This window comes from Pseudomonas sp. BR20, from assembly GCF_050780135.1.
In the GTDB taxonomy this organism is placed as follows: domain Bacteria; phylum Pseudomonadota; class Gammaproteobacteria; order Pseudomonadales; family Pseudomonadaceae; genus Aquipseudomonas.
This window is the reverse complement of sequence record NZ_CP172012.1, coordinates 4,312,014-4,368,430: the sequence shown is the minus strand read 5'-3', so window position 1 is coordinate 4,368,430 and position 56,417 is coordinate 4,312,014. Positions and strand designations below refer to the sequence as shown.

The following is a 56,417-nucleotide window of genomic DNA, read 5'->3' as shown; positions in this document are numbered from 1 at the left end:
AGTCGGCAAACTGGATTTCCGCGACCGGGCGCAGGCCATAGGCACCCATGCCCACGGCCACGCCGATAATGCCGCTCTCGGAGATCGGTGCGTCGAACACCCGCGAGCTGCCGTACTTGGTCTGCAAGCCTTCGGTGCAACGGAACACACCGCCGAAATAACCGACGTCCTGGCCGAACACCACCACGTTGTCATCACGTTCAAGCATCACATCCATGGCCGAGCGCAGGGCCTGGATCATGGTCATGGTGGTGGTGGTCATGGCGGTTTCCAATTCGATGCTGTTGTTGTGATCGTTCATGTCAGATCCCCAACTCTTGACGCTGGCGCTTCAAGTGCTCCGGCATCTCTTTATAGACGTCTTCGAACATGGTCGCGGCGCTTGGAATCTGGCCACCGGCCAGGGTGCCGTACTGTTCGGCTTGTTTCTGCGCGGCGATCACCTCGGCTTCCAGTTCGGCACTGACCGCCGCGTGTTCCTCTTCGGACCACTGGCCAATCCTGATCAGGTGCTGCTTGAGGCGGGCAATCGGGTCGCCCAACGGGAAGTGGCTCCAGTCGTCGGCGGGGCGGTATTTGGACGGATCGTCCGAGGTGGAGTGCGGACCGGCGCGGTAGGTGACCCATTCGATCAGGGTTGGGCCGAGGTTGCGGCGCGCACGTTCGGCGGCCCAGGCGGAGGCGGCGTACACCGCGATAAAGTCGTTGCCGTCCACGCGCAGGGAGGCGATGCCGCAACCGACGCCGCGTCCGGCGAAGGTGGTGGCTTCACCACCGGCGATGGCCTGGAAGGTGGAAATCGCCCACTGGTTGTTGACCACGTTGAGAATCACCGGCGCGCGGTACACGTGGGCAAAGGTGAGGGCGGTGTGGAAGTCGGATTCGGCGGTGGCGCCATCGCCGATCCAGGCCGAGGCGATCTTGGTATCGCCCTTGATCGCCGAGGCCATGCCCCAGCCCACACCCTGTACGAATTGGGTGGCGAGGTTGCCGGAAATGGTGAAGAAGCCTGCGTCCTTGACCGAATACATGATCGGCAGCTGGCGGCCCTTGAGCGGGTCGCGCTCGTTGGACAGCAACTGACAGATCAGGTCCACCAGCGGCACGTCGCGGGCCATCAGGATGCTTTGCTGGCGGTAAGTGGGAAAGCACATGTCGTCGATGTTCAAGGCCAGGGCCTGGGCGCTGCCGATGGCTTCTTCGCCAAGGCTTTGCATGTAGAACGACATTTTTTTCTGACGCTGGGCGACCACCATGCGGTTGTCGAAGATCCGCGTCTTGAGCATGGCGCGCATGCCTTTGCGCAGGATCTCTACCGGAACCCCTTCAGCCCACGGGCCCAGGGCCTGGCCCTGGTCGTCGAGCACGCGGATCAGGCCCTTGGCCAGGTCGGCGGTGTCGGCGGGTTCTACGTCGATGGCGGGTTTGCGCACGGTGCCTGCGTCGGTCAGGCGCAGGTAGGCGAAGTCGGTCTTGCAGCCTGGGCGACCCGACGGTTCGGGAACGTGCAGGCGCAGTGGGGCATACGGCTGATTCATGGCTTTCTACGCTCGATCTTGTGAATTTCTTGTAGTGGGCGCGCTAGCTGACAGTCAGTCTCCGGGTAAGAGAAATCTTGTCCTACAACAATCATAGGCGTGGCGTAGAAGAATATTTATCTCTGTTTCGTTGCGCCCGCGATCAATTGCGGATAAAAAACCTGCATAAACATAATAAACAGGTGATTTTTTCTCATGCGCAAACTGGACCGTACCGATATCGGCATTCTCAACGCCCTTCAGGAGAATGCGCGGATCACCAACGCCGACCTGGCCCGCTCGGTCAACCTGTCGCCTACACCGTGTTTCAACCGGGTCAAGGCGATGGAAGAACTGGGTCTGATTCGCGAGCAGGTCACCCTGCTCGACGCCGATTTGCTGGGGCTGCACGTCAACGTGTTTATCCATGTGAGCCTGGAAAAGCAGAACGAGCTGGCGTTGCAGCAGTTTGAAGGCGCGATTTCCGACCGGCCCGAGGTGATGGAGTGCTATTTGATGGCTGGCGATCCGGACTATTTGATCCGGGTGTTGGTGCCGACGATCCAGTCGCTGGAGCGGTTCATGATGGACTTTTTGACCAAGGTGCCGGGGGTGGCGAATATTCGTTCGAGCTTTGCCCTCAAGCAAGTGCGCTACAAGACAGCGTTGCCGTTGCCTGCCAATGGCATCAGCCTCGGTAGCTGATGCAACAGATTACCAATGTGGGAGGGGGCAAGCCCCCTCCCACATTGTTCCCGCATCTCAGAGTTGGTTGAGGGGTATCTTCAAGTAAGTAACCCCATTCTCTTCCGCCGGCGGCATATTCCCCGCTCGCACATTCACCTGGATCGCCGGCAACAACAGCGTGGGCATCCCCAGCCCGGCATCGCGTTGGGTGCGCATCGCCACGAACGTCGCTTCATCCACCCCGTCATGCACATGGATATTTCCCGCCCGCTGTTCGGCCACCGTAGTCAGGCATTTGGCCTCACGACCTTCGGGCGGGTAGTCGTGGCACACGTACAGTTGGGTATCGGGGGCAAAGGCCAAGAGCTTGCGCATCGACGCATACAACTGCCGCGCATCGCCGCCGGGGAAGTCGCAGCGAGCGGTGCCGACATCGGGCATGAACAGGGTGTCGCCGACCAGGATCAAGCGGTCGTCGATCAAGTAGGCCATGTCCGCCGGGGTATGCCCCGGCACGTGCAGGGCCTGGGCCTTGATGGTGCCGATGTGGAAGATTTCATCCGGCGCGAACAGGTGGTCGAACTGCGAGCCATCGACGCGAAATTCCGGCTCCAGGTTGAAAAGATTCTTGAATACGTCCTGCACCTTGCTGATGCTTTGGCCGATGGCGATCTTGCCGCCCAGGGTGCGGCGCAGGTACGGCGCTGCCGACAGGTGGTCGGCATGGGCGTGGGTCTCCAGCAGCCATTGCACTTGCAGACGATGTTCGCGCACATAGGCAATCACTTTGTCCGCCTGACGGGTGTCGGTGCGCCCTGATGCCGGATCGTAGTTGAGCACCGAGTCGACAATGGCGCAGGGGCCATCATCGCCCTCATGCAGGACATAGGTGTAGGTCGACGATGCCTCGTCCAGAAAGGCTTGAATCAACGCTGGCATTGGCGGCGGTCCTTGGTAGCGAATTGCGGGTTACATTCGAGATGTTTTCCACATAGGCTTGCGAGCTTAAGGCAAAAAAACGATTCGAGGCAAAGCATCGACCCATCGCGGGGCGTGACGCCATACGGCAGCGACCCTTGTGTGCATTGACGATAAAAGGCAATAGACCATGACCGACCAACACTGGGGGCCAACCATCAGTGGCGATATCGTCGTCATCGGCGGCGGTTCGGCAGGCATCGGCCTGCTGGCCAGCCTGCTCAAGCGCGACCCCGACCTGAACATCACCCTCATCGAACCCAGCGACCATCACTGCTACCAGCCGGCCTGGACCCTGGTCGGCGGCGGTGCCTACGACCTGAAAAAGACCCGACGCCCCCTGGCCGATGTGCTGCCCAATGGAGTCACCTGGGTGCAGGCCGCCGTCACCGAACTGTTGCCGGACGAGCGCACCCTGGTGCTCGACAGCGGCCAGCGCGTCACTTGGAACAACCTGATCGTCTGCCCGGGCCTGCGCCTTGCCTGGGAGAAGGTCGAAGGCCTGGAAGAGACCCTTGGCCAGCACGGCGTCACCTCCAATTACAGCTACGAAAGCGCCGCCTACACCTGGCAACTGGTGCAGCAACTCAAGGGCGGCAAGGCGATCTTTACCCAGCCGGCCATGCCGATCAAATGCGCGGGTGCGCCGCAAAAGGCCATGTACCTGTCCTGCGATCACTGGCTCAGGCAGGGCGACCTTAAACACATCGACGTCGAGTTCAACCTGGCCGGCGCGGCGCTGTTCGGCGTGGCGACCTTTGTGCCGCCGTTGATGAAATACGTGGAGAAATACAACGCGCGCCTGGCGTTCAACGCCAACCTGGTCAAGGTCGACGGCCCGGCGCGCAAGGCCTGGTTCGAGGTGAAGGATGCCGAGGGCAACGTCACGCTCGAGGAAAAATCCTTCGACCTGCTGCACGTGGTGCCGCCGCAAGTTGCCCCGGAGTTTATCCGCCAAAGCCCGCTGGCCGACGCTGCCGGCTGGTGCGAGGTGAACCCCCACAGCCTGCAGCACCTGCGCTATCCGCAGATCTTCGGCCTGGGCGATGTGTGCGGCACCAGCAACGCCAAGACCGCCGCCGCCGTGCGCAAGCAAATCGTGGTGGTCGCCGAAAACCTGCTGGCCCTGCGCAGACAGGCGCCGCTGCCGCTCAAGTACGACGGCTATGGCTCGTGCCCGCTGACGGTGGAGAAGGGCAAGGTGGTATTGGCCGAGTTCGGCTACGGCGGCAAGTTGCTGCCGACCTTTCCCCTCGACCCGACCCGGGCGCGCCGTTCGATGTGGTTTCTCAAGGCGACCTGGCTGCCGTGGTTCTACTGGAACGGCATGCTCAAGGGCCGCGAGTGGCTGACCCGTCTGAGCAAGGTGGATTAAATGCTGCTGGCCAGTGTGTTGGGGATGTTGATGGGCCTGGTCATGGGTCTGACCGGCGCGGGCGGCGGCATCCTCGGGGTGCCGGCGTTGGTGCTGGGGTTGGGCTTGACGATGACCCAGGCCGCGCCGGTGTCGTTGCTGGCGGTGGGCGCGGCAGCGGCCGTCGGGGCGATTGACGGGTTACGCCACGGCCTGGTGCGTTACCGCGCCGCGCTGTTGATCGCCTTGCTCGGCGCGCTGTTTTCGCCGCTGGGGGTGTTTCTCGCCCACCAGTTGCCGGAGCCGGTGCTGATGGGGCTGTTCAGTGTGTTGATGGTGCTGGTGGCCTGGCGCATGTTGCAGCGCGAAAAGCTCGAGGCCGGGCCGAGTGACCATGGCGCGGCGTCCTGGGGCCAGAAGAACTGCATGCTCAATCAACAGACCGGGCGCCTGGCCTGGACCGCCAAATGCAGCGCCACCCTGGCTGCACTGGGCGCGGTGACGGGGGCGGTCTCGGGTTTGCTCGGGGTGGGCGGCGGCTTTTTGATCGTGCCGGCGTTCAAGCAACTCACCGACGTGCAGATGCGTGGCATCGTCGCCACGTCGCTGATGGTGATCAGCCTGATTTCGCTGATCGGCGTGGCCGGCGCGTTCCATGCCGGGGTGCGCATCGAACCCGTGGGCTGGGTGTTCATCGCGGCGAGTATCGTCGGCATGCTGATCGGCCGGCGCCTGTGCTCGGTGATTGCCGCACGCACCTTGCAGGTGGGGTTTGCCAGCCTGTGTGTGCTGGTGGCGATTGGCATGCTGGTCAACGCCGTGCTCTGAACCTGAAATGCAATCCAAGTGTGGGAGGGGGCTTGCCCCCGATAGCGGTGGGCCAGTCAGCTTATTTTTGGCTGACCCACTGCATCGGGGCAAGCCCCCTCCCACATTTGAATCTCCCTTGTTTTTGAGCGATTCATCCCATCGCATCCCCCCACCCAGTACCCAAGTAGCATAGGTCCCACCCTCCGCCCTTCGTACACTCATGCCTCAGAGGGGGAGGTAACGATGCATAACAGTGAAGGCGTAGTCAGTGCCATGTCCCAGGCCACCGATGCCGGGCAGGCCGCCGAGGAGTTGGCGCGGCAACTGTTGCATCCGTACCTGGGCTTCGTGCTGTTTTTCTGCTCGGCCTCCTACGACCTGCAGGCCCTGGGCCACGCCCTGCAAGAATGTTTCGGTAACGTGCGCGTAGTGGGCTGCACCAGCGCCGGCGAGATCACGCCCCAGGGCTACGGCCGCAATTGCGTGACGGCAATGGGCTTTAACCACGCGCACTTTTCCATCGCCACGGAGCTGATCGACCAGGTGGAACACTTCAGCCTGATCGACGCCCAGCAGATGGTCGAACGTCTGGTCGGCGGTTGCCGCAGCAATACCCTGGCGCCGATCAAGGGCAACACCTTCGCCCTGACCCTGCTCGATGGCCTGTCCAGCCGTGAAGAGGTGGTGCTCGCCGCCCTCAGCGCGGCGCTTGGCGACATCCCGCATTTCGGCGGTTCGGCCGGTGACGACAACTTCCTCACCCACACCCACGTGTACTTCAACGGCGCCTTCCACAGCGGCGCGGCGGTGGTGGTGCTGGTCAATACCTGGCTGGATTTCGAGGTGTTCACCACCCACCACATCCTGCCGCGCAACGAAAAACTGGTGGTGACCGGCGCCGACAGCCCGTCGCGCCGGGTATTCGAGCTCAACGCCGAACCCGCCGCCGAAGAGTACGCGCGGCATATCGGCGTGGCCGTGGCCGACCTCGATCACCGCGTCTTCGCGGCGCACCCGTTGGCAGTGCGCATCCACGACCAGTACTACGTGCGGGCGATCCAGCAAGTGCACGACGACCTGAGCCTGAGTTTCTACTGCGCGGTGGAAAACGGCATCGTCCTCACCGTGATGAAACCCGGGCCGATCCTGCCAAACCTGCAAACCCTGTTCGACGGCCTGCAAGCGCGCCTGGGCGACCTGCTGTTGACCATCGGCTGCGACTGCTTCCTGCGCCGCCTGGAGTTGGAAGACAGCGACAATCTGGAACAGATCGGCGGTTTCCTGCGTGACCAGCGGGTGATGGGCTTCAACACCTACGGAGAACAGTTCAATGGCATGCATATCAACCAGACCTTCACTGGAGTCGCCATTGCCCGAGGTCGGCGCTGAACTGCTCGCCCAGGTTGCCCAGCTGCAACAGGACAACCACAAGCTGGCACGGATCAACGCGGCGCTGATCGAGCGCATCGAGTCCGGCATGGTCCAGGGCAATAACCCTTACACCACCTTTCAGCATTCGGTGGTGCTGGCCGAGCAAGTGCGCGAACGCACCGACGCGCTGAACCAGGCGATGGCCGAACTCAAGGCCAGCAACCACTTGCTGATCAACGCGCGGCTGCGCGCCGAAACCCTGCGCGGCGAACAGGCAGCGGCGCAAAAGGCCCAGGAAAGCGAACGCTGGATTCGCCTGATCACCGATAACGTCCCGGCCCTGATCGGCTACCTGAATGCCGACCTGGTCTACGAGTTCACCAACAAAGTCTATGAAGAATGGTATTGCTGGCCGCGCGGCATGATGCTCGGCCAGAGCTTGCGCGAAGTCCACAGCGAGCAGCACTGCCAGCGCCTGGATGCCTACGTCGCCCGCGCCCTGGCGGGGGAGAGCGTGACCTTTGAATTCGCCGAGACCAACATCAATAACCAGGAGCGCTACATGCTGCGCTCCTATGTGCCGAATATGCTGGCCAGCGGCGAAGTGGTGGGGATCTTCGTGCTGATCCGCGACATCACCGAACGCCGCCGCACCGCCGAAGCCCTGCACCAGGCCTATCAGCACCTGGAGCAACGCGTGGCCCAGCGCACCTCGGAACTGACCGCGCTCAACGACCAGTTATTGCAGGAGATCGACGAGCGCCGCCGCGTGGAGGCGCGCCTGCGTGAAGCCAAGCTCGAGGCCGAGCAGGCCAACCTGTCGAAAACCAAATTCCTCGCCGCCGTCAGCCATGACCTGCTGCAACCTTTGAATGCGGCGCGCCTGTTTACCAGCGCGCTGCTGGAGCGGCCCAGCGAAACCCTAGTGCGCAACGTGAGCAATTCCCTGGAAGACGTGGAAAACCTGCTGGGCACCCTGGTGGATATCTCCAAGCTGGATGCCGGGGTGATCAAGGCCGACATCGCGCCGTTTGCCCTGAGTGAACTGCTCGACAACCTGGCCGCCGAGTACACCGAATTGGCCCGCAGCGAGGGCCTGGAATTGCATTTTGTCGGCTGTTCGGCGCTGGTGCGCAGCGATATTCAGTTGCTGGCGCGGATTCTGCGCAACCTGTTGAGCAACGCGATTCGCTACACCTACAAGGGCCGTGTGGTGCTGGGCTGTCGCCGCCAGCATCAGCGTTTGTTGATCCAGGTATGGGACAGCGGCATGGGCATCGCCGAGGAGCGGTTGGAGGAGATTTTCCAGGAGTTCAAGCGCGGCGATGTGCAGCGGCCCGACCAGGACCGTGGGTTGGGCCTGGGGCTGGCGATTGTGGAAAAGATCGCCGGGATCCTGGGTCATCGCATCAGCGTCAAATCCTGGCCGGGCAAGGGCTCGATGTTCTCGGTGGAGGTGCCGTTGAGCGCCACGGCGCCCAAGTCGCTGCCAATGCTGGCCATGAGCGAGCCGATGCTCGAACGCCTGCAAGGCGCACGGGTGTGGGTGCTGGATAATGACGCGGCGATCTGCGCGGGCATGCGCACCTTGCTGGAAGGCTGGGGCTGCCAGGTGATCACGGCGTTGTCGGAGCAAGACCTGGCACGGCAGGTGGACAACTACCATGCCGAAGCCGACTTGCTGATCGCCGACTACCACCTCGACGACGACCAGAACGGCGTCGACGCCGTCGCCCGCATCAATGGACGCCGCGGCCGCGCGATACCGGCACTGATGATCACCGCCAACTACAGCAACGAGTTGAAGCTGCAGATTCGTGAGTTGGGGCACACCTTGATGCACAAGCCGGTACGCCCAATGAAACTCAAGACCGCCATGAGCCACCTGCTCGGCAAATGAACGGCGAAATACCCACAAGTGGAGATCAAAATGTGGGAGGGGGCTTGCTCCCGATAGCGGTGGGTCAGTCGACATCATAACTGACTGATGCACCGCCATCGGGAGCAAGCCCCCTCCCACATTTGACCAGTGTTGTGCCTGGAAGATTGGCGGCGCAGGTACGTCTGATCAAGCTCAAGACTGCCATGAGCCACTTACTCGGCCGGTCCTGACAAACGGAGATCCAGTGTGGGAGGGGGCTTGCTCCCGATGGCGGTGTTTCAGCCAAGCAGATGTCGACTGGTCCACTGCTATCGGGGGCAAGCCCCCTCCCACATTTGATTTGTGTTGTGTCAGACGGGTCAGCGGCGCAGGTACGAGCCGAAATCGATATCCCCGGCACTGAGGATCGCCTGCACCCGGTTATGCACGTTCAACTTGCGCAATATCGCCGACACGTGGGCCTTCACCGTGGTCTCGGCAATCTCCAGGGTGTACGCGATCTGTTTGTTCGACTCGCCCTTGGTCATGCGTTCCAGCACCAGCAATTGCTTGCGTGTCAGGGCTTGCAGCAGCTCGGGGGCGAAGCCGGGGTTTTCGTTGAGGCGCCGGTGGGTGCCGGGCTTCTGGGTGCGGATGATGTCCGGCGGCAGGTACACGTTGCCGTTGAGAATCTGCTGGATCGCCTCGGTCATTTGCAGGCGCGGCGAGGATTTGGTGATAAAACCCACGGCGCCATAGGTGATGGCTTGCAGCACGACCTGCTTGTCCTGCTCGGCCGAGACGATTACCACCGGAATGGTCGGCGCCTCGTTGCGCAGGTTGATCAGGCCATTGAGGCCGTGCATGCCGGGCATGTTCAGGTCGAGCAGGATCAGGTCGAGGTCGTCGTGTTCCTGGGTCAGCGCCAGGGCGCTGTCGAGGTCGGCGGTTTCCATCACTTCGCTGCCGGGAAAGCCGTCGCTGATGACGTTATGGATCGCTTCGCGAAACAGTGGGTGATCGTCGGCAATCAGGATTTTGTACATGGCCGTTCACCTTTCTTATTGTGATGTTTGAAATGGCTCGGGTTGGGCGACCGTCACCGGCAGCTTCGCCGCTTCCCAGGCATCCAGGCCGTCGCGATACCAGTACACAGAGGTATAGCCGAGGTTGGCGGCACGTTTTACCGCGTTCCAACTCAGCCAGCAATCGGCGCGGCAGTAGAAGACCAACGGTCGCTTGAGGTCGCCGCCGCTGTAGGTATACAAGTGGCGCACGAAATAGCTCTGCCACTCCGGCGTCAGGTCGCCGTCGCCGGTATTGGCCAGCCAGTGGCTGCCGGGCAGGTTGGCGTGGGGCTGGTCTTCGATGAAGCGCCCTTGCAGCCACTGGCGGCGGTACACGTCGATCAGCACGGGCGCGGGTGTTTGGCTGAGCAGGGTTTGCAGGGCCGCAGTGTCGACAATCGTGGCGCCTGGCAGGTGGTCGGGCGTGGGGCTGCGGTACAGGCTGATGCGGTAGCCGTCGGCGGAAAACAGTGGAGTGTCGGCCTGAACGTTAGCGACGAACAGGCACAGCAGTGCCAACAGAGGCAGTCGGGCGTACAGCATGGCAGGGCGATCCTTATCGTTATGCGCGCATTACACGTGAGTCCCGAGCCCTTGGGAATGCGACGATAGACAGGAAAACCAGTACTAAAGTAGTAGTTTTTGCCGCCTTCAGCCCTTTTTGCGCAACGCCGCATGCTGGGGATTGAACGTCAGCACCGCCAACACCGCGAACAGCACGGTCAAGCCCAGGCACACTGCCAAGGCCAGGCCGGCGAAGCGTTCGTACAGGGCAAAGCGCACCAGCTCCACGGCGTGGGTAAACGGGTTGACCGCGCACAGCCAGTACAGCCATTCGCTGGAGTCGCGCATCTTCCACAACGGGTACAGCGCCGACGACAGGAAAAACAGCGGGAAGATCACGAAGTTCATCACCCCGGCAAAGTTCTCCAACTGGCGAATCGCGTTCGACAGCAACAGGCCCAGGGCGCTCAACATCAAGGCCACCAGCAGCAACGCCGGCAGGGCGATCAACAGTCCCATGGCCGGCGGTTGCACGCCGTACACCCAGGCGATCGCCAGGAACCCATACACCTGCAACAGCGAAATCAGCGCGGTGGCCAACAGCTTGCTGCACAGCAAAAACGTGCGCGGCAACGGGCTGGTCAGCAGCACGCGCATGCTGCCCATCTCGCGGTCGTAGACCATCGACAGCGAGCCTTGCATGCCGTTGAACAGCAGGATCATGCAGGCCAGCCCCGGGATGATGTACACCTCGTAGGGGATGTAGGTGTCGTAGGGTTCGATCACCGAGATGCCCAACGCGGCGCGGAACCCGGCGGCGAACACCAGCAGCCACAGCAATGGCCGCACCAGCGCACTGAGAAACCGCGTGCGCTGCAACACAAACCGCAGCCACTCGCGCAGGACGATGCCGCGCAGGCATTGCCAGTAAGCGTTCATGCCGCAGCTCCCGTCGTGGTGGGGCGCGTCAAGCGCGCGAACACACTGCCGAGGTCGCCGCCTTGTTGCGCGATCAAGGCATCGACTTGCCCACTGGCCACCAGACGGCCCTGATGCAGGATCATCAACGCATCGTCGGCCTGTACTTCGTCGAGCAGGTGGGTGGTCCACAGCACGCTGATGCCCTGTTCGAGGCACAGGCTGCGCACGTGCTGGTTCAGCGCCAGGCGGCTAGCCGGGTCGAGGCCGACGCTGGCTTCATCCAACAGCAGCAAGCGCGGCTCATGCAGCAACGCCCGGGCGATTTCCACCCGGCGCCGATGCCCGCCGTTGAGCTCGCGAACTTTTTCGCGGCGCCGTTCGGTGAGGGCCTGGCGTGCCAGTTCGGCGGCTACGCGCAGGTCGGTCTGGCGCCGTGATAAACCGTGCAGCGCGGCGTGGTAGCGCAGGTTCTGTTCCACGCTCAAATCCAGGTCCAGGGTGCTTTGCTGGAACACCACTCCCAGTTGTGTAAGGGCCGCACGCGGAGCCTCACGCAGGGAATGACCGCCCACGCGAATGTCGCCGCTTTGCAGGTCATACAGCCGCGTGAGCAGGGCGATCAAGGTGGATTTGCCGGCGCCATTGGGCCCCAGCAGCGCCGCAAAGCGCCCCGGTGCGAGGCTGAAACTCACCTCGCACAAGGCCTGCCGTGCGCCGTAGGCGAAGCTCACGTCGCGCACCTCCAGGGCGTTCATGGCGTGACCACCACGCCCCATGGATAACGCCCTACCTTCACCGACTTGATCACCTTGAGGCTGTCCACATCGATCACCGACACATCACCGCTCACGCCGTTGGTGGCCAGCAACTGTTTCTCGTCCGGGGTAAATGCCATCTGCCACACGCGGCGGCCCACCAACAGGTAGTCGAGGACCTCGAAGGTCTTGGCGTCGATCACGGCCACATGGTTGGCCGGGCCGAGGGCGACAAAGCCGTACTTGCCGTCGGCGCTGAGCTTGATGCCGACCGGCTGGACTTTGTCCGGGTGCACGCCCTTGATCTTGAAGGTCAGGGTCTTGAGGATTGCGCGGCTGGCCACGTCGAGGATGGTCACGGTGCCGCCGATTTCCGCCGAGGCCCACAGCTGCGAGCCATCGTGGTTGAACTCGACGAAGCGCGGGCGCTGGTCCACCAGGGTGCTGTCGGCCAGGGTCTGGGTGCTGGTGTCGATCCAGTGCAGCATGTTGGTGGTTTCGCTGGTGTTTACCGCCCACTTGCCATCCGGGCTCACGGCCATGCCTTCGGGTTCGACGCCGACGTTGATCTGGCCGAGCACCTTGGCGGTCTCGGTGTCGATCACGGTGACCAGCGCGTCGTCTTCGTTGGACACGTACAGCCAGCGGTTATTGGGGTGCAGGGCGAACTGCTCGGGGTCTTTGCCGGAGGGCAGTTCCTTGATGATCTTGCGCGTGGCCACGTCCATCACCTGCACGCGGTCCGAGTCGCTGGCGCAGATGTACAGCAGCTTATTGTCATGGGACAGCAGCAAGCCTCGCGGACGCTGACCGACCTTGAGGGTGTCGGTGACTTGCAGGGTCTGCATGTCGATCAGGCTCAGGCTGTTGTCTTTCTCGTTGGAGACCCAGGCGGTACTGGCCATGGCGTGCCCGGCGGCAAGCAGCAGGGCGCATGAGAGCAGGGTGCGGCGCATGGCGGATTCCTTATTATTGTGGGTAGGTGATCAAGGGAAGCGGCAGGTCACCTCGGGTTTGTCATAGCCCAGGCTGTCCATTTCGTTGGTGGGGTGCAGGAAACCGTCCTGGGGCGAGGTGCTGACCAGCGCGCGGGGCTGCACGATGGGAATCGGTTGGCGCAATTGGCCGTTCCAGGGGCGGTAGCTGAGCTTGCGGCCCTTGAAACCATCCAGGGGCAGTTGCTCGCTGATTTCCAGTTGACGGATCGCCATGGGCTCGACCTGACGCAACTTGCTCACTGCACTGGCGATGCTGCGCACGGCCATCCAGGCGGCGAAGTCGCGGTCGTTCATCCAGCGCCCGGCCAGGGCCTCGAAGCGTTTCTGCAATTGGGCGGCGCCGTAGGTCTCGACGGTTTTGTGCCAGCCGGTGGGCGTCAGACCCTGGGTGCCGGCGACGGGGCGCGGGTACCAGGTCTGGTAGGGCACGTACTCGCCGAAGTCGCCGCGCTCGTCGGCCACCAGCACCACGTCGTATTCGGCGGTTTGGGTGAACAGCGGCATATCCGCCTGGGCGCTGCGGCGTTGGTCGTTGTCGAAACGCCAGGCCTTTTCCGCCACCAGCTGCACGCCGAAGCGTTTGGCGGCGCGACGCAGGGCGGCGGCGTAGGCCTGGTCATCCTCGGTGGGGCCGACGATCAACAGCGCTTTCTGCCATTTGCGCACTACCAGGAACTGCGCCAGCGCATCGGCAAGCATCGCGCGGCTGGGCAGGGTATGCAGCACGTTGCCCAGGCAGTCGGTGCTGCGCAGGCTGTCATCCGGGCTGCCGGCATTGAACAGCAGGCTGTCGGGCAACGCCGCGCTGAGTTGGCGCAGGCTGGCGGCGGGCGCGTTGACCACGAACAGGCGCAGGCCCTGGGCATGCTGGGCTTGGGCGGCGGCGAGCAGGGCGTCTGGGGTGTCTACCGTGGCGGTCGTCAGGCTGTAGCGCTGGTTGAGAAAGGCGCCGGTGCTGTTGCTGTCGATGATCGCCAGTTCAGCGCCGCGCTGCCCGGCATCGGCGGGCTCGGGAATTACATTCGACAGCAGCGGCCCCGGATCGGGCCGATAACCCAGGTAGCCGATCTGCACCTGCAAGGGCGCTTCAGCGGCCTGGCCGGTGGCGGCCCAGGCGATTGCCAGCAGGCAGATCACGGCGTAGGGGGCGAGCTGGCGCATAAGGCACTCCATGACAGGTAGCGCCAGCATAGGAACCCTGAACGTCGCTGCAAATATGCAGAAAGTAGCGCTGGGGCAGTACCAAGGTAGTAGCCACGCGCAGCGGGTGCGGTTTTAGCATGGGTCCCTAACGGTCTTATTCACAGGAGTGACACGAGCATGCGCGTCTTCACCGCCCGGCCCGGCCTGTCGGCCCTGTGGCGCATCAACCTGTGGGTGTGCGGCTTCTTCGCCCTGGTGACCTGCGCCTGCACCGCGCTGTTGCTGCACCAGGCCCTGGCCGATGTGGAGCGCGAGCTGCAATCGGCCGAAGCGGTGGTGCACTACCTGAGCGAAACCGCCGAGCGCGACCCGGCCAGCCTGCAACCCCACCTCACCGCGAGTTTGCGCCATGTACGTGTGCACTGGCTGGCGAGCGGCGACACCGCGCAAGCGCCGGCCCCGGACGGACTGGACGTCTGGCTCGGGCGCCTGCTGTTTGCCGAGGCGCGACGCAGTGCCCAAGTGCTGGACTTGCCGGACGGTCGGCGTGTGTCCATCGCCGTTGACCCACGGGATGAAATCGACGAGGTCTGGGACTCCCTGCAACAACTGCTGGGCCTGTGCGCCCTGGCCTTGGTGCTGAGCCTGTTGACCATTCGCTGGGCAGTGCGCCGTGGCATGGGCGTGCTGGATGAATTGCTGCGCGCGCTGCAACAGGTGTGCGCCGGCCAGCTTAACGTGCGCCTGCGCAGTGAAGGCGCGCCGGAAGCACGGCAATTGGCGCTGCACTTCAACCGCATGACCGACGCCCTGGAGCAGGCGCGCATCGATAACACCCGGCTCACCCAGACCCTGCTGGCAGTGCAGGAGCAGGAGCGCACCCACCTGGCCCAGACCCTGCACGATGACCTCGGCCAATACCTGGCCGGCATTCGCGCCCAGGCCTGCCTGTTGCGGCTGATTACCGACCAGCCGCATCTGCTGGCGTCCACGGTGGCGCAATTGGAGGATCACTGCGAGCACTTGCAGCAAGGCTTCAGGGCGCTGGTCCACGACCTCTATCCGGTGGCCCTGCAACACCTGCCGATGGCCGAGGCTTTTTCGATGCTGGTCACGCAGTGGCAGGCCAGCCACGGCATTCCCTGCCACCTGCAAGTCAGTACGGACCTGCCGCTGTTGCCCGGCGCCAGCAAGACCCATCTGTACCGCCTGCTCCAGGAAGCCCTGACCAACATCCTGCGGCATGCCGACGCCAGCCAGGTGCACGTGCGCCTGCAACATCGCGGTTCGCGCCTGCGCCTGTGGGTGCGTGATAACGGTCGCGGTGCAGAAACGCCCCAGCGGCCGGGTGTGGGCCTGTATTCGATGGCCGAACGCGCCCGCTGCCTGGGTGGCGAATTGAAGATCATCAGCCAGCCCGGCGCCGGCTGGGCGTTGGCGTTGAACATGCCGTTGGAGGCTTCATGAATATTCTGTTGGTGGATGACCACGCCGTGGTGCGCCAGGGCTATGCCAGCCTGCTGCGCGCGCTGCTGCCGGCCGTTGAGGTGCGCGAGGCGGCCAGTGGTGAAGAAGCGTTGAGCCGGGTCCAGGAAGCGCTGCCGCACCTGGTGATCATGGACTTCGGCCTGCCGGGCATCAGCGGCCTGGAAACCACCCGGCGTCTGCGCCAGCGCCTGCCGCACCTGCGTGTGCTGTTTTTCAGCATGCACGACGAGCTGCCCCTGGTGCGCCAGGCCCTGGACGCCGGGGCCTCTGGCTACCTGACCAAAACCTCGGCACCCGAGGTGTTGATCGAAGCGGTGCGGCGCATCCTCGACGGCCACGCCTACATCGAACAGGCCCTGGCCACCGAACTGGCCTATACCCCCAGTGATCAACGCTTGCAGGGCATGACCCCGCGTGAACTGGAGATTTTCCTGATGCTGGCCAGGGGCACGCCCACCCGAACGATTGCCGACCAGCTGAATATCAGCAGCAAGACCGTGTCCAATCACCTGACCTTGCTCAAGAGCAAATTGCAGGTGAGTTCCCATGCCGAGCTGGTGCACTTGGGGATCGATATGGGCGTGGTGCGGGTGGTTGGATAACCGGGTGTGCACAAAACCCACTGTGGGAGGGGGCAAGCCCCTCCCACATTTCAATGGCGTCGTTTCAGCGATCCCAGGTCGTTGGGCAATCCTGGCAGCCCTCCATATTCGCATCCTGGAAATTCGCATAGTGCTGGCGACTGCCGGTGAGGGTGGCCTGTTCCAGGTTGCTCTCGCCGAACTTGGCTTCCTGCAGGTTGGCATCGCTGAGGTCCGCACCTTGCAGGTCGGCCTTGCTCAGCCAGGTCATCTCCAGGTCGGCCGCACGCAGGTTGGCCTTATGCATTTTTGCCCCGGACAGCCGTGCAAATTGCAGGTAGGCCGCACTGAGGTTGGCGTTTTCGAACTGCGCACCCTGGGCGAACAGGCCCCAACCCTGGATCGCCATCAGCGTGGCGCCGCTGAAGTTGGCCAGGCGCAGGTTGGCCTGTTGCAGGCTGGCGCGGGTCAGGTTGGCGCCTTGCAGCTGGGCTTTTTCCAGGTTGGCGAGGTCGAGGTTGGCATGGCGCAGATCCGCCTCGCGCAGGTCGGCGCCGGCCAGGTTCATCTTGCTCAAGTCCTGGTTGCGCAGGTTGGCGCCCTTGAGATTGGCGCCGGGGCATTGGCTGTGTTCGGCGATGGTGCAGCCGTTGATGATCAGCGGGGTGTCGTCGCCGTCGTCGGCGTGCGCCAGGGGCAGGGAGAGCAGGAGTAACAAGGGCAGATAGTTCATCGTGTAACCTCTGGGGATCCTGTGGTGAGCGGGCTCACCACAAGGGAACCCGCTTGCTACAAAAGGCGGCCCGGCATTCTCGCAGGGGTTATTTTTGCGCGGTCTTCTGATCCCAACTCGGGATCTTGAACACCCAGAACGACCCGCCTTGCGCCACCGGCTTGGTCAGCTCGGCCATGTCGCCGCCCCACAACGGCACCGCGCCGCCATAGCCGACGGTCACGCCGACATACTGCTCGCCATCCTGCTCCCAGGTGATCGGCGGCGAGACGATGCCGCTGCCGGTCTGGAACTTCCACAGCTCCTTGCCGGTTTTCGCGTCGAAGGCCTTGAAGAAACCGTCGCCTGTACCGGTAAACACCAGGTTGCCCTTGGTGGCCAACACGCCGGCCCACAGTGGCAGGGTTTCCTTGTGCTCCCACACCACTTTGCCGGTGGTTGGGTTCATCGCGCGCAGGGTGCCGACGTGGTCGTCATACATGCGCTTGATACGAAAGCCCATGCCCAGGTACGCCGAGCCCTTCTTGTAGTTGACCTCTTCGGTCCAGTATTCCTCTTTCCACTGGTTGCCCGGGATGTAGAACAGGCCGGTGTCCTGGCTGTAGGCCATGGGGTTCCAGTTCTTGCCACCCAGGAACGGCGGCGAGACTTCCACCGGTTTGCCTTTGGTTTCACCCGGCAATGGCTTGGCCGGGCGCTGGCCTTCGTTCTCCACCGGACGCCCGGTCTTCAGATCGATATGGCTGGCCCAGGTGATGTTGTCGACGAAGGGGAAGGCGTTCTGCAGCTTGCCGTTGTTGCGGTCCACCACGTAGAAGAAACCGTTGCGGTCGGCGTGACCGGTGGCCTTGACCACCTTGCCGTCCTTGTCCTTGTAGTCGAACAGCACCAGCTCGTTGTTGCCGGAGAAGTCCCAGGCGTCGTTCGGGGTGTGCTGGTAGAACCACTTCACTTCGCCGGTGCTCGGATCGACGCCGACCTGGCCCGAGGTGTAGAGGCTGTCGAAGTCGTGGGGGTTGCCGTCCTTGGCGGTGCGCGCCCAGGTGTTCCACGGGCCGGGGTTGCCGGCGCCGACGATGATCGTGTTGGTCTCGGCATCGAAGCTTGCGCTCTGCCAAGGGGCGCCACCGCCGTGGCTCCAGGCCTCGACCTTGCCGGTTTCGGTGGTGGGGTCATCCGGCCACGAGGGGGCCTTGACGTCGCCGGTGGGGGTGCTGTCCTTGCCGTTGAGGCGGCCCATATGACCTTCCACGAACGGGCGCATCCACACTTCTTCACCGGTGTCGGGGTCGCGGGCAAACAGCTGGCCGACCACGCCGAATTCATCGCCGGAGCTGCCGTGGATCAGCAGCACCTTGCCGCTGACCTTGTCTTTGATCAGCACCGGGGCGCCGGTCATGGTGTAGCCGGCGGCGTGGTCGCCGAACTTCTTGTTCCACACCACTTTGCCGGTGTTTTTGTCGAGGGCGATCAGGCGCGCGTCGAGGGTGCCGAAGTAGATCTTGTCGCCGAAGATCGCCGCACCACGGTTGACCACGTCACAGCACGGGCGAATGTTGTCGGGAAGGCGGTGGTTGTAGGTCCACAGGCGCTTGCCGGTCTTGGCGTCGAGGGCGAACACGCGGGAATAGGAGCCGGTGACGTAGACCACGCCGTCGCTGACGATGGCCTGGGATTCCTGGCCGCGTTGCTTCTCATCGCCGAACGAGTAGGACCAGGCCGGGGTGAGCTTGAACACGTTCTTGTCGTTGACCTGGGCCAGCGGGCTCCAGCGCTGGGCGTTGGTGCCCATGCCGTATTGCAGCACGTCCTGGGTGGTCAGGTGGTCGTTGGCGATGTCTTCCCAGGTGACATTGCGCGTCGGTTTGGCGGGGTCGGCGGCCGCGAACGTTACGGCACTGAGGGACAGGCTGCCCACCAGCACAAAGGCTTGCACGGCAAGGCTTAAAGGTGAGCGGGCGGGTAGCGATCTTATTGTCATGGTTGCAGTTCCCAGTGGAGGTTTTGGCCTGCACAGGGTGGAACGCCGGGGCGCCGGGCGGATACGGAAAAAGTCCCGCTGTGGCCGGGAAGACTTCCCGAGGCGCCGCTGTTTTAGGCGTGCCCCACAAGCCCTACTACCAAGGGAGGATAAGCCGGCCACCAAAGCAGCATACGGCCCATGCCCCGGGGTTTCTAAGATGGTTGCCATAGCCTCTGCAATGAGGTTTTGCGTGCAATCCTGAGGGCAAAAATAATGACAACAAAACACAATGCCTTGCTCGTCGCCGGGCTGTTGGCCGGTGTGATCGCCGGGGGCTCCGCCTGGGCCCATGGCAACGTGGTCCCGCAAGCGGTGGAAACCAAGGGCCTGACCTCGATCAAGGACGCCGGCGTGCCGGTCAACGAAGACGGCTGGGCGGCGGTCAATCCGTACCGCACCTCGGCAGAACACGACCGGGCCGTGGAAATCGGTTCGTCCGCCTATAACCAGAACTGCGCCGCCTGCCACGGCCTGGAAGCCAAGTCCGGCGGTATCGCCCCCGACCTGCGCATGCTCGATGTGGGCGAAGCCGGTGATGAGTGGTTCGTCGAGCGCGTGCGCCATGGCGCGGTGCGTGACGGCCGCGTGTACATGCCGAAAATGGCCGACTACCTGAGCCAGGAAGCCTTGTGGGCCGTGCGCACCTACCTGGACACCGTGCACGTCGAGGAGTAAGCCATGCGCCTGTTCGCTTATGTGCTTGGCCTGGCCCTGCTGTGTTGCCAGCCGGCACAGGCGCAGGTGCGCAGCTATGACCAGATGATCGCTGACGGCGAAATCAAGGTGGCGGTGTACAAGGACTTCGCCCCCTACAGTTTCGAAGACGGCGCCACCGCGCGCGGGGTCGACGTGGAACTGGCCCAGGCCCTGGCCACGGCGCTGGGGGTACGGCTCAAGTTGATCTGGGCGCCGGCCGGCGAGAAGCTCGACGACGACCTGCGCGACTACATCTGGCGTGGCAGCCAGTTGCACAACCAGCAACTGGCCGACCTGATGATGCGCGCGCCCTACGATCACGATTACGCACAGAAGCGCAACGACCAGGGCGAACTGGAAAACGGCCATGTGGTGATGTTCGGGCCGTACCAGAACGAACAATGGCAGGTGGCTTACGACCGTCGGCGCCTGGACAGGGTTGCCAGCGTGGCGGTGTTCGAGCGGCACCCGATTGGCGTTGAAGTCGACAGCGTGCCGTCGTTCTACCTCACCTCGGTGTTCAACGGCATGCTCGCCGCCAAGACCCATCACTACCCAGACGTCCCCCAGGCCTTTGCGGCGATGAAAGCCGGTGAGGTCGATGCGGTGATGGCGATGCGCGGCGAAGTCGATTGGCAGGTGCATGAAGCCCACGACCCGCAACTGGCCCTCGCCGAAAACGCCTACCCGAACATGGGCAAGCAGCGCTGGGAGATCGGCATGGCGGTGCACGAGAGCAATCGCCAGTTGGCCTACGCGGTGGAAGAGGCGCTGGAAGGCCTGATCCGCGAGGGTGCGGTGCAAGCCATCTATGCCCGTTACGGCCTGCAGTACGAAGTCCCCGAGATGTATCAATAGGAGCAGGCGATGAACTGGCGACTGAGCTGCATCTTGGCGTGCTGGCTGCCGCTGGCGGCTCACGCCGTGGAGGTCGACCCGGTGCCGTCGGTGATGTGGGCGTTCTATCACAAGCAGTTCCTGGCCGAGGCGCCGTTCGTGTTCGACGACCGAGTCAAGCTGCTCGCGCCGCCGTTCGCCGAAGATGCGCGCCAGGTGCCGCTGGAAATCGACGCCCGGGCCTTCAACGGCCATGTGGTGAAAATCCTCGCCTGGGCCGAGCTCAACCCATTGCCGAAAATCGTCGACTTCCAACCCAAGGCCGGCGTGCTGCCGTGGCTGTCGCTGCGGATTCGTATCGAGCAGGCCACGCCGTTGCGGGCGGCGGTGCTCACCGATGACGGGCTGTGGCATGTGGGCTCGACCTTGATAGACGCGGCCGGTGGCGGCTGCACCGCACCCAGCGTGGTACGCACCCAGCCGGGCTGGGAAGAGCACATCGGCGAAGTGCTCGGCGGCCGTTACCCGCGTGGCGAGTTCAGCCGCGTACGTGTGCAGGTGGCGCACCCGATGGACAATGGCATGGTCAGCGGCATCCCCGAGTTTTTTATCAACCATGCGCAACTGCGCGGCCAGGACGGCCAGGTGCTGGCTGATCTTGAGTTGTTCCCGGCGGTCAGCGAGAACCCCAACCTGGCCTTCGACATCGACGCGCCGGGGCCCACCCGCCTGGTGCTGCGCGACAACAGCGGCAATGAGTTCGACGCGGCCATCCCCTGACCAGAAGGAGCGCGGCATGCGCTGGATTCTATTGTTATGCCTGGGCCTGAGCCTGCCCGCCCTGGCGGACCTCGACTACGCCCTCAAGCCCCGGTTGATCGCCGATGACACCTGGCTGCTTGAAGGCAGCACCGACAATTTTGCCAAGGCCAATGGCGGCAATATCGTCAATACCGCCTTCATTGTCACCGAGGCTGGCGTGGTGGTGATCGACACCGGGCCGTCGCGGCGCTACGGCGAAGCCATGCGCGAGGCCATCGCCCGCGTCACCCCCAAACCGGTGATCCAGGTGCTGATTACCCACCATCACCCCGACCATGCGCTGGGCAATCAGGCCTTCAAGGACGTGCCCATCGGTGCCCTGGCCGAGACCACGCGGCTGCTGCATGAGCAGGGCGACGGCATGGCGGAGAACCTCTACCGCATGGTCGGCGACTGGATGCGCGGTACCGAGGTGGTGTTGCCCACCCAGGTGCTGGAACCCGGTGTGCTGAGCGTCGGCCGCCACGACTTGCGCCTGCTCGCGCTCACCGGTCACACCGGTGCCGACCTGGCGATCTTCGACCAGAACACCGGCGTGCTGTTCGCCGGCGACCTGGTGTTTTACCAACGCGCGCTCACCACCCCCAACAGCCCAGGGCTGGCGGTGTGGCTGGCTGACCTCGGCACCCTGCAAGCCTTGCCCTGGACCCTGATCGTGCCCGGCCATGGCCCGGTGGCCAGCGACGCGCAACCCTTCACGCAGATGCGCGACTACCTGACCTGGCTCGATCAACTTTTGCGTGACGGCGCGGCCCACGGCAGCGACATGGCCGAGATGATCCGCAGCCCCATCCCCGAACGCTTCGCCGCGATCAGCCTGAGCCGCTATGAACTGATCCGCAGCGTCAGTCACCTGTACCCGCGATACGAGCACGAACAGATGCAACGCGTGGATTCGGCGCGCTGACCCGCTACTAAGGAACTAGCAAACTCGATACTGCGGTCAATTGTGACAACTGCCCCTGCGCCCAAGAATCTGCACCAGACCGGGAAAATTTCCCGGGTATAACAAAAAACCGCAGAGGTAGCCGTCATGACCCAACCCGCACGCCGCCAACCCTTCGCCTTGAGTGTGTTGCTCGGTGCCATCCTGTTGTCTGGCCAGGCCATGGCCTCGGTCACCGATGAGGACATCCTCCAGGACCCGAAAACCCCCGGGCAGATCGTCACCAACGGCCTGGGCGTGCAGGGCCAGCGCTACAGCCCCCTCGACACCCTGAACGTCGACAACGTCAAGGAACTACGCCCGGTCTGGGCGTTTTCCTTTGGTGGCGAGAAGCAGCGTGGGCAACAGGCGCAGCCGATGATCAAGGACGGGGTGATGTACCTCACCGGTTCCTACTCGCGGGTGTTCGCGGTGGATGCACGCACCGGCAAGAAGCTCTGGCAGTACGATGCGCGTCTGCCCGATGACATCCGCCCGTGCTGTGACGTGATCAACCGTGGCGTGGCGCTGTACGGCGACCTGGTGTTCTTCGGCACCCTCGACGCCAAGCTGGTGGCGCTGAACAAAGACACCGGCAAAGTGGTGTGGAGCAAGAAAGTCGCCGACCACAAAGAAGGCTACTCCATCAGCGCCGCGCCCCTGGTGATCAACGGCAAGCTGATTACCGGTGTGGCCGGTGGCGAGTTCGGCGTGGTGGGCAAGATCGAAGCCTATGACCCGAAAAACGGTGAACTGCTATGGAGTCGCCCGACGGTCGAAGGCCATATGGGCTACGTCTACAAGGACGGCAAGGCGGTGGAGAACGGCATCTCCGGTGGCGAGGCGGGCAAGACCTGGCCCGGGGACTTGTGGAAAACCGGCGGCGCCGCACCGTGGCTGGGCGGCTACTACGACCCGGAAACCAACCTGCTGCTGTTCGGCACCGGCAACCCGGCGCCGTGGAACTCGCACCTGCGCCCTGGCGACAACCTCTACTCGTCCTCGCGCCTGGCGCTGAACCCGGACGACGGCACCATCAAGTGGCACTTCCAGACCACGCCCCATGACGGCTGGGACTATGACGGCGTGAACGAGCTGGTCTCCTTCAACTACACGGAAGGTGGCAAAGAGATCAAGGCCGCCGCCACAGCCGACCGTAACGGCTTCTTCTACGTGCTTGATCGCACCAACGGCAAGTTCATCCGTGGTTTCCCGTTTGTCGACAAGATCACCTGGGCCACCGGCCTGGACAAGGACGGTCGGCCGATCTACAACGACGCCAGCCGCCCTGGCGCCCCGGGCAGCGAAGCCAAGGGCACCTCGGTGTTCGTCGCACCGGCGTTCCTGGGCGCGAAAAACTGGATGCCGATGGCCTATAACCGCGACACCGGGTTGTTCTACGTGCCGTCCAACGAGTGGGGCATGGACATGTGGAACGAAGGCATCGCCTACAAAAAAGGCGCGGCGTTCCTCGGTGCGGGCTTCACTATCAAGCCATTGAACGAAGACTACATAGGCGTGCTGCGCGCCATCGATCCGAAGACCGGCAAGGAAGTCTGGCGCCACAAGAACTTCGCGCCGCTGTGGGGCGGGGTGCTGACCACCAAGGGCAACCTGGTGTTCACCGGCACGCCGGAAGGCTTCCTGCAGGCGTTCAACGCCAAGACCGGCGAGAAGGTCTGGGAATTCCAGACCGGCTCCGGCGTGCTCGGCTCGCCTGTGACCTGGGAAATGGACGGCGAACAGTACGTCTCGGTGCTCTCCGGCTGGGGCGGCGCCGTGCCGTTGTGGGGCGGTGAAGTGGCCAAGCGCATCAAGGACTTCAACCAGGGCGGGATGCTCTGGACCTTCAAGCTGCCCAAAGAGCTGGTCGCCAAACACTGAATCTACGACCAAATGACAAGTGCCCCCCTGCCAACGGCGCATTCGCCCGGCAACGGGGGCTCTTTACTATCGGGTCATCGCCTGTTGACCGACAGGCCCGGACCCAGACAGAGGCTTTAACATGATCTACGCACAACCTGGCACCCCTGGCGCCATCGTCAGCTTCAAGCAGCGCTACGGTAATTACATCGGCGGTGAATTCGTCGCCCCGCTCAGCGGTGAGTACTTCACCAACACTTCACCGGTGACCGGTGAAGTGATCGCCGAATTCCCGCGCTCCAACGCCGCCGATATCGACAAGGCCCTCGACGCTGCCCATGCTGCCGCTGACGCCTGGGGCAAGACGTCGCCTCAGGATCGCTCCCTGGTGCTGCTGAAAATCGCCGACCGTATCGAGCAGCACCTCGAAGTGCTGGCCGTGACCGAAAGCTGGGACAACGGCAAGGCCGTGCGCGAAACCCTCAACGCCGACGTGCCCCTGGCCGCTGACCACTTCCGCTACTTCGCCGGCTGCATCCGCGCTCAGGAAGGCGGCGCCGCCGAGATCAACGAACACACCGCGGCCTATCACTTCCATGAGCCATTGGGCGTGGTCGGGCAGATCATTCCGTGGAACTTCCCGCTGCTGATGGCCGCCTGGAAACTCGCCCCGGCCCTGGCCGCCGGTAACTGCATCGTGCTCAAGCCGGCCGAGCAGACGCCGTTGTCGATCATGGTGTTTGCCGAGTTGATCAATGACCTGCTGCCACCGGGCGTGCTGAATATCGTCCAGGGCTTTGGCCGCGAAGCCGGGGAGGCACTGGCCACCAGCAAGCGCATCGCCAAGATCGCCTTTACCGGCTCGACCCCCATCGGCGCGCACATCATGCATGCGGCCGCCGAGAACCTCATTCCCTCTACCGTGGAACTGGGCGGCAAGTCGCCGAACATCTTCTTCGAAGACATCATGCAGGCCGAGCCGCAGTTCATCGAAAAAGCCGCCGAAGGCCTGGTGCTGGCGTTCTTCAACCAAGGCGAAGTGTGCACCTGCCCGTCGCGGGCGCTGGTGCAGGAGTCGATCTACGACGACTTCATGAAAGTGGTGATGAAGAAGATCGTCAAGATCAAGCGCGGCAACCCGTTGGACACCGAGACCATGGTCGGCGCCCAGGCGTCCGAACAGCAATACGACAAGATCCTCTCCTACCTCAAGATCGCCCAGGAAGAGGGCGCCGAGCTGCTCACCGGCGGCGCGGCCGAGCGCCTGGAGGGCGACCTGTCCAGCGGTTACTACATCCAGCCGACCCTGCTCAAGGGCCACAACAAGATGCGCGTGTTCCAGGAAGAAATCTTCGGCCCGGTGGTGGGTATCACCACCTTCAAGGACGAAGCCGAAGCCCTGGCGATTGCCAACGACAGCGAATTCGGCCTCGGCGCCGGGCTGTGGACCCGCGACATCAACCGCGCCTACCGCATGGGCCGGGCGATCAAGGCCGGTCGCGTGTGGACCAACTGTTATCACCTGTACCCGGCGCATGCGGCGTTTGGCGGCTACAAGAAGTCGGGCGTGGGGCGTGAGAACCACAAGATGATGCTCGATCACTACCAGCAGACCAAGAATTTGCTGGTGAGCTACGACATCAATCCGTTGGGTTTCTTCTGATTCCAACTTGAAATGCAATCAAGTGTGGGAGGGGCGGTGCGACGATTCGACTTGCTCCCGATGGCGGTGGGTCAGTCAACAGTGATGTGGCTGACACATTGCCATCGGGAGCAAGCCCCCTCCCACATTTTGCTCCCTGTACATTCGCGACTAATGCAGTGCACTCACTCCTTCGAAAGTAGCATTCGCACCCCCATCCCCCCATGCATTAATGCCTTTACCGGAATCTTCCGGCACAACAAGAGGACTCTCCCTATGTGGACCAAACCCGCCTTCACCGACCTGCGTATCGGCTTCGAAGTGACCATGTACTTCGCCAGCCGCTGATCCATCTCCGGCCAGCCTCGCGCTGGCCGGTGCCGTATTGGGAATGACCCTTTGGTCTGATTGCATTCGCCTGTGAATGGGTTAGTGTGAAGCGCATCTCCCAAAAATAATAAGAACAGGCTTTCCAATGAGCCCCAATCTGAGCCTCCTGCGTAAATTCGTCTCGCCTGAAATCATCTTCGGTGCCGGCTGCCGGCACAACGTCGGTAACTACGCCAAGACCTTTGGTGCGCGCAAGGTGCTGGTGGTCAGCGACCCCGGGGTGATCGCCGCCGGTTGGGTCGCCGATGTGGAAGCCAGCCTGCAGGCCATCGGTATCGACTACTGCCTGTACAGCGCCGTGTCGCCCAACCCGCGCGTGGAAGAAGTGATGCTCGGTGCCGAGGTGTATCGGGAAAACCATTGCGATGTGATCGTGGCCATCGGCGGCGGCAGCCCCATGGACTGCGGCAAGGCCATCGGCATTGTGGTCGCCCATGGGCGCTGTATCCTCGAGTTCGAAGGCGTGGACACCATCCGTGTGCCGAGCCCGCCGTTGATCCTGATCCCCACCACCGCCGGCACGTCGGCGGATGTCTCGCAGTTCGTGATCATTTCCAACCAGCAGGAACGCATGAAGTTCTCCATCGTCAGCAAGGCGGTGGTGCCGGATGTGTCGCTGATCGACCCGGAAACCACGGCGAGCATGGACCCGTTCCTGTCCGCCTGTACCGGCATCGACGCGCTGGTGCATGCCATCGAGGCGTTCGTGTCCACCGGCCACGGCCCGCTCACCGACCCCCATGCGCTGGAAGCCATGCGCCTGATCAACGGCAACCTGGTGCAGATGATCGCCAACCCCGGTGACATTGCCCTGCGCGAGAAGATCATGCTCGGCAGCATGCAGGCGGGATTGGCGTTCTCCAATGCGATCCTCGGCGCGGTGCATGCCATGTCCCACAGCCTCGGCGGGTTTCTCGACCTGCCCCATGGTTTGTGCAACGCGGTGCTGGTGGAGCACGTGGTGGCGTTCAACTACAACTCGGCGCCGGAGCGCTTCAAGGTGATTGCCGAGACCTTTGGCATCGATTGCCGGGGCCTCAGCCATCGGCAGATTCGCGGGCGGCTGGTGGAGCATCTGATTGCCCTGAAGCACGCCATCGGCTTTCACGAAACCCTCGGTTTGCATGGGGTGCGCGTGGCGGATATTCCGTTCCTGTCCCAACATGCGATGCACGACCCGTGCATCCTCACCAACCCGCGCGAGTCCAGCCAGCGTGATGTCGAGGTCGTATATGGCGAAGCGCTCTGACGACCAGCAACAGGCCCTGGCCGGGTTGCTGGGCCTGGGCAATCACTCGGCGCGCAAGAGCCACTACCCGGAACTCACCGCGCGCCTCGACGAGCTGGAGGCCGAGCGCAACCGCTATATCCGTCTCAACGATGAGCTGGAGCAGCGCGTGGCGGCGCGCACCGATGAGCTGCTGGAAGCCAACCGCAACCTGCAACAACAGATCGCCCAGCGCGAGCAGGTCGAGCAGGAACTGCGCGATGCGCGCGACGCCGCCGAAGCTGCCAACCGCAGCAAGGACAAATACCTCGCCGCCGCCAGCCATGACCTGCTGCAACCGCTTAACGCGGCGCGGCTGCTGATCTCGACCCTGCGCGAACGCAACTTGCCCAGCGTCGAGCAGGTGCTGGTGGAACGTACGCACCAGGCCCTGGAAGGCGCCGAGGATTTGCTCACCGACCTGCTGGATATTTCGCGGCTCGACCAGGCGGCGGTCAAGCCGGACGTGGCGCTGTATCGCCTGGATGAGCTGTTTGCGCCGCTGGTCTCGGAGTTCCAGTCGGTGGCGCTGGCGGCCGGGCTGAACCTGCGCGCGCGTACCGGTCATTATGCGATTCGCACCGACCTGCGCCTGGTGACGCGGATCTTGCGTAACTTCCTCAGCAACGCCTGCCGCTACACCGACGAGGGCTGCATCCTGCTCGGCGCGCGCCGCCGTGGCGATCACCTGCGCCTGGAGGTGTGGGACACCGGTCGTGGCATCGCGGCCGACCGGCTCGACGCGATCTTCCTCGAGTTCAACCAGCTCGACGTCGGCCGCGCCTCGGACCGCAAAGGCGTAGGGCTGGGCCTGGCGATTGTCGAGCGCATCGCCGAGATCCTCGGCTACCCGGTGGCGGTCCGTTCGTGGCCGGGGCGTGGCTCGATGTTCAGTATCGAGGTGCCCATCAGCGAAGAGATGCCCCTGGCGATCAGCCAACTGCCGGTGCTGCCGACCACGGGCAACCCGCTGCCGGGGCGGCGTTTGCTGGTAATCGATAACGAGGTGAGCATCCTCGACAGCATGCGCGCGCTGCTGGGGCAGTGGGGCTGTGAGGTGATCACCGCCACCGACCAGGTCGGGGCGTTGCTGGCGCTGCAGGGCAGGGCGCCGGAGTTGATCCTCGCCGACTACCACCTTGACCACGGCGTGGTGGGCTGTGCGGTGGTCAAGCACCTGCGCGAGCATTTCGCGCAAAACATTCCCGCCGTGATCATCACCGCCGACCGCACCGACCAGTGCCGCCGCGTGCTGCGTCGCCTGGACGCGCCGTTGTTGAACAAACCGCTCAAGCCCGGCAAGTTGCGGGCGGTATTGAGCCAGTTATTGACCTAGGGTCTTGATACCCGTCAACACCCGTTGCGGCGCTTTGCCCCATGCTGCGGGCTCTGATTCAGAGCCCGACGGAGCCCGCCATGAACGCCCCCGCAACAACCGCAGCATCCTTCAAGTTGCCCCTGGGCCTGGTGATCGGTGTATTGGTGATGGTCGGCGTGCTGCTGTTGCCGATGCCCGCCGACTTACCGGTGGCTGGGCAGCGCATGCTGGCGATCCTCGCGTTTGCCGTGGTGGTGTGGATCACCGAGGCGGTGTCTTATGAAGCCAGCGCGATCATGATCACCTCGCTCATGGCGTTTTTGCTTGGCACGGCACCGTCGTTGCAAGACCCCACGCACCTGATCGGCTCCAGCCCGGCCATCAGCATGGCGCTCACCGGCTTTTCCAACCCGGCACTGGCCCTGGTGGCGGGCGCGTTGTTCATTGCAGCGGCCATGACCCATACCGGCCTGGACCGGCGCATCGCCCTGGTGACCCTGACCCGCGTCGGCACCAGCACCCGCGGCATTCTGCTTGGGGCGATTGCGGTGACGATCCTGCTCAGTCTGGTTGTCCCCAGCGCCACAGCGCGCAGCGCCTGTGTGGTGCCGATCATGATGGGCGTGGTCGCCGCGTTTGGCGTGGACAAGCGCTCCAACATCGCCGCCGGCCTGATGATCGTGGTGGCCCAGGGTACCAGCATCTGGAACGTCGGCATCCAGACCGCCGCCGCGCAAAACCTGCTGACCGTGGGCTTTATGGACAAGATGCTCGGCCAGCGCGTGTCGTGGATCGACTGGCTGATCGCCGGCGCGCCGTGGGCGGTGATCATGTCGGCGGTGCTGCTGTTCCTGGTGATCAAGCTGCTGCCGCCGGAAACCGACAGCATCCCCGGTGGCAAGGAAGCCGTGGCCCAGTCCCTGGTGGACATCGGCCCGATGACCGGCCCGCAGAAACGCTTGCTGACGGTGTCGGTGTTGTTGCTGTTGGCATGGGCGACGGAAGGGCGCCTGCACCCTTTCGACACGACCTCGACCACCTACGCCGGGCTGGTGTTCCTGCTGCTGCCGGGGATTGGGGTGATGACCTGGAAGGACGTGCAGTCGCGGATTCCATGGGGCACGGTGATTGTGTTTGGCGTGGGCATCAGCCTCGGTACCGCGCTGCTGACCACCCAGGCGGGGCAATGGCTGGGCTCCCAGGTGGTGGCGCACACCGGCCTGGATCAGGTCGGGCCGCTGGGGGTGTTTGCGATCCTGGGGGCGTTTTTGATCGTGATCCACCTGGGCTTTGCCAGCGCCACGGCGCTGACCTCGGCGCTGTTGCCGATATTGATTGCGGTGTTGCAGACCTTGCCGGGGGAGTTCAACCGCTTGGGCATGACCATGCTGCTGGGGTTTGTGATGAGCTACGGGTTTATCCTGCCGATCAATGCCCCGCAGAACATGGTGTGCCTGGGGACCGGGACGTTTACGGCGCGGCAGTTTGCCAAGGTGGGGATTCTGGTGACGTTGATCGGGTATGGGTTGATGTTGGTGTTTGCGGCGACTTACTGGAGCTGGCTCGGTTGGATCTGATTTGAAATGCGCTTCTGGTCGCACAGCAAACTGGAACCCCTGTGGCGAGCGGGCTTGTCCCGCGTTGGGGGGCGAAGCGCCCCCAATGAAGGACGAATGCGGTGTACCCGATATTGCGCAGTGGCTGGTTTTGGGGCTGCTGCGCAGCCCAACGCGGGACAAGCCCGCTCGCCACAAGTCTGCACATCTTGTGATTCAAACCGGCAGGCGAAATTGCTTACGCAAGGCCTTATCGAAGAACCCAGCAGGGGCGAAGCGGCGCAGCAGGCTGATTTGTCGTGCGGCCTTGCCAGCCGTGTAGCGAGGCTGAGGGTGGATGTCGGTCGCGGCTTTGACCACGACTGCCGCGACGACGTCTGGCCGGTCGGCTTTTGGCATCACCTCGGCCAGCAGTGCCTTGAACCCGGCTCGGGGCTGATCGTAGGTCTTCAGCAGCGAGTCTGGCTCAATACCGTTTTGATCGAAGACGGTACGCACGAATGCGGGCTCGATGACCGAGACGCGAATATTGAAGGCACGCACCTCGTGGTCAAGGGATTCGGAATAGCCTTCCAGCGCGTGCTTGACCGCCGAATAATGAGCGGAGTAGGGCGCGGGGATTACCCCTAGAATTGATCCGATATTGATGATGCGCCCCTGGCCACGCTCTCGCATTGCCGGGAGTACCGCATTGGTCATGCGGATGACGCCGAACAGATTGACGTCGAACAGTGCCTGTACCTGTGGGAGCGAGAATTCTTCAGCGCCGCCCAGCAGGCCGATGCCGGCATTATTGACCAGCAGATCGATCCGCCCGGTCTGTGCGAGCACGGTGGAGACGAGCGCACTGACAGAGGCGTCGTCTGTCACGTCGCAGGTGAGCATGGACACCGGCGTTGAGCTGGCCCCCGCTTTCCGACTTGTGCCAAATACCCTATACCCTGCACGCACCAGTGCTTCAGCAGTCGCTTGACCAATACCGGACGACGCACCGGTGACTATCGCAGTTCTTTCGGAAGGTGTTTTCATTTGAGGCTCCGCCGGTTGTTGAGTGTGTGCTGGGTCATATGATCTTGATGACCACCTTCCCCTTGGCTCTGCCCCGTTCGACGTAGCTCAATGCCTCAGCCGTTGCCTCGAAAGGGAAGGTTCGGTCGATCACGGGTGTGATAGCGCCGGACTCGACGAGCACGGTGATTTTCTGCAATTGCGCACCGCTCGCGCGCATGAACACGAACCCATAGTCGACGCCCTGCCTGCGGGCTTTTCTGCGTATGCCGCTGCTTAACAGGCGCATGATCCAACCGAGTCCCCAGGACAGCTTTTGCTCGCGTGCGAACTCGGCGGTTGGTGGCCCTGAGATGGAGATGAGCTGCCCACCCGGCTTGAGAATGCGCAGGGATGTTTCCAGTTCGGCGGGGCCCAGGCTGTTCAATACGACGTCGTAGTCACGCAACACGGTTTCGAAGTTTTGCTGCGTGTAGTCGATGACGACGTCTGCTCCCAGCGCCTTGACCCACTCCACGTTGGGGGTGCTGGTCGTGGTGGCAACGAAAGCCCCCAGGTGTTTTGCAAGCTGGATGGCAATGCTGCCGACACCACCGGAGCCCGCCTGGATAAAGACTTTTTGTCCCTTCTTCAAGCGGGCTGTTTCAACCAGCACCTGCCAGGCGGTCAGTGCAACCAGGGGCAGGGCGGCGGCTTGTTCCATGCTGGTGTTTTTGGGTTTCAGTGCGAGGGCACTTTCCTCAATCGCGATCAGCTCGGCAAAGCCACCGATGCGCGCGTCGGGCGGGCGCGCGTAGACCTCGTCACCGGGCTTGAAGCTGCGCACGCCTGACCCTACGCGAACGACGACGCCGGCCACGTCGTTGCCCATGATCAGCGGGAATGTGTACGGCAGGATCAGTTTGAATTCACCCTTGCTGATCTTCGAATCCAGCAGGTTGACGCTGCTGGCATGCACCTTGACCAGCACGTCGTGGATGCCTGGTTCCGGGTCCGGTACTTCGGCAAGGCGTCCTTGATTCTTGCCGTAACGGTCGATCAGGAAGGCTTTCATCGTTCAGTTCCCATGGTTCGCGTGACTATCACGCCTTGGCTTGATAGCGCTCGGCGACGACCGATTGGCGAATCTCTGAGAGCAAACCTTGGCGGGCGGCCTGCAGGGCATCCCAGCGGGCGGCGTCTTGCAATGGCGGAATGGTCACCGGCTCGCGGCGATCAAAACCGACCAGCGCAGCATCCACCAGCTCGTCCACGCTCATGATTTCGCTCAGGGTATTGATGTCGATGCCCGCGCGATCCCAGATTTCCGTGCGGGTGGCCGCTGGAAGAACGGCTTGCACGTAGACGCCTTTGGGCGAGAGCTCGAGGCTCAGCCCTTGGGATAGAAACAGCACGAACGCCTTGGTTGCACCGTAGACGCTCATCCCGAATTCCGGTGCCAGCCCCACCACCGAGCCAATGTTGATAATCGCGCCATTACCGGCGTGTACCAGGCGTGGAGCGATGGCGCTGGCGAGTCGCACCAGGGCGGTGGTGTTGAGCGCGACCAGGTTGGTAACGCTGTCGATGGATTGCTCGATGAAGCTGCCGGACAGGGCGGCGCCCGCATTGTTCACCAGGATGCCGATACTGGCGTCATCACGCAGGCGTGCTTCGACGGTGGCCAGGTCACGGGTTTGAGTCAGGTCGGCCTGGATCACGTCAATGGAAACCGCGTGTTTCTCACGCAGCCGCGAGGCCAGTGCGTCCAGCCGACCTTTGTCGCGGGCAACCAGCACCAGGTTGTGCCCACGTTGGGCAAAACGCTCGGCGTAGGTCGCGCCAATGCCCGTTGAGGCGCCGGTAATCAGTACGGTTTCTGGGGTGCTCATAAGTAGATGCTCTTGATTGTTCAGGATGATCAGAGACGGCAATCTGCGCCGCACGCCGCAGAGACATGTGCGGGTGGTTTTATGATGTCGATCATAATCAAAGGTGTCAATAGTTTTGATTATGAACGACATCAGAGTATGATCAGGCCATTGTTCAGGAGTCGCAGGGGCGCGAAATGAAGATCACCAAGACGCAATCACTCGCCAACCGAGCTCATATTGTGGAGACGGCGTCAGAGCTGTTTCGTGAACGTGGCTATGACGGTGTGGGTGTGGCAGAGCTTATGGCTACCGCGGGTTTTACCCAGGGAGGCTTCTACAAACACTTTGGCTCCAAGGCCGATCTGATGGCCGAAGCGGCCGAAAACAGCCTGGCCAAATCCCTGTCGAGTACCTGCGATCTCGACGTGCCGGAATTTGTAAACCTGTACGTGTCCAGGGACCACCGAGACGGCAGGGGAGCGGGGTGCACCCTGGCAGCCCTGTGTGGTGACGCCGCCCGTCAGTCCGATGATCTGAAGGCGACCTTTGCCAGTGGCGTTGAAAACACGCTTGCAGCACTCGAGGACAAGTACACGGCGGGTGTGGATGTCACCAGGCAAGAGGTCCGCGCGAAAATGATCGACCTGCTGGCCCATGCAATCGGTGCGGTCATGCTGTCACGGGCGTGTCCGGATGACTCGGCCCTGGCGGATGAAATATTGGAAACGTGCCGCGCTGAGATAATGGCATCCCTGCCATCGAGTAAAGAAAGCAGCGCATGAGTGGCAAGATGGGCGCTAACCGATGCGCCCAAGATGGCAAGATGAACTCTGCTCAGGTTTACTGTCTCTGAGTAGTGGTTTTACCGACGTCACCCGTCGGGTCATCTAGGTCATCGAATGGATAAATACACCCCCCACACCTGGGAACCCCACGAGCGCCCGAGCCTGCCGGGCTCTCCGTCGACGCCGTGGCACCCCACCCACAAGCGCTGGCTGTATGCGCTGGTGGGCGTGCTGGTGGCAATCACCGGTGGCCTGGGCAACGCGCTGGTCATCGCCAACCTGCAATACCTGCAAGGCGCGCTCGGGGCGACCACCGCGGAAATGGCCTGGCTGCCCGCCGCCTATGTGATGACCAACGTGTGCATGAACCTGCTGCTGGTGAAGTTTCGCCAGCAATTCGGCCTGCGGGCGTTTACCGAGGTGTTTCTGGTGCTGTATGCGCTGGTGACCTTCGGCCACTTGTTCGTCAACGACCTCAACTCGGCCATCGCGGTGCGGGCGGCCCATGGCATGGTCGGCGCGGCGCTGAGTTCGTTGGGCTTGTACTACATGATCCAGGCATTCCCGGCGAAGTGGCGGTTGAAATCCCTGGTGCTGGGGTTGGGCACGGCGCAATTGGCCTTGCCGCTGGCGCGACTGTTCTCCGAAGACCTGCTGCAAATTGCCGAGTGGCGTGGTTTGTACCTGTTCGAACTGGGCATGGCGCTGATCTGCCTGGGCTGTGTGTTCCTGCTCAAGCTGCCCCCCGGCGACCGCTTCAAGACCTTTGAAAAACTTGATTTCCTCACCTTCGCCATCCTCGCCAGCGGCGTGGCCCTGCTGTGCGCGGTGCTGTCCCTGGGGCGTATCGACTGGTGGCTGGAGGCCCCTTGGATCGGCGTGGCCTCGGCCTGTTCCCTGGTGCTGATCATGGCCGGCCTGGCCATCGAACATAACCGCGCCAACCCGCTGCTGATGACGCGCTGGCTGGGCAGCGGCACCATGATTCGCCTGGCGCTGGCGGTGATCCTGATTCGCATGGTGCTGTCGGAGCAGTCCACCGGCGCTGTCGGGTTCATGCAGATGTTGAACATGAGCTACCAGCAGATGCACACGCTGTACGTGGTGATGCTGGCGGGGGCGATTGCCGGGTTGGTGGTCAGTGCGCTGACGATCAACCCGGCGCACCTGCTGATGCCGCTGGTGATTTCCCTGGCGCTGATGGCCACCGGCTCGGTGATGGACAGTTTCTCCAGCAACCTCACGCGTCCGCAGAACCTGTACATCAGCCAGTTCCTGCTAGGCTTCGGCGGTACGTTCTTTCTGGGGCCGACCATGGTGCTGGGGACCAAAAACGTGCTGGCCAACCCGCGTAACCTGGTGAGCTTTTCGGTAATGTTCGGGATTTGCCAGAACCTCGGCGGCCTGATCGGCGCGGCCTTGCTCGGCACCTTCCAGATCGTGCGCGAGAAGTATCACTCCAGCATGATCGTCGAGCACCTGACCCTGCTCGACCCGCGTGTGGCCGCGCGGGTGCAGAGCGGCGGGTCGGCCTATGGCGGCATCGTCGCCGACCCGGAACTGCGCAACCTCATGGGCATCCGCAGCCTGGCCACGGCGGCGACCCGTGAGGCCAATGTCATGGCCTACAACGATGTGTTCATGCTGATCGCGATTATCGCGATCCTGACCATGATCTGGATCTTTATCCGCAGTCTGTGGCTGATGAGCACCACTAAAGCAGCCACTCCCGTTCAACCCAGCGGCGCTACTTCATGACCGAACCGACCACCACGACCACCAACGCCATCGCCGCCACCCCGGAAGGCACCACGCCGCCCGGCGCCACGGTCACCGAACCGCGCTCATTGCGCGTGCGCATCCTCTCGTCACTGGGCTTCGCCGCGATTGCCCTCGTCGGGGTGCTGATCGTGCTGTATGCCTGGCAACTGCCGCCGTTCAGCAGCGCGGTGGAAACCACCGAGAACGCCCTGGTGCGTGGCCAGGTAACCATCATCGGCCCGCAGCTCAGCGGCTATGTGTTCGAGGTGCCGGTGCAGGACTTCCAGTACGTCAAGGCCGGCGAACTGCTGGTGCGCCTGGATGACCGCATCTACAAGCAGCGCCTCGACCAGGCGCTGGCGCAACTGGCGGTGCAGAAGGCCTCGCTGGCCAATGTGGTGCAGCAACGCAACAGTGCCGAAGCCACCATCAAGCTGCGCCAGGCCGCACTGGTGGACAGCCAGGCCCAGGCGCGCAAAAGCACCGCCGACCTGCGCCGCAATGAAGAGCTGATCAGCGACGGTTCGGTGTCCAAGCGCGAGCTGGACGTGACCCGCGCCGCCAATGCGCAGACCATCGCGGCGGTGGCCCAGGCCCAGGCCAGCCTGGAAATTGCGCGGCAGGATTTGCAGACGGTGATCGTCAATCGTGGCTCCCTGGAAGCGGCGGTCGCGAGTGCCGAGGCGGCAGTGGAGTTGGCGCGTATCGACCTGTCCAACACCCGCATCACCGCGCCGCGTGACGGGCAGCTGGGGCAGATTGGCGTGCGTCTGGGAGCCTACGTCAACTCCGGCGCGCAGTTGATGGCGCTGGTGCCGAAGCAGCTGTGGGTGATCGCCAACATGAAGGAAACCCAGATGGACAATGTGCAGGTCGGCCAGCCGGTGACCTTCACCGTGGATGCGCTGAACCACCGCAGGTTTCACGGCACGGTGCAGCATATTTCCCCGGCCACGGGGTCGGAATTCAGCCTGTTGCAGGCGGACAACGCGACGGGCAACTTTGTGAAGATTGCCCAGCGCGTGCCGGTAAGGATTACGGTAGACCCGGATCAGGCTGAGAGTGAACGGTTGCGGCCGGGGTTGTCGGTTGTCGTGAGTATCGATACGGCTGGGCGCCTGAAAAACTCCCCACCTTGAGCAAGCTCGCTCCTACAGGGGGGTGTATTTCAGGTTGAAATTGAGTTGGACCGACTGATTGTGTTCCAGCAGTTTCAGGCCCGGCCGTCCCGCCAGGTGATGAGCATTCACCGGATGACTCACCGGCTCGATGCAAAAGAACCCCAGCCCCGGCGGGCAGTACAGCAGGAAGTAATCGGCCCCGCTGGCCTGGCATTCCAGCGCATAGCCCAGGTCCGGCTGTTCGATCCGACAATGCCCGTCCCACTGGCAAAACCCGTTGTCCACCAGGCCTTCGGGCAGGGTATTCAATACCTGGAAATCCCACTCGCCCGGCACTGGCGTCAACCCGGTCGGCAGCTTGGACGCGTCACTCATCCACACCTGCGCGGCCTTGGCCTGCAACCGGGTACCCGGCCGGCGCGGAAAGTACGGATGCAAGCCCACGCCATGCCACGCCGCTGTTTCGGCCAGGTGCGTCACCCGCAGCTCGATACTCAACGCCCCGTCGATCAAGCGAATCCGCTGCTCGGCGCGATAGGCAAACGGCGTGTCACAGCGTACTTCCAGCACTGCTTCATCCGCCGACTGGCTGACCACCTGCCACGCCTGTTGCCAGGCCGAACCGTGAATCGGCAAAGGATCGGTCAGGCTGTTGGGCGTGAGCGCGAGCCAGCCGTCGGGGTTGTCGAAACCGCCGTGGGCAATGCGGTTGGACCAGGGCACCAATGGATAGCACCCCAGCTTGCCCGGCAAACCGGTATGGATCGCCTGCTCATCGTTATGGCGCAGCAACGGCTGGCCGGTGGCGCGCACGGTCCAGTTGACGATGCTGCCGCCCACGGCCGGATTCAAGGTGAGGTGGGTCAGGTTGTCTTCAAGTTCAATCATCACAACACCACGCTTGGCAGCCATAGCGACAGCGCCGGAATGTACGTCACCGCCATCAGCACCAGGAACAGCACCGCGTAGAACGGCAGCAGCGCCTTCACGGTCTTCTCGATACTCACCTTGCCCACCGCCGCACCCACGAACAGCACCGCACCCACCGGCGGCGTAATCAAGCCAATGCCGAGGTTGACCAGCATGATCATGCCGAAGTGCACCGGGTCGACGCCGATACCCAGCACCACCGGCAGCAGGATCGGCGTGAGGATCAGGATCAGCGGCGCCATGTCCATCACCGTGCCGAGCAACAGCAGCATGGCGTTGATGCACATCAGGATCACGTAGCGGTTGTCCGACAGGGTCAGGAACAGTGTGGTGATCTTCGCCGGGATCTGCATCAAGGTCATGATGTAGCCGAAGCTGGCGGCGAAGGCGATCAGGATCATCACGATGGAAATGGTGCGTACCGTGCGGTGCATCAGCTTGGGCAGCTCGCTCCATTTGTAGTCGCGGTAGATGAACATGGTCACGAAGAACGCCCACAGCACCGCAATCGCAGCGGACTCGGTAGCGGTGAAAATGCCCGACAGGATGCCGCCGAGGATGATCACCATGGCCATCAGGCCCCACAGCGCGTCGGCGCAGATTTTCAGCGCCTGCTTGAGCGGGATCACTTCGCCCTTGGGGTAGTTGCGTTTTTTCGCGAAGATCAGGCACAGCACCATCAGGCACGCGCTCATCAACAACCCAGGCACCACGCCGGCCATGAACAGCGAGGCGATGGACACCGTGCCGCCCGCCGCCAGGGAGTAGAGCACCGAGTTATGGCTGGGCGGGGTCAACAGCGCCTGCACCGAACCACTGACGGTAACTGCGGTGGCAAATTCCCGTGGGTAGCCACGGCGCTCCATTTCCGGGATCAGCACCGAGCCGACCGAGGCGGTGTCGGCCACCGACGAGCCGGAGATGGCGCCGAAAAACGTCGAGGCCATGATGTTCACCAGCGACAGGCCGCCGCGCACAAAGCCCACCAGCACCCCGGCAAACGCCACCAGCCGGCGCGACATGCCGCCCTCGGCCATGATCGCCCCCGCCAGCACGAAGAACGGAATCGCCATCAGCGAAAACTTGTTCACCCCGCCTGCGACCTGAATCATCAGGGCCTGGAACGGAATATCGATCCACCACGCGCCGATCAGCGCCGACAAACCCAGGGCGTAGGCCACCGGCATGCCGATCAGGATCAGGGCGATAAAGCTGCCCAGCAGAATCAATGCGTCCATATCAGGCAGCCCCTTCGCTTTCTTCCACCAGGTCGAAGCGCACCACGCGCCGGTTGCTCTGGTCACCGAGCAGGAGTTTTTCCACCACGAAGATCAGGGTCAGCAGCCCGCCAATAGGAATCGGCATATAGGTGATGCCCACGCGCAGGGTCGGGATGGCGCTCATGAACTGGTTCCAGGTCGACAGGCACAGCTTGGTGCCCCAGATGGCCATGAACAGGCAGATGGTGCCCATCAGCAGTTGCGAAAGGATGCCGACGATGCGGCGCTGGGCGGGCGGCAGGCGGTCCGTGACCATGGCCACCGACATATGTGCACCGGCGCGGTAGCTGGCGGCGGCGCCGATAAAGGTGAACACCAGCATCAGCAGGATGGCGGTGGGTTCCGGCCAGCTGGAGCCGGTGCCGAGGATGTAGCGGGCGAAGATGCCCCAGGGGATGATCAGTGCGACGCCGAGAACCGAGAGGCCGGCGACCCAGATGCAGGTCATGTAGATGCGGTCGTTGATGCGCAGCAGTAGATTCTTCATGGCGTTCACCGTAACCGGGCGCGTCGGTGCAGACCGCGCCGGGCCTTTTGCGAGAGGCAGGAGAGGTTATTGAACGGCGTCGATGCGCGCGATGATGTCGGCGTAAGGCGCGCCGTACTTGGCGCGAACCGCTGCGGTGGCGTCATAGAAGGGCTTTTTGTCGACGGTGATGAACTCGACACCGGCCTTTTTGAGTTTTTCCTCACTGCTGGCGGACTTGGCATCCCACAGCGCGCGTTCATCGGCCTGGGCGGCCTTGGCGGCGTTTTTGACCATGACCTGTTGCGCCGGGGTGAGCTTGTTCCAGGTGATTTTCGACATCACGATGGGCTCAGGCAGGATCAGGTGCTCGGTGAGGGTGTAGTACTTGGCGTTCTGGAAGTGGTTGTGTTCGAGCAGGGTCGGCGGGTTGTTCTCCGCGCCGTCGATCACTCCGGTCTGCAGGGCGCTGAAGATCTCGCCGGTGTCCATGGCAATGCCGTTGGCGCCCATCGCGTTGAAGGCATCGATGAACAGCGGGTTGCCTTGTACGCGGATCTTCATGCCCTTGAGGTCTTCGATCTTGCGCACCGGCTTCTTGGTGTAGAGGTTGCGCGTGCCGCCGTCCATCCAGGCCAGGGCCACCAGGCCGAACTCGGAGTCGGTGATCTTGGCGAGGATTTCATCGCCGATCTCGCCATCGATGACCTTGCGCATATGCGCCTGGTCGCGGAACACGAACGGCAGGTTGAACACGTTCACGTCCGGCACCACCGGCCCGACGATGCCGAGGCTGACGCGGGTCATCTGCACGGCGCCGACCTGGGCCTGTTCGACCACTTCTTTCTCGGAGCCCAGCACGCCACCGGGGAAGTATTTGAAGGTCAGTTCGCCGTTGCTTTCCTTGGTCAGGGCCTTGCCCATGTTTTCTTCGGCAACAACGGTGGGGTAGCCGGCGGGGTGGATGTCGGCGAATTTGATTTCCAGCGCGTGGGCGGCGCTGCTGAGGGTAAAGACTGCGACGGCGAGCAAGGTGCGTTTGAAGTCCATGGGAGGTCACTCCTGTGTTGTTATTGTTGTATTCAAGGCACAGCGATGCAGCTAGAGAGTAAACGTCGGTTCAGGCAGTCCTTGGACGCCGGGGTTGAGGGCGAACACGCCGCCGGACACTGACTGTTCACTCTGGTCGTCACGGATCGAGGTGACAAACAGGGTGTCCAGGCGGCTGCCGCCGAAGGCGCACATGGTGGGTTTTTTCACCGGTACGCTCAGGGAGCGGTCCAGGCGACCATCGGGGGTAAAACGGTGGATCAGGCCGGCGTCGTTGGCGCAGATCCAGTAGCAGCCATCGGCGTCCACGGCGGCGCCGTCGGGGCGGCCGAGGAAGTTGTTCATGTCGACGAACACGCGACGGTTGGACGGCGTGCCGGTGTCGATGTCGTAGTCGAAGGCCCAGATCTGCTGCACCAGCGGGTGCGAATCCGAGGCGTACATCGTGCGGCCATCGGGGCTGAAGGCCAGGCCGTTCAGGGTGATAAAACCGTCCAGTTGAGCATGGGGTGCTGAACCCGATGCATAGCGATATAGGATGCCTTCGGCCGCATTCGCGCCCATGTTCAGCACCATGCTGCCGGCCCAGAAACGTCCTTGGCGATCACAGCGGCCGTCGTTCAGGCGCATGTCCGGGCGTGGGTGCTCGACGCTGGCCAACGGCGTGGTGTCGAGGCTGCCGTCGTTGTGCGGTGTGAGTTGGAAGAAACCGGTTTCCATCCCGGCGACCCAGTTGCCCGCGGTGGTGCGGGCGATGCAGGCGAGCATCTGCGGGGCTTTCCAAGCGGCAACGTGGCCGGTGGCGGCGCTCCAGCGTTGCAGGCCGCCGTTGGGGATGTCCACCCAGTACAGGACGTTTTCCTCGGGCACCCACACCGGGCATTCGCCCACGGCATTGCGGGCGTCGACGATCAATTCAGCAGTCATGGCAACTCATTCCCTTGGGTTGGTGTGAACTCAGTCACCGAATGGCCCGGCGGCGCAGAACGCGCCACCCTGATAGACCTTGGCCGGGTCATCGGCGGCCACCGGTGGCTGGGCTTCGACCTGGGCGCGGAAGACTTCGGAGCTGTCTTTCGGGGCGTAGCCCAGGTGTGCGGCGTAGCGGTTGTCCCACCAGGTATCGAGGTTATCCGACATGCCGTAGACCACGGTGTGGCCGACGTTCGGCGTATACAGCGCGCGTTCGAGCAGTTGGGTCAGGTCGTCGAAGCTCAGCCAGGTGTGCATCATCCGGCGGTTCTGCGGTTCCGGGAACGAGGAGCCGATACGGATGCTCACGGTCTCGATGCCGTAGCGGTCGAAGTAGAAGCTCGCCATGTCTTCGCCGTAGGACTTGGACAGGCCGTAGTAGCTGTCGGGGCGGCGTGGAGAGTGGGCGTCGATGGTTTCGGTCTGCTTATAGAAACCGATCACATGGTTGGAACTGGCGAAGATCACGCGCTTGACCCCATGACGGCGCGCGGCTTCGTAGATATGGAAGGTACCGCTGATATTGGCGCCGAGGATCTCTTCAAACGGACGCTCCACCGATACACCGCCGAAGTGCAGGATGGCGTCGACGCCTTCCACCAGGTGGTGCACCGCTTGTTTGTCGGAGAGGTCGCAGGGCTGGACTTCTTCCGAAGCATCGGCTGCCGGGGCCATAGTGGCGATGTCCGACAGGCGCAGCACCTGGGCGTAAGGACGCAGGCGCTCGCGCAGGACTTTGCCGAGGCCGCCGGCGGCACCGGTGAGCAGCAGGCGGTTGAAGGGCGTGGAGGTGGTCGTGGTCATGGGGATTCCAAATTTTTGTTGTAGGTTGTCGTATGACTATGCCGAAGTATTGGTAGGGATCCCCCAGGTTGTCAACGTTCTTGCGGACAGAGTGCGGAGCAAAATGTGGGAGAGGGCTTGCCCTCGATGAGGGCGTGCCAGTGAATGCATCTGTTACTGACCCACCGCCATCGGGAGCAAGCCCCCTCCCACAGGGGATTTTCTGGGGCTGGGAGACTAGGTTCTACAGCAGGGAGAGTGGATAGCTGATAAAAATCCGGTTTTCGTCGAACTCGTTGGTGCTGAAATCCCGGCGCATGGTTGCGTTGCGCCATTTCACGTTGAGGTTCTTCAACGCACCGCTTTGCACGGTGTAGGCCAGCTCCGATTCGCGTCCCCATTCCTTGCCATCGGTGATCGCCCCGGTGTGCACGTTACTGCCGCTGATATAGCGGTTCATCAGGGTCAGCCCTGGCACACCGAGCACCACGAAGTTGAAGTCATGCCGTACCTGCCAGGATTTTTCCTTGGCATTGTCATAACTGGAGTTGTAGCTGTCGTTGGCCAGGGTGCCGCCGCTGGTGCCGTTGACGCGCATCCACACGCTGTCGCCGGTGAGTTTCTGCAAGCCAACGTAAAAGGTGTTGCCGCCGTATTTGGCCGAGAGCAGGGCGAACACGGTTTTGTTGTCGAGGTCGCCAGCCAGGGCGCTGCCGTCTTCCTTGCCGTTGAAGAAACCCAGGTTGGCACCCAGGGTCCAGTCGCCCACGGGCTGGCTGTGGGTCAGGTTGACGTACTGCTGCTGGTAGATATCGGTGAGTTCGGCGTACCACACGCCGACCTGGGTGCGCTTGTCGTTGAAGGTGTATTCGCCGCCGCCGAAGTTGAAGCGGTCAGAGGTGAACGCGGCTTTGCCGTTCATGAACATGTCTTCCATGCTCGCGTCGTTGCGCGGGCTGTTGCCGCGAAACTGGCCGCCGTAGAGAGTCAGGCCGGCGATTTCGTTGGACGTCACCTGGCCGCCACGAAAGGTCTGGGGCAGCGAGCGGCCATCGTCGGAGCGCAGGATCGGCAGCACCGGCATCCACTCGCCGACCTTCAATTCGGTCTTCGACAGCCTGGTTTTCAGCGCCACGCCCAAGCGCCCGAAGTTATCGGCGGGGCGGCCGTCATCGTGGATCGGCAGCAACTGGGTGCCGCCGGTGCCTTTGCCGCCATCGAGCTTCTGCGAATACAGCCCCAGCACATCAATGCCGAACCCCACGGTGCCCTGGGTGAAGCCGGACTTGGCGTCGAGAATAAAACTCTGCGTCCACTCTTCGGCCTTGCCCTGGGGGTTGTTCGGGTTGGTGAAGTTGCGGTTGAAGTAGGCGTTGCGCAGGTTGAGCGTGGCCTTGGCGTCATCGACGAAACCGTCGGCGTGGGCGACGAGGGGCAGGGCGAAGGCCAGGCTGCCGAGACCGATAAGGCTGATACACGACGAGAAATTACGGGCGAATTGACTCACAGTGACGCTCCCTTTCATTTGTTGTTTTTATTATTTGTTATACGTCGTCGTACAACATTTGCGCGGATATTTGCGGGGTTTTCGTGGAGTGTCAAGCAGAAGTTATGCGATGACTGGGTGTGGGTTGATCTAGAACGGGCACCGCCCCTCCCACATTCAGCCCGCCAGGACCATCGGCGGCAAAGTTCCAAGGAGTGAAACGGCAGCTACTGCGCAAACACCGAGCAGCCATTCCACCATTACGCTGGCCTTCAAGCTGCCCAGTCGCTGTTCGCAGTGGTCAAGGCGCAACCGGTTCAACAATGCAAGCGCCAACATGCCCAGCACCAGCATCACCTTGATCAGCAGAATCAGGGCAAAACCACTGAACAAGGGGGTGGGCCACAGCTGCCCGGTGAGTACGCGCACATTGATCAGGCCGGTCACCAGCAAGCCGGTGACCAGGCCATAACCCACGCCGCTGAAACGACGCAGGACCGGCGCCAGCTCAACACCGTGTGGCGGCCTGAGGATCAATACCAGCAGCAATAACCCCCCCAACCATGCGCCAACGCACATCAGGTGCACCACCTGGTTGAGGATCAACAACTGCCCGCTCAGCCCATCGAGCATGGCGCCATGGCCGACCGGGGCCAGGGTCATCAGCAACAGCGTGATCAACGGCAGGCGCGGGGCCTTCCACGCGGTCGTCAGGGCGATGACCAGCAAGCCATTCAACAGCAGGTGCCAGGTCCACACCTGGCCAAAAAAAGTCTTGCCCAGCACCAACTGCACGGTCGACAGTTCCAGCGCCGCCGGCCATGAACCGGCCATGCTGGCGGTAATCAACCCTAACCAGATCACCCCCGACGCGAGGGCCGTCCATGCCAGCCCACGGGTGATGCGCAACAATTGCCGGTCCAGCACCGGCTGCGGTTCAGCGCCCAGGAGCCAGGGCCTGAATACACAGGCCCCGAACATCAACAGCACGACGATGAAATGCACGAACCGGCACAGCACCAGCAGCGTTGCCATGGGTTATTGGCCGACCTTGAAGCTGTATTCGCCGTTGCTTTTGTGGGTGTCGACCGAAACGGCATTCCACACCACTTTGTAGTTACCGGCCGCGAGCGGTGCGGCAGGCGTCACCACCAGGGTTTTCTTGTCGGCGTCCGGGGTTTCCAGGCCTTTGATGGCGATTTCGGTGCCGTCCTTGCTCAAGGACACTTTGGTGAAGGTGGCTTCGACGCCTTCGCTGAAGGTCAGGCGCAGATCTTTGGGCGCAGTGACGCTGCTGTCTGCCGCAGGCGTGGCGCTTTTGAGATGAGCATGGGCAAATGCTGTGGAGGCACCCAGCAGGGAGGCGAGCAGGGCGACAGTGGTCAGGGTTTTCTTGATCAACATTGTGCAATACCCATCAATGGTTAGGAGCGGGCAGTGTACGAAGTTTCGACTGCGCCTGTCGCCCCGATCTAGAGCGGTGGTAGTCTTTGGGTCATGTCTTTGTCAGGGAGCCCTTATGGGCAATCACAAGAGCGGAATTCGCCGGGTCAACGTCGAAAGAATCCTGCTGGCGGCGGAGAAGATCTTCGCCGAAAAGGGCTACGGCAGCACCGCCATGGCCGATATTGCCGAAGAAGTGCAACTGCCGCGCTCCAACCTGCATTACTACTTCACCACCAAGAGCGAGCTGTACAGCGCGGTGCTGTTCGACCTGCTGGAAGTGTGGAAGCAGGACGCCCTCAGCTTCGAGACCTTCGATGACCCCCGGGTGGTGCTCAGCAGCTATATCCGCGCCAAGATGCAACGCTCGCGTACACGGCCCTATGGCTCCAAGGTCTGGGCCAACGAGATCATCCACGGTGCGCCGACACTCGGTGAGGCCCTGGATGAGAGCCTGTACGACTGGGCCAAGATGAAGGAAGCGAAAATTCGCCAGTGGGTGGAAGACAAACGCATCCTGCCGGTGGAGCCGTCGAGCCTGCTGTACATGATCTGGGCGTCGACCCAGCACTATGCCGACTTTGATCATCAGGTGAAGATTTTGAATGATCACCAGCCGTTGTCGGATATGCAGTTCGAGAAGGCGATCCAGACGGTGACCAGTGTGATTTTGCGTGGGATTGGGTTGGAGCCTTGAGTATTGTGGTGGGGCTTAGGGCCTCATCGGGGGCAAGCCCCCTCCCACATTTGATGTGTGGTGTGGGAGGGGGCTTACCCCCGATAGCGGCCTGAAGGACTACACAGCCTCCCGGTAAGGATTCCTCGGATCCTGCGTCCAATTCAAAAACGGCTTGCCCGTGTCGATGGGCACCATCTCGATGCAATCCGCCACCGGGCAGGTGATCTGGCACAGGTTGCAGCCCACGCACTCATCATCGATCACTTCGTATTTATGCGTGCCGTCCGCCTGTTTCAGGCTGGCGATGGCCTGGTGCGAGGTATCCTCACAGGCAATATGGCAACGCCCACAGCCAATGCACGCCTCTTGGTCGATCTTGGCGATCACCTGGTAGTTGATGTCCAGGTACTTCCAATCCGTGGTGTTGCCCACCGCCCGCCCGGAAAATTCTTGCAGGCTGGTGTAGCCCTGGCTGTCCATCCACCGCGACAGCCCATCCTTCATCTCCTCCACGATGCGAAAACCATGCAGCATCGCCGCCGTGCACACCTGCACCGCGCCGCAACCGAGGGCGACGAATTCAGCGGCGTCGCGCCAGTTGCCAATGCCGCCGATTCCGCAGATCGGCAGGCCCTGGGTCTGCGGGTCGCGGGCGATTTCGGCAACCATGTTCAGGGCAATCGGCTTGACCGCCGAGCCGCAATAACCGCCGTGGGTGCTCTGGGTGCCGACCATCGGCAGGGCGACCATGCGTTCCAGGTCCACGCTGGTGATGGAGTTGATGGTGTTGATCAGCGACACCGCGTCCGCACCGCCGCGATACGCTGCCCGCGCCGCCACACGGATGTCGGTGATATTCGGCGTGAGCTTGACGATCACCGGCAGCGAGCAATAGGTCTTGCACCAGCGCGTCACCTGTTCCACGTACTCCGGCACCTGGCCCACCGCCGCGCCCATGCCGCGTTCGGGCATGCCGTGGGGGCAGCCGAAGTTCAGCTCAATGCCGTCGCAGCCGGTGGCTTCCACCAGGGGCAGGATGTTTTTCCAGGATTCCTCAACGCAGGGCACCATCAGCGACACGATCAGCGCGCGGTCGGGCCAGTCCTTTTTCACCTGGGTGATTTCCCGCAGGTTGATCTCCAGGGAACGGTCGGTGATCAGCTCGATATTATTGATGCCCAGCACTTCACGGTTGGCGCCGTAGTGCGCCGAGTACCGCGATGACACATTGACCGCCGCCGGGTCTTCACCCAGGGTCTTCCACACCACGCCGCCCCAGCCCGCTTCAAACGCACGCACCACGTTGTAGGCTTTGTCGGTGGGTGGCGCGGAGGCCAGCCAGAACGGGTTGGGGGCCTTGATACCGGCGAACACAATCGAGAGATCGGCCATTACGCAGCCTCCACATTCAGCATGAGTTGGGCGTGCATGGCTTCGGCGGCCAGCTTGCCGTGTTGCACCGCCTGCACGGTGAGGTCCTGGCCGAGGCTGACGCAGTCGCCGCCGGCATAGACCCCAGGGATGCTGGTGCGCAGCTGTTCATCGACGAAGATACGCTCGCCGACGCGGTGCAGCTGTTGCGCCAGGGGATCGTGCAAGGCCTCGCCGTCAAAACCCTGCCCGATGGCCTTGAAGATGGCATCGGCGGCCAGTTCGAAGGTCTCTCCGGTAGGGTGCAGGCGGCCGTTTTCCAGGCGGGTGCGGGCGAAGCGCATGCCGCGTACGTGGCCTTGGTCGTCGAGCAGGACTTCTTCGGGTTGGGCCCAGGTCAACAGGCGCACCTGATTGGCCTTGGCGATGTCCTGCTCATGGTGGGTGGCGCCCATGTCGGCCAGGCCACGGCGGTAGACGAGGTTCACATCACGGGCGCCGAGCCGGGCCATTTGCACGGCCATGTCGATGGCGGTATTGCCGGCGCCGAGCACGATGCAGCGGTCGGCCAGGGGCAGTTGGCTCAGGTCATCGGCCTGGCGCAATTCGCGGATATAGTCGGTGGCGGCGAGCAGGCCGGGCGCGTTCTCATGGGGCAAACCGAGTTGCTTGCTCGCAGCCAGGCCCAGGCCGAGGAACACCGAGTCGAATTGCTGGTGCAGTTCGCTCAAGGTCAGGTTGTCGCCCAGGCGCTGGCCGTGGCGGATTTCAATGCCGCCGATCTGCAGGAGAAAATCCAGTTCCTTCTGGGCGAAGTCGTCCACCAGCTTGTACTTGGCGATCCCGTATTCATTCAGGCCGCCGGCTTTTTCCCGCGCTTCGAAGATCACCACGTCATGCCCGTGCAGGGCAGCGCGATGGGCGCAGGCCAGCCCTGCGGGACCCGCGCCGACCACGGCGATGCGTTTGCCGGTCGGTGCGGCACGCTGGAACGGGTGTTCGCTGAAGTGAGCGTTGTCTACCGCATAGCGCTGCAACAGGCCGATCAGCACCGGCGCGCATTCTTCGGCGTTGTTACGGACACAGGCTTGCTGGCAGAGGATCTCTGTCGGGCAGACTCGGGCGCAGCTGCCGCCGAGGATGTTGGCCGAGAGAATCTTGTGCGCGGCGCCCTGGACGTTGTCGGTGTGGATATTGCGGATGAACGACGGGATGTCGATTTCGCTGGGGCACGCGTTAACGCACGGGGCGTCGTAGCAATACAGGCAGCGCGAGGCTTCCAGTTGGGCCTGGCGCGCGTTGAGAGGCGGCGCCAGGTCGGTGAAATGGCTGGCGAGGGTGGCCCCGTCTTCATGGGGATGGGGGAGGTGGGTCAGGGTCTGGATCACGGTGTTGGCCTCACGGTTTTTTTGGATTGCCTCTAAGTGGGCATTTTTGTTGCCTGTACTGGCCTCATCGGGGGCAAGCCCCCTCCCACATTCGACCGAGTTGTATCTGAATGAATGCGGTCAAGTGTGGGAGGGGGCTTGCCCCCGATAGCGGTCTCAGCGCTTCACAGCAACCGGCCTGGAATGCTCCGCCCGCTTGCTCAACTGCTCAAACACCGACGGATACGCCGGCCGTTCCACATAGCGCCCGGCGCCGCGCTCGGCGCGCAGGTCGCCATCGGCCCAGACCAGCTTGCCCTGGCTGATGGTGTGGCTCGGCACGCCGCGCACGGTCTTGCCTTCGAAGATGTTGAAGTCGACCTTCTGATGGTGGGTCTTGGCGGAAATGGTCCGCGTACCTTCGGGGTCCCACAGCACCAGATCGGCATCCGCACCCACGCGGATCGCGCCTTTGCGCGGGTAGAGGTTGAAGATTTTCGCGGTGTTGGTGGAGGTCAGCGCGACGAACTCCTGCATCGACAGGCGTCCGGTGTTGACCCCTTCGTGCCACAGCAGCGCCATGCGGTCTTCGATACCGGCGGTGCCGTTGGGGATCTTGCTGAAATCGTCACGCCCGGCGGCTTTTTGCTCGGCGCAGAAGCAGCAGTGGTCGGTGGCGGTGGTGTGCAGGTTGCCCGATTGCAGGCCATGCCACAGCGCTTCCTGATGCCCGCGTGGACGGAACGGCGGGCTCATCACATAGCCGGCGGCGGTTTGCCAGTCGGGGTGCTGGTAGACGCTGTCGTCCAGCAGCAGGTGGCCGGCGAGCACTTCGCCGTAGACCGCCTGGCCCTTGCCCCGGGCGTAGGTGATTTCATCCAGCGCCTCCTTGGTAGACACGTGCACCAGGTACAGCGGCGTGCCGATGGTCTCGGCGATACGGATTGCGCGGCTGGCCGCTTCGCCTTCCACTTGGGACGGGCGCGACAGCGGGTGCGCTTCCGGCCCGGTGATGCCCTGGGCCATCAGCTTGCGTTGCAGGTGGTACACCAGCTCGCCGTTTTCCGCATGCACGGTGGGCACGGCGCCGAGTTCCAGGCAGCGTTCGAAGCTGGCCACCAGGGTGTCGTCGGCCGCCATGATTGCGTTCTTGTAGGCCATGAAATGCTTGAAGCTGTTGATGCCGTGGTGGCTGACCAGCTCGGCCATTTCCTCGCGCACCTGTTCGCTCCACCAGGTGATCGCCACATGAAAGCCGTAGTCGGACGCAGACTTTTCTGCCCAGCCCCGCCACTGGTGAAACGCTTCCATCAACGATTGCTGCGGGTTGGGAATCACGAAGTCGATGATCGAGGTGGTGCCCCCTGCCAGACCCGCCGCCGTGCCGCTGAAAAAATCTTCACTGGCCACTGTGCCCATGAAGGGCAGTTGCATATGGGTATGGGGGTCGATGCCGCCGGGCATCAAATATTGTCCACTGCCGTCGAGTTGTTCAGTGCCGGCGGGAATATCCAGGTCCGTGCCAATGGCGCGAATCAGACCGCCTGCGCATAAAACATCGGCGCGGTAACTTTCATCATGGGTAATAACGGTAGCGCCACGGATCAACAGCGACATGTCGAGTTCCTCACAGGCTTGACCGGCTTGTGCCAGTTCTAAGTGTTTTATTGCTACGCGCCGATGGTCGGTTAATTCCTGTCATCGGTGACAGGAATAGAAACTAGCCCGAGTTTTTCGATTGAGCAAGAAGATTTTTTATAAGCTTATACCGTATTTAATTTATTGATTTATAACGATAAAAATACAAAATCACCAAAATGTAGCGGTCTCTCACCATTTTGACGCACTTGACAGGTTCTCAATATAGGCAACATTTCTTATTGCAAATCAGACGCTTGAGACATGCCTCTTGACGGGGTCGGTAAATAAAAATAATTGTGGTGCACCAGATTGAGTCCTGACGGTTTGGATAACTGGCGCGTTATTTAGCCTGAGTAGCGCGGCAAGTACCGCAGGCACAATCGGAAAGCTGATTAACATCAGCGAGTTATATAAGCGGTGCGGGTTCGAGAGCGGTTGTCGGCACGGTTATTGAGTGCAGTGGCGGCTGGCCGGACCCGTGATGTCATGTTGTTTACGAGGTACTCCGGCCACCCAGCGTTCAGCGCGGGGTGAGCAACAATAATTCGAAAAAACCGTGGAGCGGCCATGCAACAGAACAGATCGCAAGTCATTGAGCGCAACGGCCTGTACGAACTCGACGCCGGCCCCGACGTCCTCGACAGCCCTCGCTACAACCACGACATGGCACCGACCAAGGTGCGCGAACGCACCTGGAACAAGTGGCACATCACCGCGCTGTGGGTCGGCATGTCGATCTGCGTGCCCACGTACACCCTGGGCGGTGTGCTCACCGCGTATTTCGGGTTGTCGGTGGGCGAGGCGCTGATGGCGATTTTGCTCGCCAATATCGTGGTGCTGATCCCGCTGACCCTCAACGCCTTTCCCGGCACCAAGTACGGCATTCCGTTTCCGGTGTTGCTGCGTTCGTCCTTCGGCATCCTCGGTTCCAACGTGCCGTGCCTGATCCGCGCGCTGGTGGCGTGCGGCTGGTTTGGTATCCAGACGATGTTTGGCGGGCTGGCGATTCACCTGTTCCTGGGCTCGATTTTCGAGGGGTGGAAGTCCCTCGGCGGCACTGGTGAAGTGATCGGCTTCATGATGTTCTGGTGCCTGAATTTATGGGTGGTGCTGCGCGGCGCCGAGTCGATCAAGCGCCTGGAAACCCTGTCGGCTCCGTTGCTGGTGGCGGTGGGCATTGGCCTGCTGGTGTGGGCGATGCCGAATGTGTCTCTCAGCGAACTGATGGCGATCCCGCCCAAGCGTCCCGAGGGCGCGAGCCTTACCGGTTACTTCATGGCCGGCCTGACCGCGATGGTGGGCTTCTGGGCCACCTTGTCGCTGAATATTCCCGACTTCAGCCGCTACGCCAAAAGCCAGAAGGACCAGATCCTCGGGCAGATTTTCGGTCTGCCGCTGACCATGTTCCTGTTCGCCGCCCTCGGCGTGATCATGACCGCCGCCTCGGTGAAACTGGTGGGCGTCAGCGTGTCCGATCCCGTGACCCTGATCGGCCATATCCAGAGCCCGGTGTGGGTGGCCGTGGCCATGGCGCTGATCATCGTCGCGACCTTGTCCACCAACACCGCCGCGAACATCGTCTCGCCCACCAACGACTTCCAGAACATCGCGCCCAAGCTGATCAACCGCACCACGGCGGTGATCCTCACCGGTTTGGTGGGGTTGGTGCTGATGGGCCATGAACTGCTGAAAAAACTCGGCTTGATCGTCTCGGATGTGAGCCTGGAAACCGTGTATTCCAACTGGTTGCTGGGCTACTCAAGCCTGCTGGGCCCGATCGCCGGGATCATGGTGGTGGACTACTTCATCACCCGCAAACAGCAACTGGACCTGGCTGGTCTGTACCGCGACGACGTATACCCGGCGTGGAACTGGAGCGGCTTTATCGCCTTTGGCGTGCCGGTGGTGTTGACGTTGCTGTCGTTGGGCAGTGATGCGTTCAGCTGGTTCTACAGCTACGGCTGGTTTACCGGTTCGGCCTTGGGCGGGTTGTTGTATTACGGCCTGAATGCCAGGCGCGGAGCCAGCCCGGTCGTTGTCAATTCATAAGAAATACACGCCTGAGGAGATCCCCATGAACGCTGCCCTTGACGTTCTGCAATCGACCCACCAGCACATCAACCGCGACCGCTTGTGGCAGTCGCTGATGGACCTGGCCAAACTCGGTGCCACCCCCAAGGGCGGCGTGTGCCGCCTGGCCCTCACCGACCTCGACCGCAAGGCCCGCGACCTGTTTGTGCAGTGGTGCGAAGACGCCGGTTGCACCGTGACCGTCGACGGCATCGGCAATATCTTCGCGCGCCGTCCCGGTCGTAATCCCAACCTGCCGCCGGTGATGACCGGCAGCCATATCGACACTCAGCCTACGGGCGGCAAGTTCGATGGTTGCTTCGGTGTGCTGGCGGGGGTGGAAGTGCTGCGTACGCTAAATGACCTCAAGATCGAAACCGAGGCGCCCTTGGAAGTGGTGGTGTGGACCAACGAGGAAGGCTCGCGCTTCCCACCGTGCATGATGGGCTCGGGGGTATTTGCGGAGAAATTCACCCTGGCGGATACCTTGGCCAAGGTCGATGCGGACGGGGTCAGCGTGGGTGATGCGCTGAATGCGATTGGCTACGCGGGAACCCGTCCTGAGAGTGGGCACAAGGTCGGTGCGTATTTCGAGGCGCATATCGAACAAGGGCCGATTCTGGAGGATGAGAAGAAGACCATCGGCGTGGTGCTCGGCGCCCTTGGGCAAAAGTGGTTCGACCTGAAACTGCGCGGCGTTGAAGCGCATGCGGGGCCGACGCCGATGCACCTGCGCAAGGACGCCCTGGTAGGCGCGGCGGCGGTGGTGGCGGCGGTCAATGCGGCGGCGCTGGGGCATCAGCCGCATGCCTGCGGGACCGTCGGTTGCCTGCAGGCGTATCCCGGTTCACGCAACGTCATTCCTGGCGAAGTGCGCATGACCCTGGACTTCCGTCACTTGGAACCGGCGCGGTTGGATTCGATGATTGCCGAGGTGCGCACGGTGATTGACGAGACCTGTGCCAAGCATGGGCTGAGTTTTGAAATGGAACCCACGGCTGACTTCCCGCCGCTGTACTTCGACAAAGGCTGCGTTGACGCCGTGCGCGATGCGGCGAATGGGCTGGGCTTGTCGAACATGGACATCGTCAGCGGGGCAGGGCACGACGCGATTTTCGTCGCCGAGTTGGGGCCGGCGGGGATGATCTTTGTGCCGTGTGAGGGGGGTATCAGCCATAACGAAATCGAGAACGCCGCGCCGGATGACCTGGCAGCTGGGTGTGCGGTGCTGCTGCGGGCCATGGTGGCTGCATCGGCAGCCATCGCCAGCGGCAAACTCGCCGCCTGAAATGCGGGTAAAAAATGTGGGAGGGGGCTTGCTCCCGATAGCGGTGTATCAGTTACAGATAAGCTGACTGACCTACCGCAATCGGGAGCAAGCCCCCTCCCACATTTGAACTGTGTTTGACGTTAAACCCAGATGGCATCCCACAGTGGGTAGTCGCCAATCCGCTTGACCAGGCCCGCTCGCAGTGGATTAGCCACCACATACCGGGCCATTTTCACTAAGTCATCTTCCTTACGCAGCGTTCGGTCATGGAAGCTCTCTTGCCAGAGCCGTCCCTTGCGTCCGCTTGCACCATTGACGGTCCTGGTGCTCTTTGACTTCACCTGGCACATCAAGTCCGCCAGCGAGCTTTTTTTCAGTTCAAGCAGCCAATGGAAATGGTCCGGCATGATGACCCATGCCAGCGAGTTGGCCAGCCCTTGGTACTGGGCCAACCGAAATTGCCAGACCACCAAGCGAGCGAGATGGAAATTGTCGAATATCGGTATGCGTTCGTGGGTGTTGGTGGTGATGAGGTAGATACGGTTGTGTTCGCTGAATCGACCGATGCGCAGGCGGTGTGAAGCGGGTAAATCTGCCATTCCCTGGCCCTCTCAAGATGTGCTTAGAGAGGCTAGATTGGAGAGCAAGATATTGATGGGCAGGCTTTTGGCAGCATGTGTCTGGACGGTCGCAATCGGGGGCAAGCCCCCTCCCACATTGGCTCAGCGGCGCTTATACATTATGTGTCTGACGCAGGACCAGTGTGGGAGGGGGCTTGCTCCCGATTGCGGTGGCTCAGCTACGGATAAACTGGCTGTTCCACCGCTATCGGGGACAAGCTCTCTCTTGCATTTAGCCTGAATTGTGCCTCGGGGTGATGTCAGGCGCCCGGTTGCCAGCCGCCGCCGAGTGCGGTCACGAGTCCTACACTGGCCTGCAACTGCCGCGTCTGTACCGCCTGCAATGTCCGCTGCGCTTGCAACGCTGCCGTCTGCGCTGTCACCACATCCAGGTAACTCACCGCACCCGCTTGATAGCTGTTCATCGCCAGCGATTGCGTGTGTTGCGCCGCGTCCGCCGCCGCTTGCTCATCCTGTGCTTCCTGCTGCAAATCCCGCAGTTGCGCGAGGTTATCTTCGACCTCGCGCACGGCCTTCAGCACCCGGCTGCGATACTGCGCGGACGCTTCTTCAAACTCGGCCTTGGCCTGGCGTTCATTGGCACTCAAGCGCCCACCATCAAAGATCGGCACATTCATCAACGGCCCCAGCGCCCAATACCGATTACCCGCCGAGAGCAAATTCCCCACGCCCTGCGTTTGCCCGCCGATCAACCCGGTCAAGCTGAAGTCCGGATACCACGCCGCCTTGGCCACGCCGATATTCGCGTTGGCCGCAAACACCCGACGCTCTGCCGCCGCAATATCCGGGCGACGTTGCAGCAGGTGGCTTGGCAGCTGCGACGGAACCCCCGGCAGGGCGATCAGATGCTGGCCGGGCGGCAACGTAAAGTCGCTGGCTGCCACGCCTACCAATTCACCGATGGCGTGCTCAGTGAGGTTTCGTTGCGCGCGTACCTCATCCAATTGCGCTTTGGCCTGCGCCAGTTGATTTTGCGCACGGGTCAGGTCCAGCTCCGAGGCTATCTGGCCCTCGTAGCGGCTGCGAGTCAGTTGCAGTGCCTGGCGGAAATCCTCCAGCGAGCCAGTGAGAATCCGGCTCTGCGCATCCAGCCCATTGAGCTGCACGTACAAGGTCGCCAACTGACGTTGCAAACTCAGGCGCGCCACCGCCAGGTCATCCCCGGACGCTTGCGCCTGGGCATCACCGGCCGCGACCTGGTTGCGGATTTTGCCCCACAGGTCCAGGTCGTAACTCAACGAAAAACCGGCGGTGTTGCTGTTGTACACCGATGGCTGCGTATCCCCCCGCAACGGTCGCGAGTCGGATTGCCGCTGGCGCAACGGCTGTGCGCTGGCGGTGATCTGCGGGAACAGGCCTGCGTGCAGTTGGCTGGCATACGCCTGGGAAGCATCGAAGTGCGCCAGCGCCGCCGCCAGGTCCGGGTTGGCCTTGAGCAGTTGCTGTTGCAGGTCATTCAGGCGCGAATCGTTGTAGAGCTTCCACCATTCGGGAGCCAGTTGGTCGGACGGCTGCGCACTGTGCCAGGGACCATCGCTGGTCTGTTCGCGGTAGTTGGCCGGCAGGTCGATCGACGGCACCTTGTAGGTCGGCGCCATCGAGCAGCCTTGCAGTGCCAGCAGCATCAACGCGGCGAGCGGTTTAAGCCCTGTGCGCATGCGCACCTTAAGCCTTGCGCGCATGCTCACCTCCGGCGTCGGCCAGTTGCACCGGGTCGCCTTCGCGCAGGGCATCGGGCGGGTTGTCGACGATGCGGTCGGCGGGTTTCAAGCCTTGGTCGATCACCAGGCGTTCGCCCAGGTCGAGGCCGATATGGATGGCTTGCAGGTGCACATGGTTGTGCCCATCCAGCACCGCCACCTGGGTGCCCTGGGCGCGGAAGATCAGCGCGCTGGCCGGGATGCTCACGCCATGGGTATCGGCCGGAATCGGCAGGGTGGCTTCGGCATAATCACCGGGCAGCAATTCGCCGTTGGGGTTGTCGGCGACGAACTGGGCGAGCAGGGTCCCGGAGCGGCGGTCGATGGCGGTGGAGTCACCGATCAGGCGCGCCTTGAAGAGCTTGCCGGGATGCTCGGGCACGGTCAGCTCGGCTTCAAGGCCGGGATGGATGACCGCCGCGTAGTTCTGCGGCACCGGCACATAGAGGCGCAATTGGTGGGTGTCGGCGATGTTGAACAGTTCCGGATCGCTGTCGGTGTCGGCCTTGATCAACTGGCCGATATCGGTGTTGCGCGCGGTGATGGTACCGGCGAACGGGGCGCGAAGGGTCTTGTAGCTTTCCAGTGCCGACAGCCGTGCATAGTCGGCAGCGGCGGCCTCGGCGTTGGCCT

At 62.6% G+C, this 56,417-nt stretch carries 52 protein-coding genes (2 of these 52 cut by a window edge); 23 read left to right on the top strand and 29 right to left on the bottom strand.

Features of this window, described 5'->3' with window-relative positions:
• Positions 1–301, bottom strand: the 5' end (the start) of a protein-coding gene (locus ACHPFG_RS19885) for an alpha-ketoacid dehydrogenase subunit beta (protein ID WP_032888135.1). The gene continues 758 nt to the left of window position 1, outside the view; only the first 301 of its 1,059 coding nucleotides appear in the window; its start codon is at positions 299–301; the stop codon falls past the left edge of the window.
• A gap of 1 nt (position 302) precedes the next feature.
• The gene (locus tag ACHPFG_RS19880; protein ID WP_145336182.1) at positions 303–1,538 is read right to left on the bottom strand and encodes a 3-methyl-2-oxobutanoate dehydrogenase (2-methylpropanoyl-transferring) subunit alpha; all 1,236 of its coding nucleotides are present in this window, start codon (positions 1,536–1,538) and stop codon (positions 303–305) included.
• 195 nt (positions 1,539–1,733) lie between these two features.
• On the opposite strand from ACHPFG_RS19880, the gene bkdR reads away from it, so the two are divergent.
• Complete coding sequence (gene bkdR / locus ACHPFG_RS19875; RefSeq protein WP_003174877.1) at positions 1,734–2,222, top strand: Bkd operon transcriptional regulator BkdR; 489 nt, start codon at positions 1,734–1,736, stop codon at positions 2,220–2,222.
• A 57-nt stretch (positions 2,223–2,279) separates the two neighbouring features.
• On the opposite strand, the gene ACHPFG_RS19870 is transcribed toward bkdR, so the two are convergent.
• Positions 2,280–3,143, bottom strand: coding sequence for an MBL fold metallo-hydrolase (locus ACHPFG_RS19870; RefSeq protein WP_131698176.1), 864 nt, complete (start codon positions 3,141–3,143; stop codon positions 2,280–2,282).
• A 169-nt stretch (positions 3,144–3,312) separates the two neighbouring features.
• Between ACHPFG_RS19870 and ACHPFG_RS19865 the strand changes: the two genes are divergently transcribed.
• From ACHPFG_RS19865 to ACHPFG_RS19850, 4 genes are all read left to right on the top strand, one after another.
• Positions 3,313–4,557, top strand: a complete 1,245-nt coding sequence (locus ACHPFG_RS19865) for an NAD(P)/FAD-dependent oxidoreductase (protein ID WP_339453257.1) — start codon at positions 3,313–3,315, stop codon at positions 4,555–4,557.
• Complete coding sequence (locus ACHPFG_RS19860; protein WP_145336178.1) at positions 4,558–5,364, top strand: sulfite exporter TauE/SafE family protein; 807 nt, start codon at positions 4,558–4,560, stop codon at positions 5,362–5,364.
• Positions 5,365–5,589: 225 nt separating this feature from the next.
• Positions 5,590–6,735: a nitric oxide-sensing protein NosP gene (gene nosP, locus ACHPFG_RS19855; protein WP_259244080.1), complete on the top strand. Its 1,146-nt coding sequence runs from the start codon at positions 5,590–5,592 to the stop codon at positions 6,733–6,735.
• The gene (locus ACHPFG_RS19850; protein ID WP_131698172.1) at positions 6,677–8,617 is read left to right on the top strand and encodes a PAS domain-containing hybrid sensor histidine kinase/response regulator; all 1,941 of its coding nucleotides are present in this window, start codon (positions 6,677–6,679) and stop codon (positions 8,615–8,617) included. Before nosP ends, ACHPFG_RS19850 begins: the two co-directional genes overlap by 59 nt.
• A gap of 341 nt (positions 8,618–8,958) precedes the next feature.
• On the opposite strand, the gene ACHPFG_RS19845 is transcribed toward ACHPFG_RS19850, so the two are convergent.
• The 6 genes from ACHPFG_RS19845 to ACHPFG_RS19820 all read right to left on the bottom strand — a co-directional run bounded on the left by ACHPFG_RS19845 (position 8,959) and on the right by ACHPFG_RS19820 (position 13,984).
• A complete protein-coding gene (locus ACHPFG_RS19845; protein WP_010209341.1) occupies positions 8,959–9,624 on the bottom strand; it encodes a response regulator transcription factor in 666 nt (221 codons plus the stop codon).
• 15 nt (positions 9,625–9,639) lie between these two features.
• The gene (locus tag ACHPFG_RS19840) at positions 9,640–10,188 is read right to left on the bottom strand and encodes a PQQ-dependent catabolism-associated CXXCW motif protein (RefSeq protein ID WP_131698171.1); all 549 of its coding nucleotides are present in this window, start codon (positions 10,186–10,188) and stop codon (positions 9,640–9,642) included.
• Between the two features lie 108 nt (positions 10,189–10,296).
• Positions 10,297–11,088, bottom strand: a complete 792-nt coding sequence (locus ACHPFG_RS19835; protein ID WP_053138584.1) for an ABC transporter permease — start codon at positions 11,086–11,088, stop codon at positions 10,297–10,299.
• Positions 11,085–11,825: an ABC transporter ATP-binding protein gene (locus ACHPFG_RS19830; protein WP_167655729.1), complete on the bottom strand. Its 741-nt coding sequence runs from the start codon at positions 11,823–11,825 to the stop codon at positions 11,085–11,087. The genes ACHPFG_RS19835 and ACHPFG_RS19830 overlap by 4 nt, the downstream gene beginning before the upstream one ends.
• Positions 11,822–12,781 carry a YVTN family beta-propeller repeat protein gene (locus ACHPFG_RS19825; RefSeq protein ID WP_131698169.1) on the bottom strand — a complete coding sequence of 320 codons (960 nt, stop codon included), beginning with the start codon at positions 12,779–12,781 and terminating at the stop codon, positions 11,822–11,824. The genes ACHPFG_RS19830 and ACHPFG_RS19825 overlap by 4 nt, the downstream gene beginning before the upstream one ends.
• Positions 12,782–12,811: 30 nt before the next feature.
• Entirely contained in the window at positions 12,812–13,984 is a 1,173-nt protein-coding gene (locus tag ACHPFG_RS19820; protein WP_184742907.1) for an ABC transporter substrate-binding protein, read from the bottom strand.
• A gap of 186 nt (positions 13,985–14,170) precedes the next feature.
• Between ACHPFG_RS19820 and ACHPFG_RS19815 the strand changes: the two genes are divergently transcribed.
• Positions 14,171–15,433: a histidine kinase gene (locus ACHPFG_RS19815; RefSeq protein WP_431703501.1), complete on the top strand. Its 1,263-nt coding sequence runs from the start codon at positions 14,171–14,173 to the stop codon at positions 15,431–15,433.
• The gene (locus tag ACHPFG_RS19810) at positions 15,430–16,056 is read left to right on the top strand and encodes a response regulator transcription factor (protein ID WP_339451711.1); all 627 of its coding nucleotides are present in this window, start codon (positions 15,430–15,432) and stop codon (positions 16,054–16,056) included. The genes ACHPFG_RS19815 and ACHPFG_RS19810 overlap by 4 nt, the downstream gene beginning before the upstream one ends.
• Positions 16,057–16,120: 64 nt before the next feature.
• On the opposite strand, the gene ACHPFG_RS19805 is transcribed toward ACHPFG_RS19810, so the two are convergent.
• Both ACHPFG_RS19805 and exaA read right to left on the bottom strand, forming a co-directional pair.
• Positions 16,121–16,768 (bottom strand): pentapeptide repeat-containing protein, encoded by a 648-nt coding sequence (locus ACHPFG_RS19805; protein WP_431700228.1) that lies wholly within the window; start codon positions 16,766–16,768, stop codon positions 16,121–16,123.
• Between the two features lie 88 nt (positions 16,769–16,856).
• Positions 16,857–18,749 carry a quinoprotein ethanol dehydrogenase gene (gene exaA / locus ACHPFG_RS19800; protein ID WP_431700227.1) on the bottom strand — a complete coding sequence of 631 codons (1,893 nt, stop codon included), beginning with the start codon at positions 18,747–18,749 and terminating at the stop codon, positions 16,857–16,859.
• Between the two features lie 255 nt (positions 18,750–19,004).
• Between exaA and pedF the strand changes: the two genes are divergently transcribed.
• The 10 genes from pedF to ACHPFG_RS19750 all read left to right on the top strand — a co-directional run bounded on the left by pedF (position 19,005) and on the right by ACHPFG_RS19750 (position 30,128).
• Positions 19,005–19,466 carry a cytochrome c-550 PedF gene (gene pedF, locus ACHPFG_RS19795; protein WP_431700226.1) on the top strand — a complete coding sequence of 154 codons (462 nt, stop codon included), beginning with the start codon at positions 19,005–19,007 and terminating at the stop codon, positions 19,464–19,466.
• A gap of 3 nt (positions 19,467–19,469) precedes the next feature.
• A complete protein-coding gene (locus ACHPFG_RS19790; protein WP_431700225.1) occupies positions 19,470–20,345 on the top strand; it encodes a substrate-binding periplasmic protein in 876 nt (291 codons plus the stop codon).
• 9 nt (positions 20,346–20,354) lie between these two features.
• Positions 20,355–21,104, top strand: coding sequence for a quinoprotein dehydrogenase-associated SoxYZ-like carrier (locus ACHPFG_RS19785; protein ID WP_092490238.1), 750 nt, complete (start codon positions 20,355–20,357; stop codon positions 21,102–21,104).
• A 16-nt stretch (positions 21,105–21,120) separates the two neighbouring features.
• Positions 21,121–22,053 carry a quinoprotein relay system zinc metallohydrolase 1 gene (locus tag ACHPFG_RS19780; RefSeq protein WP_431700224.1) on the top strand — a complete coding sequence of 311 codons (933 nt, stop codon included), beginning with the start codon at positions 21,121–21,123 and terminating at the stop codon, positions 22,051–22,053.
• A 126-nt stretch (positions 22,054–22,179) separates the two neighbouring features.
• On the top strand, positions 22,180–23,955 hold the full coding sequence (locus tag ACHPFG_RS19775; RefSeq protein WP_431700223.1) for a PQQ-dependent methanol/ethanol family dehydrogenase: 1,776 nt from the start codon (positions 22,180–22,182) through the stop codon (positions 23,953–23,955).
• Between the two features lie 121 nt (positions 23,956–24,076).
• Positions 24,077–25,597, top strand: a complete 1,521-nt coding sequence (exaC, locus tag ACHPFG_RS19770) for an acetaldehyde dehydrogenase ExaC (protein ID WP_010209363.1) — start codon at positions 24,077–24,079, stop codon at positions 25,595–25,597.
• 255 nt (positions 25,598–25,852) lie between these two features.
• Positions 25,853–25,924, top strand: coding sequence for a pyrroloquinoline quinone precursor peptide PqqA (pqqA, locus tag ACHPFG_RS19765; protein ID WP_010209364.1), 72 nt, complete (start codon positions 25,853–25,855; stop codon positions 25,922–25,924).
• A gap of 127 nt (positions 25,925–26,051) precedes the next feature.
• Complete coding sequence (gene ercA / locus ACHPFG_RS19760; RefSeq protein WP_090405974.1) at positions 26,052–27,215, top strand: alcohol dehydrogenase-like regulatory protein ErcA; 1,164 nt, start codon at positions 26,052–26,054, stop codon at positions 27,213–27,215.
• A complete protein-coding gene (locus ACHPFG_RS19755) occupies positions 27,199–28,569 on the top strand; it encodes an ATP-binding response regulator (RefSeq protein ID WP_431700222.1) in 1,371 nt (456 codons plus the stop codon). Before ercA ends, ACHPFG_RS19755 begins: the two co-directional genes overlap by 17 nt.
• Before the next feature lie 80 nt (positions 28,570–28,649).
• Positions 28,650–30,128: a DASS family sodium-coupled anion symporter gene (locus ACHPFG_RS19750; RefSeq protein ID WP_339451716.1), complete on the top strand. Its 1,479-nt coding sequence runs from the start codon at positions 28,650–28,652 to the stop codon at positions 30,126–30,128.
• A gap of 195 nt (positions 30,129–30,323) precedes the next feature.
• Here ACHPFG_RS19750 and ACHPFG_RS19745 read toward each other — a convergent pair whose 3' ends face one another.
• The 3 genes from ACHPFG_RS19745 to ACHPFG_RS19735 are packed head-to-tail and all read right to left on the bottom strand — an operon-like array spanning position 30,324 to position 32,986.
• Complete coding sequence (locus ACHPFG_RS19745) at positions 30,324–31,136, bottom strand: oxidoreductase (RefSeq protein WP_131698160.1); 813 nt, start codon at positions 31,134–31,136, stop codon at positions 30,324–30,326.
• Positions 31,137–31,170: 34 nt separating this feature from the next.
• Positions 31,171–32,169, bottom strand: a complete 999-nt coding sequence (locus ACHPFG_RS19740) for an NADP-dependent oxidoreductase (RefSeq protein ID WP_431700221.1) — start codon at positions 32,167–32,169, stop codon at positions 31,171–31,173.
• Between the two features lie 28 nt (positions 32,170–32,197).
• The gene (locus tag ACHPFG_RS19735; protein WP_431700220.1) at positions 32,198–32,986 is read right to left on the bottom strand and encodes an SDR family NAD(P)-dependent oxidoreductase; all 789 of its coding nucleotides are present in this window, start codon (positions 32,984–32,986) and stop codon (positions 32,198–32,200) included.
• Between the two features lie 176 nt (positions 32,987–33,162).
• On the opposite strand from ACHPFG_RS19735, the gene ACHPFG_RS19730 reads away from it, so the two are divergent.
• The 3 genes from ACHPFG_RS19730 (at position 33,163) to ACHPFG_RS19720 (ending at position 36,653) form a co-directional block, all read left to right on the top strand.
• Positions 33,163–33,750: a TetR/AcrR family transcriptional regulator gene (locus tag ACHPFG_RS19730; RefSeq protein ID WP_431700219.1), complete on the top strand. Its 588-nt coding sequence runs from the start codon at positions 33,163–33,165 to the stop codon at positions 33,748–33,750.
• A gap of 117 nt (positions 33,751–33,867) precedes the next feature.
• Positions 33,868–35,511 (top strand): MFS transporter, encoded by a 1,644-nt coding sequence (locus ACHPFG_RS19725; RefSeq protein ID WP_131698156.1) that lies wholly within the window; start codon positions 33,868–33,870, stop codon positions 35,509–35,511.
• Positions 35,508–36,653, top strand: a complete 1,146-nt coding sequence (locus ACHPFG_RS19720; RefSeq protein WP_431700218.1) for an HlyD family secretion protein — start codon at positions 35,508–35,510, stop codon at positions 36,651–36,653. Before ACHPFG_RS19725 ends, ACHPFG_RS19720 begins: the two co-directional genes overlap by 4 nt.
• A gap of 12 nt (positions 36,654–36,665) precedes the next feature.
• On the opposite strand, the gene ACHPFG_RS19715 is transcribed toward ACHPFG_RS19720, so the two are convergent.
• From ACHPFG_RS19715 to copC, 9 genes are all read right to left on the bottom strand, one after another.
• Complete coding sequence (locus ACHPFG_RS19715; protein ID WP_431700217.1) at positions 36,666–37,523, bottom strand: aldose 1-epimerase; 858 nt, start codon at positions 37,521–37,523, stop codon at positions 36,666–36,668.
• Entirely contained in the window at positions 37,523–38,803 is a 1,281-nt protein-coding gene (locus ACHPFG_RS19710; RefSeq protein ID WP_027606219.1) for a TRAP transporter large permease, read from the bottom strand. The genes ACHPFG_RS19715 and ACHPFG_RS19710 overlap by 1 nt, the downstream gene beginning before the upstream one ends.
• 1 nt (position 38,804) lies before the next feature.
• Entirely contained in the window at positions 38,805–39,332 is a 528-nt protein-coding gene (locus ACHPFG_RS19705; RefSeq protein WP_090402566.1) for a TRAP transporter small permease, read from the bottom strand.
• Positions 39,333–39,398: 66 nt separating this feature from the next.
• Positions 39,399–40,361, bottom strand: coding sequence for a TRAP transporter substrate-binding protein (locus ACHPFG_RS19700; RefSeq protein ID WP_167655717.1), 963 nt, complete (start codon positions 40,359–40,361; stop codon positions 39,399–39,401).
• Between the two features lie 51 nt (positions 40,362–40,412).
• Positions 40,413–41,288, bottom strand: coding sequence for an SMP-30/gluconolactonase/LRE family protein (locus ACHPFG_RS19695; RefSeq protein WP_431700216.1), 876 nt, complete (start codon positions 41,286–41,288; stop codon positions 40,413–40,415).
• Positions 41,289–41,318: 30 nt separating this feature from the next.
• On the bottom strand, positions 41,319–42,137 hold the full coding sequence (locus ACHPFG_RS19690; RefSeq protein ID WP_431700215.1) for an NAD-dependent epimerase/dehydratase family protein: 819 nt from the start codon (positions 42,135–42,137) through the stop codon (positions 41,319–41,321).
• Positions 42,138–42,360: 223 nt separating this feature from the next.
• Positions 42,361–43,623, bottom strand: a complete 1,263-nt coding sequence (locus tag ACHPFG_RS19685) for an OprD family porin (RefSeq protein ID WP_431700214.1) — start codon at positions 43,621–43,623, stop codon at positions 42,361–42,363.
• A 156-nt stretch (positions 43,624–43,779) separates the two neighbouring features.
• Positions 43,780–44,637 (bottom strand): copper homeostasis membrane protein CopD, encoded by an 858-nt coding sequence (copD, locus tag ACHPFG_RS19680; RefSeq protein ID WP_431700213.1) that lies wholly within the window; start codon positions 44,635–44,637, stop codon positions 43,780–43,782.
• Positions 44,638–44,640: 3 nt separating this feature from the next.
• A complete protein-coding gene (copC, locus tag ACHPFG_RS19675) occupies positions 44,641–45,006 on the bottom strand; it encodes a copper homeostasis periplasmic binding protein CopC (RefSeq protein WP_167655713.1) in 366 nt (121 codons plus the stop codon).
• Between the two features lie 115 nt (positions 45,007–45,121).
• Between copC and ACHPFG_RS19670 the strand changes: the two genes are divergently transcribed.
• Positions 45,122–45,742, top strand: coding sequence for a TetR/AcrR family transcriptional regulator (locus ACHPFG_RS19670; RefSeq protein ID WP_431700212.1), 621 nt, complete (start codon positions 45,122–45,124; stop codon positions 45,740–45,742).
• Positions 45,743–45,841: 99 nt separating this feature from the next.
• Here ACHPFG_RS19670 and preA read toward each other — a convergent pair whose 3' ends face one another.
• From preA to hydA, 3 genes are all read right to left on the bottom strand, one after another.
• Positions 45,842–47,116 carry an NAD-dependent dihydropyrimidine dehydrogenase subunit PreA gene (gene preA / locus ACHPFG_RS19665; RefSeq protein ID WP_115488543.1) on the bottom strand — a complete coding sequence of 425 codons (1,275 nt, stop codon included), beginning with the start codon at positions 47,114–47,116 and terminating at the stop codon, positions 45,842–45,844.
• Positions 47,116–48,483, bottom strand: coding sequence for an NAD(P)-dependent oxidoreductase (locus ACHPFG_RS19660; protein WP_431700211.1), 1,368 nt, complete (start codon positions 48,481–48,483; stop codon positions 47,116–47,118). Before ACHPFG_RS19660 ends, preA begins: the two co-directional genes overlap by 1 nt.
• 156 nt (positions 48,484–48,639) lie before the next feature.
• Positions 48,640–50,079, bottom strand: coding sequence for a dihydropyrimidinase (gene hydA / locus ACHPFG_RS19655; protein ID WP_131698148.1), 1,440 nt, complete (start codon positions 50,077–50,079; stop codon positions 48,640–48,642).
• A 591-nt stretch (positions 50,080–50,670) separates the two neighbouring features.
• Between hydA and ACHPFG_RS19650 the strand changes: the two genes are divergently transcribed.
• Complete coding sequence (locus ACHPFG_RS19650; protein ID WP_431700210.1) at positions 50,671–52,152, top strand: NCS1 family nucleobase:cation symporter-1; 1,482 nt, start codon at positions 50,671–50,673, stop codon at positions 52,150–52,152.
• Between the two features lie 25 nt (positions 52,153–52,177).
• Positions 52,178–53,461, top strand: a complete 1,284-nt coding sequence (locus tag ACHPFG_RS19645) for a Zn-dependent hydrolase (RefSeq protein ID WP_131698146.1) — start codon at positions 52,178–52,180, stop codon at positions 53,459–53,461.
• 122 nt (positions 53,462–53,583) lie between these two features.
• Here ACHPFG_RS19645 and ACHPFG_RS19640 read toward each other — a convergent pair whose 3' ends face one another.
• The 3 genes from ACHPFG_RS19640 to ACHPFG_RS19630 all read right to left on the bottom strand — a co-directional run.
• Entirely contained in the window at positions 53,584–54,042 is a 459-nt protein-coding gene (locus ACHPFG_RS19640) for an REP-associated tyrosine transposase (protein ID WP_431700209.1), read from the bottom strand.
• A 281-nt stretch (positions 54,043–54,323) separates the two neighbouring features.
• Complete coding sequence (locus ACHPFG_RS19635) at positions 54,324–55,742, bottom strand: efflux transporter outer membrane subunit (protein WP_431703500.1); 1,419 nt, start codon at positions 55,740–55,742, stop codon at positions 54,324–54,326.
• Between the two features lie 7 nt (positions 55,743–55,749).
• Positions 55,750–56,417, bottom strand: partial view of an efflux RND transporter periplasmic adaptor subunit gene (locus tag ACHPFG_RS19630; protein ID WP_431700208.1) — the 3' portion only. The gene runs 499 nt beyond the window's last position; only the last 668 of its 1,167 coding nucleotides appear in the window; its start codon lies beyond the right edge, outside the window; the stop codon is at positions 55,750–55,752.

What these genes read in the sequence shown, in the direction of transcription:
- ACHPFG_RS19650 (WP_431700210.1), top strand. Translation starts at nt 50,671, where the DNA reads ATGCAACAGAACAGATCGCAAGTCATTGAGCGCAACGGCCTGTACGAA.
- ACHPFG_RS19700 (WP_167655717.1), bottom strand. Translation starts at nt 40,361, where the DNA reads ATGGACTTCAAACGCACCTTGCTCGCCGTCGCAGTCTTTACCCTCAGC.
- ACHPFG_RS19775 (WP_431700223.1), top strand. Translation starts at nt 22,180, where the DNA reads ATGACCCAACCCGCACGCCGCCAACCCTTCGCCTTGAGTGTGTTGCTC.
- ACHPFG_RS19780 (WP_431700224.1), top strand. Translation starts at nt 21,121, where the DNA reads ATGCGCTGGATTCTATTGTTATGCCTGGGCCTGAGCCTGCCCGCCCTG.
- ACHPFG_RS19740 (WP_431700221.1), bottom strand. Translation starts at nt 32,169, where the DNA reads ATGAAAGCCTTCCTGATCGACCGTTACGGCAAGAATCAAGGACGCCTT.
- exaC (WP_010209363.1), top strand. Translation starts at nt 24,077, where the DNA reads ATGATCTACGCACAACCTGGCACCCCTGGCGCCATCGTCAGCTTCAAG.
- ACHPFG_RS19705 (WP_090402566.1), bottom strand. Translation starts at nt 39,332, where the DNA reads ATGAAGAATCTACTGCTGCGCATCAACGACCGCATCTACATGACCTGC.
- ACHPFG_RS19850 (WP_131698172.1), top strand. Translation starts at nt 6,677, where the DNA reads ATGGCATGCATATCAACCAGACCTTCACTGGAGTCGCCATTGCCCGAG.
- copC (WP_167655713.1), bottom strand. Translation starts at nt 45,006, where the DNA reads ATGTTGATCAAGAAAACCCTGACCACTGTCGCCCTGCTCGCCTCCCTG.
- ACHPFG_RS19790 (WP_431700225.1), top strand. Translation starts at nt 19,470, where the DNA reads ATGCGCCTGTTCGCTTATGTGCTTGGCCTGGCCCTGCTGTGTTGCCAG.
- ACHPFG_RS19725 (WP_131698156.1), top strand. Translation starts at nt 33,868, where the DNA reads ATGGATAAATACACCCCCCACACCTGGGAACCCCACGAGCGCCCGAGC.
- nosP (WP_259244080.1), top strand. Translation starts at nt 5,590, where the DNA reads ATGCATAACAGTGAAGGCGTAGTCAGTGCCATGTCCCAGGCCACCGAT.
- ACHPFG_RS19840 (WP_131698171.1), bottom strand. Translation starts at nt 10,188, where the DNA reads ATGCTGTACGCCCGACTGCCTCTGTTGGCACTGCTGTGCCTGTTCGTC.
- ACHPFG_RS19810 (WP_339451711.1), top strand. Translation starts at nt 15,430, where the DNA reads ATGAATATTCTGTTGGTGGATGACCACGCCGTGGTGCGCCAGGGCTAT.
- ACHPFG_RS19750 (WP_339451716.1), top strand. Translation starts at nt 28,650, where the DNA reads ATGAACGCCCCCGCAACAACCGCAGCATCCTTCAAGTTGCCCCTGGGC.
- ACHPFG_RS19870 (WP_131698176.1), bottom strand. Translation starts at nt 3,143, where the DNA reads ATGCCAGCGTTGATTCAAGCCTTTCTGGACGAGGCATCGTCGACCTAC.
- ACHPFG_RS19880 (WP_145336182.1), bottom strand. Translation starts at nt 1,538, where the DNA reads ATGAATCAGCCGTATGCCCCACTGCGCCTGCACGTTCCCGAACCGTCG.
- ACHPFG_RS19745 (WP_131698160.1), bottom strand. Translation starts at nt 31,136, where the DNA reads ATGAAAACACCTTCCGAAAGAACTGCGATAGTCACCGGTGCGTCGTCC.
- ACHPFG_RS19635 (WP_431703500.1), bottom strand. Translation starts at nt 55,742, where the DNA reads ATGCGCACAGGGCTTAAACCGCTCGCCGCGTTGATGCTGCTGGCACTG.
- ACHPFG_RS19845 (WP_010209341.1), bottom strand. Translation starts at nt 9,624, where the DNA reads ATGTACAAAATCCTGATTGCCGACGATCACCCACTGTTTCGCGAAGCG.
- ACHPFG_RS19710 (WP_027606219.1), bottom strand. Translation starts at nt 38,803, where the DNA reads ATGGACGCATTGATTCTGCTGGGCAGCTTTATCGCCCTGATCCTGATC.
- exaA (WP_431700227.1), bottom strand. Translation starts at nt 18,749, where the DNA reads ATGACAATAAGATCGCTACCCGCCCGCTCACCTTTAAGCCTTGCCGTG.
- bkdR (WP_003174877.1), top strand. Translation starts at nt 1,734, where the DNA reads ATGCGCAAACTGGACCGTACCGATATCGGCATTCTCAACGCCCTTCAG.
- ACHPFG_RS19805 (WP_431700228.1), bottom strand. Translation starts at nt 16,768, where the DNA reads ATGAACTATCTGCCCTTGTTACTCCTGCTCTCCCTGCCCCTGGCGCAC.
- ACHPFG_RS19865 (WP_339453257.1), top strand. Translation starts at nt 3,313, where the DNA reads ATGACCGACCAACACTGGGGGCCAACCATCAGTGGCGATATCGTCGTC.
- preA (WP_115488543.1), bottom strand. Translation starts at nt 47,116, where the DNA reads ATGGCCGATCTCTCGATTGTGTTCGCCGGTATCAAGGCCCCCAACCCG.
- ACHPFG_RS19720 (WP_431700218.1), top strand. Translation starts at nt 35,508, where the DNA reads ATGACCGAACCGACCACCACGACCACCAACGCCATCGCCGCCACCCCG.
- ACHPFG_RS19640 (WP_431700209.1), bottom strand. Translation starts at nt 54,042, where the DNA reads ATGGCAGATTTACCCGCTTCACACCGCCTGCGCATCGGTCGATTCAGC.
- ACHPFG_RS19785 (WP_092490238.1), top strand. Translation starts at nt 20,355, where the DNA reads ATGAACTGGCGACTGAGCTGCATCTTGGCGTGCTGGCTGCCGCTGGCG.
- ACHPFG_RS19735 (WP_431700220.1), bottom strand. Translation starts at nt 32,986, where the DNA reads ATGAGCACCCCAGAAACCGTACTGATTACCGGCGCCTCAACGGGCATT.
- ACHPFG_RS19860 (WP_145336178.1), top strand. Translation starts at nt 4,558, where the DNA reads ATGCTGCTGGCCAGTGTGTTGGGGATGTTGATGGGCCTGGTCATGGGT.
- ACHPFG_RS19690 (WP_431700215.1), bottom strand. Translation starts at nt 42,137, where the DNA reads ATGACCACGACCACCTCCACGCCCTTCAACCGCCTGCTGCTCACCGGT.
- ACHPFG_RS19730 (WP_431700219.1), top strand. Translation starts at nt 33,163, where the DNA reads ATGAAGATCACCAAGACGCAATCACTCGCCAACCGAGCTCATATTGTG.
- ercA (WP_090405974.1), top strand. Translation starts at nt 26,052, where the DNA reads ATGAGCCCCAATCTGAGCCTCCTGCGTAAATTCGTCTCGCCTGAAATC.
- ACHPFG_RS19645 (WP_131698146.1), top strand. Translation starts at nt 52,178, where the DNA reads ATGAACGCTGCCCTTGACGTTCTGCAATCGACCCACCAGCACATCAAC.
- ACHPFG_RS19835 (WP_053138584.1), bottom strand. Translation starts at nt 11,088, where the DNA reads ATGAACGCTTACTGGCAATGCCTGCGCGGCATCGTCCTGCGCGAGTGG.
- ACHPFG_RS19755 (WP_431700222.1), top strand. Translation starts at nt 27,199, where the DNA reads ATGGCGAAGCGCTCTGACGACCAGCAACAGGCCCTGGCCGGGTTGCTG.
- ACHPFG_RS19670 (WP_431700212.1), top strand. Translation starts at nt 45,122, where the DNA reads ATGGGCAATCACAAGAGCGGAATTCGCCGGGTCAACGTCGAAAGAATC.
- pedF (WP_431700226.1), top strand. Translation starts at nt 19,005, where the DNA reads ATGACAACAAAACACAATGCCTTGCTCGTCGCCGGGCTGTTGGCCGGT.
- ACHPFG_RS19695 (WP_431700216.1), bottom strand. Translation starts at nt 41,288, where the DNA reads ATGACTGCTGAATTGATCGTCGACGCCCGCAATGCCGTGGGCGAATGC.
- ACHPFG_RS19820 (WP_184742907.1), bottom strand. Translation starts at nt 13,984, where the DNA reads ATGCGCCAGCTCGCCCCCTACGCCGTGATCTGCCTGCTGGCAATCGCC.
- copD (WP_431700213.1), bottom strand. Translation starts at nt 44,637, where the DNA reads ATGGCAACGCTGCTGGTGCTGTGCCGGTTCGTGCATTTCATCGTCGTG.
- ACHPFG_RS19715 (WP_431700217.1), bottom strand. Translation starts at nt 37,523, where the DNA reads ATGATTGAACTTGAAGACAACCTGACCCACCTCACCTTGAATCCGGCC.
- ACHPFG_RS19825 (WP_131698169.1), bottom strand. Translation starts at nt 12,781, where the DNA reads ATGCGCCGCACCCTGCTCTCATGCGCCCTGCTGCTTGCCGCCGGGCAC.
- hydA (WP_131698148.1), bottom strand. Translation starts at nt 50,079, where the DNA reads ATGTCGCTGTTGATCCGTGGCGCTACCGTTATTACCCATGATGAAAGT.
- ACHPFG_RS19830 (WP_167655729.1), bottom strand. Translation starts at nt 11,825, where the DNA reads ATGAACGCCCTGGAGGTGCGCGACGTGAGCTTCGCCTACGGCGCACGG.